This window comes from Mesorhizobium sp. B2-6-2 (assembly GCF_006440615.1).
In the GTDB taxonomy this organism is placed as follows: domain Bacteria; phylum Pseudomonadota; class Alphaproteobacteria; order Rhizobiales; family Rhizobiaceae; genus Mesorhizobium.
Genome location: NZ_VFUG01000009.1, coordinates 1 through 56,774, shown reverse-complemented (window position 1 = coordinate 56,774; position 56,774 = coordinate 1). Strand labels below are relative to the sequence as shown.

The 56,774-nt window shown below is 64.0% G+C and carries 52 protein-coding genes, 3 pseudogenes and 1 riboswitch (1 of these 56 running past the window's edge); of the genes and pseudogenes, 26 read left to right on the top strand and 29 right to left on the bottom strand.

Going from position 1 to position 56,774, the window contains the following annotated elements; genetic code table 11:
- Positions 1-1,517, top strand: partial view of a DEAD/DEAH box helicase gene (locus FJ419_RS18595; protein WP_246679243.1) — the 3' portion only. It extends 976 nt beyond the left edge of the window; only the last 1,517 of its 2,493 coding nucleotides appear in the window; its start codon lies off the left edge, out of view; its stop codon occupies positions 1,515-1,517.
- A gap of 88 nt (positions 1,518-1,605) precedes the next feature.
- Here the strand turns inward: FJ419_RS18595 and FJ419_RS18590 are convergent, their stop codons facing one another.
- From FJ419_RS18590 to FJ419_RS18580, 3 genes are read right to left on the bottom strand one after another with little or no spacing between them, the layout of a single operon-like run.
- A complete protein-coding gene (locus FJ419_RS18590) occupies positions 1,606-2,421 on the bottom strand; it encodes an alpha/beta hydrolase (RefSeq protein ID WP_140696486.1) in 816 nt (271 codons plus the stop codon).
- Between the two features lie 10 nt (positions 2,422-2,431).
- Positions 2,432-3,916, bottom strand: coding sequence for an NAD-dependent succinate-semialdehyde dehydrogenase (locus FJ419_RS18585; protein WP_140696779.1), 1,485 nt, complete (start codon positions 3,914-3,916; stop codon positions 2,432-2,434).
- A 17-nt stretch (positions 3,917-3,933) separates the two neighbouring features.
- Complete coding sequence (locus tag FJ419_RS18580) at positions 3,934-5,160, bottom strand: iron-containing alcohol dehydrogenase (RefSeq protein WP_140696483.1); 1,227 nt, start codon at positions 5,158-5,160, stop codon at positions 3,934-3,936.
- A 135-nt stretch (positions 5,161-5,295) separates the two neighbouring features.
- On the opposite strand from FJ419_RS18580, the gene FJ419_RS18575 reads away from it, so the two are divergent.
- Positions 5,296-5,994, top strand: a complete 699-nt coding sequence (locus tag FJ419_RS18575; protein ID WP_140696480.1) for a GntR family transcriptional regulator — start codon at positions 5,296-5,298, stop codon at positions 5,992-5,994.
- A 107-nt stretch (positions 5,995-6,101) separates the two neighbouring features.
- Positions 6,102-6,695 carry a DJ-1/PfpI family protein gene (locus tag FJ419_RS18570; protein ID WP_095768830.1) on the top strand — a complete coding sequence of 198 codons (594 nt, stop codon included), beginning with the start codon at positions 6,102-6,104 and terminating at the stop codon, positions 6,693-6,695.
- A gap of 155 nt (positions 6,696-6,850) precedes the next feature.
- Here the strand turns inward: FJ419_RS18570 and FJ419_RS18565 are convergent, their stop codons facing one another.
- The 5 genes from FJ419_RS18565 to FJ419_RS18545 form a co-directional block, all read right to left on the bottom strand.
- Positions 6,851-7,615, bottom strand: coding sequence for an SDR family oxidoreductase (locus FJ419_RS18565; protein WP_140696477.1), 765 nt, complete (start codon positions 7,613-7,615; stop codon positions 6,851-6,853).
- A 220-nt stretch (positions 7,616-7,835) separates the two neighbouring features.
- Positions 7,836-8,861, bottom strand: a complete 1,026-nt coding sequence (locus FJ419_RS18560) for a zinc-binding alcohol dehydrogenase family protein (RefSeq protein ID WP_140696776.1) — start codon at positions 8,859-8,861, stop codon at positions 7,836-7,838.
- 104 nt (positions 8,862-8,965) lie between these two features.
- On the bottom strand, positions 8,966-9,880 hold the full coding sequence (locus tag FJ419_RS18555; RefSeq protein ID WP_140696474.1) for a sugar ABC transporter substrate-binding protein: 915 nt from the start codon (positions 9,878-9,880) through the stop codon (positions 8,966-8,968).
- Positions 9,881-9,974: 94 nt separating this feature from the next.
- Positions 9,975-10,760, bottom strand: a complete 786-nt coding sequence (locus FJ419_RS18550; RefSeq protein ID WP_140696472.1) for an ATP-binding cassette domain-containing protein — start codon at positions 10,758-10,760, stop codon at positions 9,975-9,977.
- Positions 10,757-11,809, bottom strand: coding sequence for an ABC transporter permease (locus FJ419_RS18545; RefSeq protein ID WP_246679242.1), 1,053 nt, complete (start codon positions 11,807-11,809; stop codon positions 10,757-10,759). The genes FJ419_RS18550 and FJ419_RS18545 overlap by 4 nt, the downstream gene beginning before the upstream one ends.
- A gap of 164 nt (positions 11,810-11,973) precedes the next feature.
- Between FJ419_RS18545 and FJ419_RS18540 the strand changes: the two genes are divergently transcribed.
- From FJ419_RS18540 to FJ419_RS18535, 3 genes are all read left to right on the top strand, one after another.
- Positions 11,974-12,870 (top strand): GntR family transcriptional regulator, encoded by an 897-nt coding sequence (locus tag FJ419_RS18540; RefSeq protein WP_140696770.1) that lies wholly within the window; start codon positions 11,974-11,976, stop codon positions 12,868-12,870.
- A gap of 319 nt (positions 12,871-13,189) precedes the next feature.
- Positions 13,190-13,405, top strand: coding sequence for a hypothetical protein (locus FJ419_RS30815; RefSeq protein ID WP_181170747.1), 216 nt, complete (start codon positions 13,190-13,192; stop codon positions 13,403-13,405).
- Positions 13,402-13,671 carry a hypothetical protein gene (locus FJ419_RS18535; RefSeq protein WP_246679241.1) on the top strand — a complete coding sequence of 90 codons (270 nt, stop codon included), beginning with the start codon at positions 13,402-13,404 and terminating at the stop codon, positions 13,669-13,671. The genes FJ419_RS30815 and FJ419_RS18535 overlap by 4 nt, the downstream gene beginning before the upstream one ends.
- An 81-nt stretch (positions 13,672-13,752) precedes the next feature.
- On the opposite strand, the gene FJ419_RS18530 is transcribed toward FJ419_RS18535, so the two are convergent.
- On the bottom strand, positions 13,753-14,655 hold the full coding sequence (locus tag FJ419_RS18530; RefSeq protein WP_140696469.1) for an SDR family oxidoreductase: 903 nt from the start codon (positions 14,653-14,655) through the stop codon (positions 13,753-13,755).
- 99 nt (positions 14,656-14,754) lie between these two features.
- Here FJ419_RS18530 and FJ419_RS18525 point away from each other — a divergent pair, with 99 nt between their 5' ends.
- Both FJ419_RS18525 and FJ419_RS18520 read left to right on the top strand, forming a co-directional pair.
- Complete coding sequence (locus FJ419_RS18525; RefSeq protein ID WP_140696466.1) at positions 14,755-15,591, top strand: helix-turn-helix transcriptional regulator; 837 nt, start codon at positions 14,755-14,757, stop codon at positions 15,589-15,591.
- A gap of 55 nt (positions 15,592-15,646) precedes the next feature.
- Positions 15,647-15,982 carry a hypothetical protein gene (locus FJ419_RS18520; protein WP_140696463.1) on the top strand — a complete coding sequence of 112 codons (336 nt, stop codon included), beginning with the start codon at positions 15,647-15,649 and terminating at the stop codon, positions 15,980-15,982.
- Positions 15,983-16,107: 125 nt separating this feature from the next.
- On the opposite strand, the gene FJ419_RS18515 is transcribed toward FJ419_RS18520, so the two are convergent.
- The gene (locus FJ419_RS18515; RefSeq protein WP_140696460.1) at positions 16,108-17,022 is read right to left on the bottom strand and encodes a LysR family transcriptional regulator; all 915 of its coding nucleotides are present in this window, start codon (positions 17,020-17,022) and stop codon (positions 16,108-16,110) included.
- Between the two features lie 85 nt (positions 17,023-17,107).
- Between FJ419_RS18515 and FJ419_RS18510 the strand changes: the two genes are divergently transcribed.
- Together FJ419_RS18510 and FJ419_RS18505 are read left to right on the top strand one after the other, a co-directional pair.
- Positions 17,108-17,938, top strand: a complete 831-nt coding sequence (locus tag FJ419_RS18510; protein ID WP_140696457.1) for a class I SAM-dependent methyltransferase — start codon at positions 17,108-17,110, stop codon at positions 17,936-17,938.
- A gap of 12 nt (positions 17,939-17,950) precedes the next feature.
- Positions 17,951-18,454: a hypothetical protein gene (locus FJ419_RS18505; protein ID WP_140696454.1), complete on the top strand. Its 504-nt coding sequence runs from the start codon at positions 17,951-17,953 to the stop codon at positions 18,452-18,454.
- Here FJ419_RS18505 and FJ419_RS18500 read toward each other — a convergent pair.
- Entirely contained in the window at positions 18,451-18,990 is a 540-nt protein-coding gene (locus FJ419_RS18500; protein WP_140696451.1) for an Lrp/AsnC family transcriptional regulator, read from the bottom strand. The genes FJ419_RS18505 and FJ419_RS18500 overlap by 4 nt on opposite strands.
- Before the next feature lie 48 nt (positions 18,991-19,038).
- On the opposite strand from FJ419_RS18500, the gene FJ419_RS18495 reads away from it, so the two are divergent.
- Positions 19,039-20,223 (top strand): MFS transporter, encoded by a 1,185-nt coding sequence (locus FJ419_RS18495; protein ID WP_140696448.1) that lies wholly within the window; start codon positions 19,039-19,041, stop codon positions 20,221-20,223.
- Between the two features lie 91 nt (positions 20,224-20,314).
- Positions 20,315-20,740 carry a GNAT family N-acetyltransferase gene (locus tag FJ419_RS18490; protein WP_140696445.1) on the top strand — a complete coding sequence of 142 codons (426 nt, stop codon included), beginning with the start codon at positions 20,315-20,317 and terminating at the stop codon, positions 20,738-20,740.
- On the opposite strand, the gene FJ419_RS18485 is transcribed toward FJ419_RS18490, so the two are convergent.
- Positions 20,741-21,856 (bottom strand): anhydro-N-acetylmuramic acid kinase, encoded by a 1,116-nt coding sequence (locus FJ419_RS18485; protein ID WP_140696442.1) that lies wholly within the window; start codon positions 21,854-21,856, stop codon positions 20,741-20,743. It abuts the gene before it with no gap.
- A 225-nt stretch (positions 21,857-22,081) separates the two neighbouring features.
- Here FJ419_RS18485 and FJ419_RS18480 point away from each other — a divergent pair, with 225 nt between their 5' ends.
- From FJ419_RS18480 to FJ419_RS18445, 7 genes and pseudogenes are all read left to right on the top strand, one after another.
- On the top strand, positions 22,082-22,771 hold the full coding sequence (locus FJ419_RS18480; RefSeq protein WP_140696439.1) for an SDR family NAD(P)-dependent oxidoreductase: 690 nt from the start codon (positions 22,082-22,084) through the stop codon (positions 22,769-22,771).
- Positions 22,772-22,973: 202 nt separating this feature from the next.
- Positions 22,974-23,810 (top strand): transporter substrate-binding domain-containing protein, encoded by an 837-nt coding sequence (locus FJ419_RS18475; protein ID WP_181170746.1) that lies wholly within the window; start codon positions 22,974-22,976, stop codon positions 23,808-23,810.
- Between the two features lie 2 nt (positions 23,811-23,812).
- Positions 23,813-25,177, top strand: coding sequence for a cation:dicarboxylase symporter family transporter (locus tag FJ419_RS18470; RefSeq protein WP_140696436.1), 1,365 nt, complete (start codon positions 23,813-23,815; stop codon positions 25,175-25,177).
- Positions 25,174-25,971, top strand: coding sequence for an amino acid racemase (locus FJ419_RS18465; RefSeq protein ID WP_140696433.1), 798 nt, complete (start codon positions 25,174-25,176; stop codon positions 25,969-25,971). Before FJ419_RS18470 ends, FJ419_RS18465 begins: the two co-directional genes overlap by 4 nt.
- A gap of 20 nt (positions 25,972-25,991) precedes the next feature.
- Positions 25,992-26,156, top strand: a pseudogene (locus FJ419_RS18460) (ABC transporter permease); the annotation flags it as partial.
- Positions 26,157-26,387: 231 nt separating this feature from the next.
- Entirely contained in the window at positions 26,388-27,407 is a 1,020-nt protein-coding gene (locus FJ419_RS18455; protein WP_140696430.1) for an isopenicillin N synthase family oxygenase, read from the top strand.
- Between the two features lie 461 nt (positions 27,408-27,868).
- Positions 27,869-28,222 (top strand): hypothetical protein, encoded by a 354-nt coding sequence (locus FJ419_RS18445; RefSeq protein WP_246679240.1) that lies wholly within the window; start codon positions 27,869-27,871, stop codon positions 28,220-28,222.
- 187 nt (positions 28,223-28,409) lie between these two features.
- On the opposite strand, the gene FJ419_RS18440 is transcribed toward FJ419_RS18445, so the two are convergent.
- Positions 28,410-29,312 carry a LysR family transcriptional regulator gene (locus tag FJ419_RS18440; RefSeq protein WP_140696425.1) on the bottom strand — a complete coding sequence of 301 codons (903 nt, stop codon included), beginning with the start codon at positions 29,310-29,312 and terminating at the stop codon, positions 28,410-28,412.
- A gap of 101 nt (positions 29,313-29,413) precedes the next feature.
- On the opposite strand from FJ419_RS18440, the gene FJ419_RS18435 reads away from it, so the two are divergent.
- Positions 29,414-30,400 carry a zinc-dependent alcohol dehydrogenase family protein gene (locus FJ419_RS18435; RefSeq protein WP_140696422.1) on the top strand — a complete coding sequence of 329 codons (987 nt, stop codon included), beginning with the start codon at positions 29,414-29,416 and terminating at the stop codon, positions 30,398-30,400.
- 100 nt (positions 30,401-30,500) lie between these two features.
- Positions 30,501-31,460, top strand: a complete 960-nt coding sequence (locus FJ419_RS18430; RefSeq protein ID WP_140696419.1) for a dihydrodipicolinate synthase family protein — start codon at positions 30,501-30,503, stop codon at positions 31,458-31,460.
- Between the two features lie 150 nt (positions 31,461-31,610).
- Here FJ419_RS18430 and FJ419_RS18425 read toward each other — a convergent pair whose 3' ends face one another.
- From FJ419_RS18425 to mtnK, 9 genes are all read right to left on the bottom strand, one after another.
- A complete protein-coding gene (locus FJ419_RS18425) occupies positions 31,611-35,015 on the bottom strand; it encodes an acyl-[ACP]--phospholipid O-acyltransferase (protein WP_140696415.1) in 3,405 nt (1,134 codons plus the stop codon).
- 528 nt (positions 35,016-35,543) lie between these two features.
- Positions 35,544-35,744: a hypothetical protein gene (locus FJ419_RS18420; protein ID WP_140696412.1), complete on the bottom strand. Its 201-nt coding sequence runs from the start codon at positions 35,742-35,744 to the stop codon at positions 35,544-35,546.
- 102 nt (positions 35,745-35,846) lie between these two features.
- Positions 35,847-37,847, bottom strand: coding sequence for a protein-L-isoaspartate(D-aspartate) O-methyltransferase (locus FJ419_RS18415; RefSeq protein ID WP_140696409.1), 2,001 nt, complete (start codon positions 37,845-37,847; stop codon positions 35,847-35,849).
- Between the two features lie 103 nt (positions 37,848-37,950).
- On the bottom strand, positions 37,951-38,676 hold the full coding sequence (locus FJ419_RS18410) for an MgtC/SapB family protein (protein WP_140696406.1): 726 nt from the start codon (positions 38,674-38,676) through the stop codon (positions 37,951-37,953).
- Positions 38,677-38,782: 106 nt separating this feature from the next.
- A complete protein-coding gene (locus tag FJ419_RS18405) occupies positions 38,783-38,941 on the bottom strand; it encodes a peptide ABC transporter permease (RefSeq protein ID WP_140634712.1) in 159 nt (52 codons plus the stop codon).
- Positions 38,942-39,084: 143 nt separating this feature from the next.
- Complete coding sequence (gene fba, locus FJ419_RS18400; RefSeq protein WP_041005077.1) at positions 39,085-40,149, bottom strand: class II fructose-bisphosphate aldolase; 1,065 nt, start codon at positions 40,147-40,149, stop codon at positions 39,085-39,087.
- A gap of 262 nt (positions 40,150-40,411) precedes the next feature.
- Entirely contained in the window at positions 40,412-40,879 is a 468-nt protein-coding gene (locus FJ419_RS18395; RefSeq protein WP_140696402.1) for a 6,7-dimethyl-8-ribityllumazine synthase, read from the bottom strand.
- Positions 40,880-40,958: 79 nt separating this feature from the next.
- Positions 40,959-41,111, bottom strand: a riboswitch (FMN riboswitch).
- A gap of 338 nt (positions 41,112-41,449) precedes the next feature.
- Positions 41,450-42,544 carry an S-methyl-5-thioribose-1-phosphate isomerase gene (mtnA, locus tag FJ419_RS18390; protein ID WP_140696399.1) on the bottom strand — a complete coding sequence of 365 codons (1,095 nt, stop codon included), beginning with the start codon at positions 42,542-42,544 and terminating at the stop codon, positions 41,450-41,452.
- Positions 42,541-43,809 (bottom strand): S-methyl-5-thioribose kinase, encoded by a 1,269-nt coding sequence (gene mtnK, locus FJ419_RS18385; protein WP_140696394.1) that lies wholly within the window; start codon positions 43,807-43,809, stop codon positions 42,541-42,543. The genes mtnA and mtnK overlap by 4 nt, the downstream gene beginning before the upstream one ends.
- A gap of 136 nt (positions 43,810-43,945) precedes the next feature.
- Between mtnK and FJ419_RS18380 the strand changes: the two genes are divergently transcribed.
- From FJ419_RS18380 to FJ419_RS18370, 3 genes are all read left to right on the top strand, one after another.
- Positions 43,946-45,457, top strand: a complete 1,512-nt coding sequence (locus FJ419_RS18380; RefSeq protein ID WP_140696391.1) for a sugar ABC transporter ATP-binding protein — start codon at positions 43,946-43,948, stop codon at positions 45,455-45,457.
- 77 nt (positions 45,458-45,534) lie between these two features.
- A complete protein-coding gene (locus FJ419_RS18375) occupies positions 45,535-46,530 on the top strand; it encodes an ABC transporter permease (protein WP_140696761.1) in 996 nt (331 codons plus the stop codon).
- A gap of 35 nt (positions 46,531-46,565) precedes the next feature.
- Positions 46,566-47,618, top strand: a complete 1,053-nt coding sequence (locus FJ419_RS18370; RefSeq protein ID WP_140696388.1) for a substrate-binding domain-containing protein — start codon at positions 46,566-46,568, stop codon at positions 47,616-47,618.
- Between the two features lie 74 nt (positions 47,619-47,692).
- Here the strand turns inward: FJ419_RS18370 and FJ419_RS18365 are convergent, their stop codons facing one another.
- A complete protein-coding gene (locus FJ419_RS18365) occupies positions 47,693-47,884 on the bottom strand; it encodes a DUF1127 domain-containing protein (RefSeq protein WP_140696758.1) in 192 nt (63 codons plus the stop codon).
- Positions 47,885-48,065: 181 nt separating this feature from the next.
- Here FJ419_RS18365 and FJ419_RS18360 point away from each other — a divergent pair.
- Positions 48,066-49,567: pseudogene (locus FJ419_RS18360) on the top strand (winged helix-turn-helix domain-containing tetratricopeptide repeat protein).
- A gap of 54 nt (positions 49,568-49,621) precedes the next feature.
- On the opposite strand, the gene FJ419_RS18355 reads toward FJ419_RS18360, so the two are convergent.
- The 5 genes from FJ419_RS18355 to FJ419_RS18335 form a co-directional block, all read right to left on the bottom strand.
- Positions 49,622-50,686: a D-alanine--D-alanine ligase family protein gene (locus FJ419_RS18355; RefSeq protein WP_140696385.1), complete on the bottom strand. Its 1,065-nt coding sequence runs from the start codon at positions 50,684-50,686 to the stop codon at positions 49,622-49,624.
- A gap of 266 nt (positions 50,687-50,952) precedes the next feature.
- On the bottom strand, positions 50,953-51,225 hold the full coding sequence (locus FJ419_RS18350; RefSeq protein WP_140696381.1) for a type II toxin-antitoxin system YafQ family toxin: 273 nt from the start codon (positions 51,223-51,225) through the stop codon (positions 50,953-50,955).
- A 1-nt stretch (position 51,226) separates the two neighbouring features.
- Positions 51,227-51,484, bottom strand: a complete 258-nt coding sequence (locus FJ419_RS18345; protein WP_140696755.1) for a type II toxin-antitoxin system RelB/DinJ family antitoxin — start codon at positions 51,482-51,484, stop codon at positions 51,227-51,229.
- 74 nt (positions 51,485-51,558) lie between these two features.
- Positions 51,559-53,613 (bottom strand): bifunctional aldolase/short-chain dehydrogenase, encoded by a 2,055-nt coding sequence (locus FJ419_RS18340; RefSeq protein ID WP_140696378.1) that lies wholly within the window; start codon positions 53,611-53,613, stop codon positions 51,559-51,561.
- An 83-nt stretch (positions 53,614-53,696) separates the two neighbouring features.
- The gene (locus tag FJ419_RS18335; RefSeq protein WP_140696375.1) at positions 53,697-54,662 is read right to left on the bottom strand and encodes a sugar-binding transcriptional regulator; all 966 of its coding nucleotides are present in this window, start codon (positions 54,660-54,662) and stop codon (positions 53,697-53,699) included.
- Between the two features lie 204 nt (positions 54,663-54,866).
- Here FJ419_RS18335 and FJ419_RS18330 point away from each other — a divergent pair, with 204 nt between their 5' ends.
- Positions 54,867-56,507, top strand: a complete 1,641-nt coding sequence (locus FJ419_RS18330) for an acyl-CoA synthetase (protein WP_140696372.1) — start codon at positions 54,867-54,869, stop codon at positions 56,505-56,507.
- Positions 56,508-56,597: 90 nt separating this feature from the next.
- On the opposite strand, the pseudogene FJ419_RS18325 reads toward FJ419_RS18330, so the two are convergent.
- Positions 56,598-56,774: pseudogene (locus FJ419_RS18325) on the bottom strand (IS4 family transposase); the annotation flags it as partial.

Here is a 56,774-nt window from a genome sequence, read left to right as displayed (position 1 = left end):
GTTTGGACGATTTCTGCAAGATCACGAATTACGAGAAGCTCAAGCCCGACCTTGATCTGATCGCCGACTGGGCGCCCGATCTCGTGATCGTCGACGAGGCGCAACGGGTGAAGAACTGGAACACCATTGCTGCACGGGCCTTGAAGCGCATCGACAGTCCCTATGCGATCGTGCTGAGCGGGACGCCCTTGGAGAACAAGCTCGAAGAGCTGATCTCGATCGTTCAGTTCGTCGATCAGCACCGGCTGGGGCCGACCTGGAAGCTGCTGCACGAGCACCAGGTCAAGGACGAAGGCGGTCGCGTGACCGGCTACACCGGGCTTGAGAAGATTGGTCAGACACTGGCGCCGATCATGATCCGCCGCCGTAAATCCGAGGTGCTGAAGCAATTGCCGCATCGTCTCGACCAGAATCTTCTGGTGCCGATGACGGAGATGCAGATGCTCCATCACCAGGAAAACGCCGACGTGGTGGCGAAAATCGTGCAGCGCTGGCGGAGGACGCGATTCTTGTCGGACAAGGATCAGCGGCGGCTGACCTGCGCGCTGCAGAATATGCGCATGTCGTGCAACAGCACCTATCTCCTGGACCAGGAGACAGACCATGGCGTCAAGGCCGATGAGTTGGCGGCCCTGTTCGACGATCTGTTCGCCGAGCCGAAAGCCAAGGCGGTGGTGTTCTCGCAATGGACGCGGACCCACGACATCGTCATCCGGCGTCTCGAAGCGCGCGGCTTGGGCTATGTCAGCTTCCACGGCGGCGTGCCGTCGGACAAGCGGCCAGCGCTGGTCGAGCGATTTCGTCACGACCCCGCCTGTCGCGTGTTCCTGTCCACCGATGCCGGCAGCACGGGCCTCAATCTGCAGCATGCCTCGACTCTCGTGAACATGGACCTGCCGTGGAACCCGGCCGTACTCGAGCAGCGCATCGCACGCATCCATCGCATGGGTCAGACACGGCCGGTGCGGGTCATCAATTTCGTCGCTAAGGGCACCATCGAGGAGGGGATGCTGTCGGTGCTGGCGTTCAAGCGCTCGCTGTCGGCTGGAATTCTCGACGGTGGCAGCGGCGAGATTTCGCTGGGCGGCTCGCGTCTCAATCGCTTCATGAAGGAGGTGGAGAACGTCACCGGGAGCATGGGTGAAAGCGAGGCCGTGACGCCGGCGGAAGAGGTCGGAAACAGCATTGCCGCTGCCGACAACACAGGACCTGCGGTAGACTCGAAGGCGGATTCGGATATCGATGCCGGCGATGTTGCGCATGCGAACGGGCCTATGGTGCCGCGGGGCGATCCCGGTTCCGATCCGTGGCTAGCCTTGGCGCAGGTGGGTGCGCAATTCGTTGCCGCTCTGGCGGCCGCCAACGATCCCAAGGCTCCGGCGCATCCATGGATCGAACGCGATTCGGCAACCGGCGTGCGGAGCCTGAAAATGCCGCTGCCGCCGCCGGAGACCGCGCGGCAACTCGCCGATGCGCTGTCCTCCTTCGCCGACAGCCTGCGGGGCAGGACTGCGTAGCCGGCGGCCGAGATCGCCGCCAAGGCAATCATGCGCCGGTCTCCGGCGTCGGCCAATTAGCCATTGGCCGGGATATCTGGATGAGGCTCTATGTGGCGATGAGCTTGGCCAGATGATCCGATGCCTCGGTTCCACTCACTCCAAGATCGCGAACGCTGCTCATGTGATTGGCACCGGAGAGGGCGGTTTGAGAGACTGCCAGCCCTTGCTTTCGCAGATGCTTCGCAAATGCCTCGGCCTGGCTGTGGAACGGCGGCGTTTCCTCGGCTCCAACTGCAATCTCGACCTCTACGGAGGGATCGAAGCGATGTGTCAGCGGCGACAGGCTGGCAGCCTCCTCGTCCGTGATGGCGATCTCGGCGGCAAGGAAGGAGGTCTGCAGAGGCTTCAACTCGTACAAGCCGCCAAGCAGCAGCGCGCCTTTGACGCTTGATGATCGGCCGTCATCGTTGAACAGCATCGTCGCTAGATGGGCGCCGGCGGAGTGCCCGCTGATCGTCAGCCGGCCGCAATTGCCGCCATGCTCGGCGATGTGCTCGAGCACCCAACGCTTGGCCCGGCGCACCTGCTCGACGATAGCGGCCATCCTCACCGAGGGCATCAATGAATAGTCGACGATGATCGCGATCGCACCCGCCCGCGTCACCGTGTCCGCGACATAGGAATAATCGCGCTTGGAGAACATGCGCCAGTAGCCGCCATGGATGAACATGTGCACCGGCAGGCGGTCGCGTTTTCCTTGGGGAAAGAAAATATCGATGGTTTCGGCGGCGTCCGGTCCATAGGCGACCTCGGCGACGCTCTCGATTTTCGCCCGGGTCTCCGCGCTGCGGCGAACGATCTCGGCGACGATATCATCGAACTCCGTAACGTGGTCGCGGATGCGAAATGGATCCCTGGTCACGCCTGTGCCCTCATATCGTCACGGCGATATACTTGGCTTCCAGGAACTCGCTGATACCGTGCTTTTGCCCGCCTTCGCGTCCCAGGCCGCTCTGCTTGACTCCGCCGAAGGGAGCCGCAGGGTCGGACATCAGGCCCCGGTTCAGCGCGATCATACCCGACTCGATCCTTGATGCCACGCGCATGCCCTTGGCCAGATCGCGCGTATAGATGTAGGCCGCCAACCCGTATTCGGTGTCATTGGCGCGTTCAATGATTTCGGCCTCATCGTTGAAGCGCATGATTGGAGCGACGGGACCGAATATTTCCTCGTGCGCCATCTCCGCATCCGGGGCAACGTCGCAAAGAACCGTCGGCGGGTAGAAATAGCCCTTGTCATCCGAGGCTGCGCCTCCGCACAGCACCTTTGCACCGCGACGAACCGCGTCTTTGACGAGCCGGTCGATTTTCTCGATGGCCTTGCGAGTGATCATCGGGCCGCATTCGGTCTCGACGTCCGTGCCGGGGCCTACCTTGAGGGCGGCCATGCGCTTGCGCAGTCCCTCCGCGAACGCATCATGGATACCCCCTTGGACATAAAGCCGGTTGGCGGCGGTGCATGCTTCGCCGGCGTTCCGCATTTTGGCAATCATCGCTCCGTCGAGCGCGGCCTCCAGGTCGGCGTCGTCGAACACGACAAAGGGAGCGTTGCCGCCAAGCTCCATCGAACAGGAGATGACGTGCCTGGCGGCTTCGGCCAGAAGAACGCGCCCAACGCCGGTGGAGCCGGTGAACGAGAGTTTGCGCACTCGCGGGTCGGCCAGCATGGCAGCGGTCAATGGTCCCGGATTGGACGTGGTGAGAACGTTGACGACACCGGGCGGGACGCCGGCGTCCTCATACAGCGCGGCAAGCGCATAGGCAGTCAGCGGCGTTTCGCTGGCGGGCTTCAGGATCACGGTACAACCGGCCGCAAGCGCCGGCGCGATCTTGCGTGTAGCCATGGCAGCTGGAAAATTCCATGGCGTGATCAGCACGCATATGCCTATCGGCTGGTAGTCGACGACGATACGGTTTGCTCCAGAAGGCGCAAGGCCGAACTCGCCGCTGATGCGAACCGCTTCCTCGGCATTCCACCGAAAGAACTCGGCCGCATAAGCGACTTCGCCGCGTGCATCGCGTAGCGCCTTGCCGTTCTCCAGCGAAATCAGCACGGCCAGCGTCTCCGCCCGCTCGGTCATCAGCTCGAAGCAACGTCTCAGTATCTCCGACCGTTTGCGTGGGGCGGTTTCGCGCCAGGCCGCCGCCGCCTTGGCCGCGGCGTCGACGGCGGCCGCGGCGTCAGCGAGCGTAGCATCGGGAACAGCCGCGATGACGGATTCCGTCGATGGATCGACCACCTCGATAACGCGCCCGTCCGATGAGGGCCGCCATTGCCCGCCGATATAGAGCCCGTGTGAGAACGTGGCATATTCGGAGATGTCCTCCTCATCCAAAAGCCCTGGAGAAGCGTTCATGAGGTCTGTCTCCTGTTTCACATCAGAACGGCGGGCATGTCGCCGTCATAGGCCGCTTGCACCAGCCGTCGCATCGCGGCGGCGTCGAAAGGGCGGGGGTTGTTCTTGATCAGGCGGTCGATGCCGAGCGCCTGCTCGGCAGTCCACTCGATCTTGCCGGCAGGTAAGCCCAGCTCGGCCAGCGTGCGTGTGATGCCGATCGCGCCGAAAAGCCGTGAGACCTCTGCGATGGTCGCGGAAGCCCTGTCCTTGAGTTCAATGTCCGCCTGGGGCAGACCGAGCGCGGCGCCAACCTCGGCAAACTCGCTGGCGGCGGCGGGCAAGTTGTAGTTCATCACATAGGGAAGCATGGTCGCCACCCCCAACCCATGCGGCGTGTGGGTGAGCGCGCCAACCGGATATTGCACGGCATGGGCGGCAGCCGTTCCGGCCGTGCCGAAGGCGCAGCCGGCCGCCAAGGCGCCCATCATCACATCGGCGCGTGCATCCTCGTCCGCACCGTCCCGGTAGGCTCTTTCCAGGCTGCGGCCAAGAAGCTTGACGGCCAATAGCGCGAAATGGTCGGTGAGCGCGCTCTTGCCGACAAAGACGTGCTGCTGCGGCAGTTTTGGATCGGTTCCGCGTCTCGCCGCCGTAAAGGCTTCGATGGCGTGCGTCAGGGCATCGGCGCCGGCAATTGCGGTGAGCGCGGGCGGGCAGGTCGCGGTCAGCTCCGGGTCGCACAGCGCGACGGCGGCGATGAGATGGGGACTTGAAATGCCGACCTTCAGCAGGCGCTCCGGATCGGAAATGACGGCTACGGGCGTCACCTCCGAGCCGGTGCCGGCGGTCGTCGGCACGGCAATCAACGGCAGCGTTGGGCCTGGGACCTTGAACTCACCATAATAGTCCTGAAGCCTGCCGCCATGACTGATCAGCAGCGCCGCGCATTTGGCCATGTCGAGGCAACTTCCACCGCCGATCCCGACCACCATGTCGGGTTTGAAATCCTTCGCTTCGGCAACGCAGACCGCGACGCTGTCCCGGGGCACGTCCGGCAGCGTGCGGTCATGGACAAGGATTTCAACCGAGGCATTCCGCAGCGCGGCCATCATCTCGCCGAATATGGCCGTTGCCGCGAAGCGCTCGTCCGTGCAGACGAGCGCGCGCTTGCCATGCCTGGATGCGACGTGCGGCAGCACCTGGCGCTGGCCTTTGCCGAACAGAATCTCACGCGGCAATCGCGCTGCGGCGAACAAGGTCATCGAGTGGGCTCTTCCAATATGGCTCGGCGATCCATCGCTTCCATTTAGGCGTATCCGTTATAAAATCGTATAGGATATAGGATTGAATTGGCCGGAGCATCGTGTTAGTGCTCCTTCCTGTCAAGAGGCAAAAAGATGCAGAACCCCGATGTGAAGCTTGATGACGACGCGCGGCCGACAGGCAGAATCCAGCGCGCGAACAGCCTCGCGGGAGACGTCTACGAGGCGATCTTCCAGCAACTCATGTCGCTCAGGATCGCGCCGGGATCCCGCATAACCGTGGACAATCTCGTCCGGGAACTGGATGTCTCGCATACGCCGATCCGCGAGGCTCTCGGGCGTCTGGAAGGTGAAGGCCTGGTGATCAAGACCCATCTGATCGGCTATCGCGCCGCACCGCAGATCACACGCCGACGTTTTGACGAGCTTTACGAGTTGCGCCTTTTGCTTGAGCCTGCCGCCGCGGCCAAGGCAGTGGCCGGCCTGGACGCTGCCCGGCTGGCGGCCCTGCAAGAGGCGGCGGGGGTCATGACCCGCGGCGAGGGCAGGGACGAGCGCCTTCGCTATTCCAACTTCGCCCGCCAGGATGCGATCTTCCATGACAAGATCATGGAGTTCGCGCAGAACGAGATCATCCGCGAGACGCTGAACCACCAGCACACGCATTTTCACATTTTCCGGCTGATGTACCACTCGCGCGTAACCGAGGAGGCGCTGGACGAGCACGAAGCCATTCTCTCGGCTTTCGCAGCCGGCGATGCGAACGCGGCGCGAAGGGCGATGCGGGTGCACATCGAGAACTCGCGCGACAGGCTCCTGCCTGCGTTCGAATAGGCAGCCGGACGTTCCAGGCGGGTGAAACATGCCCTTTGCTGACATCCACAATCCGATGCCCAAAACCCAAGGCGCCTTGCACTGCCACGCAAACCGAGAGGAAGACCATGCCAGCCAAGAAGATACTGATGCTGACCGGAGAGTTCACCGAGGAGTACGAAATCTTCGTCTATCAGCAGGCGATGGAAGCCGTAGGCCACACCATCCATGTCGTGTGCCCCGACAAGAACGCCGGAGACCGGATCAAGACCTCGCTGCACGACTTTGAAGGCGACCAGACCTATACCGAGAAGCCCGGACACTACGCGCTGATCAACAAGACGTTTTCCGAGGCGGAAAGGCAGATCGACCAGTATGATGCGGTCTACTGCGCCGGCGGCCGCGGGCCGGAATACATCCGCACCGACAAGCGCGTTCAGGCCATGGTCCGCCACTTCCATGAGACCGGGAAGCCGATCTTCACGATCTGCCACGGCGTGCAGATTCTGATAGCGGTGGACGGTGTCGTGCGCGGCAAGAAGGTCGGTGCGCTGGCGGCCTGCGAGCCGGAGGTCACCCTTGCGGGCGGCACCTATATCGACCTCTCGCCCACCGACGCCTATGTAGACGGCACGATGGTTTCGGCCAAAGGATGGACCGCACTTGCCGCCTTCATTCGTGAGTGTCTGAAGGTGCTGGGCACGGAAATCCACCATAACTAGCCACTGCCGACCGCTGCGCTTGAGAAGGCGGGCGACCTGGCACAAATGCAGCGGCGGTCCCGGTTCGTGTCGGACCGCCGCGAGTTTCCCGCGGCCTTTGCCAAGGCCGCGACGTCCTTCGATTTAAGTGCGAAGCGCGCCGTGCTTCGCTTCTGCTACCAGCACACGAAGCCGCCATCCACGATGAGATCGATGCCGGTGACGAAAGACGCGGCTCGACTGGCCAAAAACACCGCCGGGCCTATCATCTCCTCGGGTGCCGCGAGGCGACCCATGGGCGTATCGCGCTCGAAGGTCTTCACCTGCTCGGCGACTTCCAGCCTCCGGTTCATCGGGGTCAGCGTGTATCCGGGGCTGAGCACGTTGAGCCGCAGTCCGCGGTCCGACCATTCCATCGCCAGGCTCTTGGTCATGTGAATGACGGCTGCCTTCGACGAGTTGTAGTGCGCCTGGAGGAGACCGCGGTTGACGATCGAGCCGGACATGGAGGCCACGTTGATGATCGATCCCTTGCGGCGTGGCAGCATCACGCGAGCCTCGGCCTGGCAGGACAAGAACACACCGCCGACATTGATGCGGTAAAGTTCTTCCCACGTGGCCAGCGGCAAGGTCTCGGCCGCGTGCGCGCCGCCTATACCTGCATTGTTGACGGCAACCGTAAGCGCGCCGAGCTCCTTTTCGATACGCTCCACGGCGGCGACAAGATCGGGTTCCGACGTCACCGAGCCGGTTATCGCAAGCGCCTTGCGGCCGAGCGCGGTGATCCTTTGGGCCGTTGCCTCGAGCCCTCCCTTCGAGGCGTGACCGAAGCACGCGACGTCGGCACCGGCCTCCGCAAGGCCGACCGCTACGGCCTGACCGATGCCACTGCCGGCGCCGGTGACCAGCGCGACGTCGCCGTCCAGTTTGAACAGGTCCATTGGGTAATTCCTTCCGAATTCCTTGATCGCAAGGGCGAACATACAGGAGTCTTGGTCTCGGCTGCGGTTTTGTCGCACCCCATCCTTGCTGGTCGCTCAAACGCTGCTGCTGAACATGGCGGCGATCGATCGACACATCGAGCGCGAGCTGCTTCCCTCCATGAGGCGCATCCCGTGCCGCACCAGGCGGCACGGGATATCTTGAACGTGTTTGCTCAAGTCAGACAGGTCGCCCCACCTCGATGACGGCCTTGATCAGACCGGCCTTCTCCTTCGCCCAGATCGCAATGTCGCGTGGGCTGTCCCGCAGCGTCGTGCGGTGGGTGACGAGTTGGTCGATCGGTATTTTGCCGGCATGGATCGAGGCGATGACGTGCTGGAAGTCCGCATGCGTGGCGTTACGACTGCCGATCAGCATCATTTCACGCTTGTGGAACTCCGGATCGGAGAAGGTAATATCGCCTTGTACAACGCTGACCATCACCATCACGCCTGCGTGGGCAACAAAGGCGAAGGCAGGCTCCATGGAACGGCTGTTTCCCGTAGCGTCATAGACGATATCGAAACCCGTTCCGGCCGTTCGCTCGGCTATCGCTTCGGCGGCCGAACCGTCCGATCCGTCGATCACGTCGAATCCCAATTGGCTGCCAGCAAAGGCCAGCCTTTCGGCATCGATGTCCATGACGGTCACATCCTGCTGCGCGATGCGCGCAAAAAGCGCGACACCAAGGCCGATCGGTCCGGCGCCGACGACCAACGTTCGATTGCCCGGACCGGCCATGGATCTGCGAACCGCGTGCGCACCGATGGCCAGAAACTCGACCGTGGCAGCCTCGACCGGCGACAGGCCCGTCGCCGCGATCAAATTCTGCGCCGGCACGAGTATCTGCTCGCTCATGGCACCGTCGCGGTGCACGCCAAGCACTTCTATCGCGACGCAGCAGTTCGGCTTGCCATGGCGACAGGCCGAACATTTTCCGCAGGCGAGATAGGGATTGATCAGGACTTGCTCTCCGACCGATAAGTTCGCGGGTGCGTTGATGGCCGCGATCGTTCCCGAAACCTCGTGGCCCATAATGCGTGGATAGGCGAGGTAGGGATGCCTGCCCTCGAAAATGTGGTAATCCGTCCCGCATATGCCGACATAGGCGACATCGACCAAGGCCCAGCCTTCCGGCGCGCTGCCTGGCGCCTCGTGCTCCTCAAACACCAGTTTGCCCGGCGCGGCGCATCTGACGACTTTGATGGTGGGGCCCATATTTGTGATCTCACCCCTTCGCTAGACGCGACTTCCAACAGTCCTGCAGTGGAAAGTGGTCCGGCGGGCGCCGCCGCCGGACCACTGTTGGTTCACTCGAAGTCCTTGACGTTCTGCAGTGTCACAAGGCCGGCGCCGGTATCCACATTGGCTTCGACCGCCTCCCCGTGGATTGCCTTGACGACAGTGTCGACGCCCAGCTCGCCCATCTTCGCCGGAAATTGTGCAACGCTGGCGTCTTCCGCACCGGACTTGATCGCTTCGATCTCACCGCAGCAGGCGTCGAATCCGACCAGGATGATCTTGTCGTTGGCAATGCCCGCATTGCTTATCGACTTGACGGCGCCGGAGATTGGCGGGCCACAGGCCGAGTAGATCGCCTTGAGATCGGGATTGGCGGTCAGGATGTCCTCGGTCACCGACGTGCCGAGCTCGAGCGTGCAATTGGTTGCGCCCTTGCCGACAACATCGACCTTGATGTCGCCGAGGCCCTCCATCATGCCGGTGACCCGATCGTCCAGAGCCGGCACTCCGGGAACACCTTGCAGGATGCCGATCTTGTCGCCACTCTTCAGCACGGTCTTCAGATACTCTCCGGCGATCTTGCCGCCGTTGAGATTGTTGGTCGAGACCAGAGCCGTCTGGCCTTTCCAGTTGGGAATGCTGTTGTCGACGAGAACCACCTTGATGCCGGCGGCAACCGCCTTGTCGAGCGCCGGCGCGACGGTCGGATCGACCGGAGTGATCGCCAGGCCCTTGACGCCTTGGGTGATCATGGACTCGATCAGCGCGATCTGGCCCTCGATGTCGGTGGCGGCCTGGCCCTGGCCGGTGACCAGCTCGATTTCGGGATGAGCGGCCGCGTATTTCTTGGCGGCATCCTCCATGGTCGAATAGAACGGCACGGGGAATTTGGTGATCAGGCCGACCTTGATCTTGTCGGCGGCCGAAGCCGGCATCGCGAATGTAACGGCGATGGCCAGCCCGGCGAGCAGTTTCAGGTTCATTGGCATTCCATTCCTCCCTTGCAATTGAGGCGTCTTCCGGCGGAAGTCGCTTCAGGCATTTGCGGACCGGAACGATCCCCAAATCTCGAACGGATCAGGCTCCAACGATCATGGAAACCAGCTCCTGTTTGTTTTCCCCGGTCGGGACAAGCTCGCCGACCTTGCGGCCCTGGCGCAGCACCACGGCGCGATCGGCAAGCTCGACGACATGCTCCATATTGTGGGTGATCAGGATGACGGCATTGCCTTGGTCGCGCAGGGCGGCGACCAGGTTGAGCACCTGCCGCGATTCACGCAGGCCAAGCGCGGCGGTCGGCTCGTCCAGGATCACGACCTTGCGGGCAAACACGGTCGACCGGGCCACGGCGATGGCCTGTCTTTGACCGCCCGACATCATGGCGACGACGGCGTCCAAGCGCGGCAATGTCACCTTGAGGTTTGCCAGCAGAACACGGGTCTCGGCGTCCATCCTGCGTTGCTGGAGAAATCGCAAGCCGCGAGGAAGCCATTGCGGGCGAGCCAGCTCGCGACCGGCAAAGAAATTCTGTCCCGGCGTCAGATTGTCGAACAACGCCAGATCCTGGTAGACGGTCTCGATGCCGGCGAAGCGCGCATCCGCAGGGGAGCGTATCTGGGTTGGCGCACCGTCCAGGGCAATTTCGCCGGCATCGAGTTGGTGCACGCCGCTGATGCATTTGGTCAGCGTCGATTTGCCCGCGCCATTGTCGCCGAGCAGGCCGACGATCTCACCTCGCCGCACCTCGATGCTGACATCGTCCAGGGCCAGAACCGAACCGAACCGCTTGGTGGCACCGCGTACGGCGAGCACGGGTTGGTCGGCGGTGGCGGCACGATCGGCGTTGGCCGCAACGGCGCTCATGGCTGCCTCCCGGCCTGCATGACGCGCACCCGCCCTTCGAGATAGTTGCGCAGCACGTCGGACTCGACGGCGATGACGATGACCACGCCGATGACGATGAGCTGGAAAAAGACATTGACGTTGAGCAGGTTGAGCGCGTTGCGGATGACGCCGATCATGATGGCGCCGATCAAGGCGTGCCCGAGATGGCCGCGGCCGCCAAGAAAACTGGCGCCGCCGATGATCACCGCGGCAATCGTATCCAGTTCAAGCAGATTGCCGAACAAGGGGGAACCGGCGTCGGTGCGGCCGGCGAGTATGACCGCGCCGATGCCGGCGCACAGCCCCGAGATCACATAGACCGAAACCAGGACCCAGGACACGGGAATGCCCATGCGCAGGGCGGCGTCGGGTCGACCGCCGACGGCATAGATCCACCGTCCCCAGACCATGGTCTTGGCCATGACCAGAAGGACCGCGGCAACGCCCGCGACGACAAAGACCGATCCGGGCAGACCCCAGACCGCATCGCGGCCGAGCGCATCTATCGAATCCGGCATCCCAGGTATGGCGCGCCCATCGGCCAGCTGGAGCGCCAAGCCCTTGGCGATGCTCAATGTTGCCAGCGTGATGATGAAAGGATGCGGCAGCCGACCGAAGACGTAGAAGAGCCCGTTGATGGCGCCTACCGCCGCGCCGCAGCCAACCATCACCGCGATCACCGCGAATGCGGGCGCGCCGGCATGAAAGGCGAGGGCGCCGACGACGGAGGCCAGTGCAAGGTTCGATCCGACGGAAAGATCGATGCCGCGTGTCAGGATGACCAGATGCTGGCCCATCGCCACAACCGAGATCACGGCGGTTTGGGCGAGGATGTTGCCGAGGTTGCGCCCTGTCAGGAAATAGGGCGACAGAAAACCGAGGACGACGATCAGCAGGGCCAGGATGAGGACCGGACCAGCGCTCAGCAAGGTCAGGCCAAGTGCAAGGCCGGGAACGGCGTCTTGCTTCTTGGGCGCCGGCAATGCGGTCTCGCCGACGGCGGTGCCGGTATTTCCCGTTTCAGACAATATTTCTCTCCCCGCCGAGGCTGATTGCGCCGCGTCGTCAAAAACTCAGATCGTGCTAGCTCCTCTTCTTATCGATAAAAAACAACGAGACTGATCGGGTCAAGTTGTTTTTTATGGATAAAGTTCATGCTAAAAAGAACAAGCTAATGTTTCGGGGAAGTCCGATGAAAACCGACACTGTCTACAAGAAGGCGTTCAACCGCGTCGCCAGTATGCTGCATGATGGGCAACTGGTCGGGGAGCTTCCGTCCGAGAACGAGTTGAAACGGCGAATGGGCGTCAGCCGCACGACCGTCCGAAAGGTTCTACAGGAACTTGTTCGTCGCAAACTTATCGCTGAGCGCAACGGCATCCGGATTGCGGAGCGCGTGGTCGACGAAAATGATTATTATCCCGACGCCGAAACCACGCCGCGCGCCAAGCATGTCGAGCAGCAATTCATGGAGTGGATGCTGCGGGGCGACACCAGACCCGGCACGAGCATAAACGAGCTTGAGCTTGCGCGGCAGTTCGGTGTTGCGACCAACGGAATCCGCGAGTTCCTGATCCGCTTCAGCCGGTTTGGGCTGATCGAGAAAAGGCCGAATACCGGTTGGCTTTTCAAAGGCTTCACGGAGGATTTCGCGCTTGAGCTGTTCGAGATCAGGGTGATGTTCGAATTGCGCTCGGCGCATCTGTTTTCACAGCAGCCTGAGAATTCCCCGCTGTGGACCAAGCTCGCCGCGCTCAAGATCGCACATGTCGACCTGCTGAAGCGGATCGAAAGCCGCTTTCACGATTTCTCCGGCCTCGACAACCGGTTTCACCGGCTCATAAACGAGGCATCGCCAAACCGCTTCATCGACGGTTTCTACGACATCATCAGCTTCATTTTCCACTATCACTACCAATGGAACAAGCAGGACGAAAAGCAGCGCAACAAGGCAGCGCTCCTTGAACACATCACCTATATCGACGCGCTCGAAAGCCGAAACCCCGCCCGGGTTGCAAAGGCCTGCCGAGCGCATCTCGCTTCAGCAAGGGCAACCCTGATGCGTTCGCTGATAGCGCTTGAAGAATGATCGAAACCGCGCAGGCTCTGGCTATCGGCTCCCTCATCTGCTGTTGGCTGTCGCGGAGACCAATCGCGGTCATTCGCGAGATGGGCTCGCCGTTGCGATTGCCGTTCGCTGGCGAGCAAGATCTTCACCAATCATTTCCGCCGGAATCAGCGCAAACGCCGGGGATTGGCTAAAGCCCTCAACCTCGTCATTCCACGGGCGGAGCAGCCGCGAAGCGGCGTCGCGGAGACCCTGGAATCCATTCCGCGACCTGAGCCGTGGAATGCAACGACGCAGAATTCTGCACCGCAGCAGCGCTCTGAGGTCACGGAATGGATCCTTGGGTCTGCGCGCGTCGCTTCGCTCCTTGCTCCGCCCGTGGATGACGATGACGATGCGCTTTTCGGCCAATCTCCAACGCATGCCAACCGCCCACGCAAACACAAATTTCTGTGTCGAGGAACTCACCGGCCGCAAGCAGGAAACGGGAACTTTTGTTCCGCTGGCGATTTTGGCTATGCTGCAGATCCGAATTGCCGGAAGGTCGCTGCCATGACGAAATATTTTGCAATCGCCGCGCTCGTGCTTGCCGCGGCAGCCACGATGGCCGGCCCGGCTTCGGCCGGCAAATGGCATCGTCGCGCAACCGAGCAGGAGCGTTATGTTCCAGCCAGTGACGACATCATCGAGACGCTGTTCGGCGGTCCGCGCTACTACGACCGGCAGATGCCCACCACGTCGGCGGGCGCCTGCGCGTATCACCGCGTCGGGCCGGATGCGGATGCGGTCAACGACATCAACGACCACTATTGCGGGAAGTAAATCGCTGACCTTGAGAGTGAGTCAGCCCTTCAAACAGGGGCTGATCCGCTCTCGGAGACCCTTGGATAAGGCAACGCAGGATCAGGCTGCGGCCGCCTGCGTGTAATCCATTCGCTCGAGATCGGCGATGAGGCCGGGTCCCGTCGGCTGCCAGCCGAGATGCGCGCGCGTCCATTCGCTCGACGCCGGCATGTCGAGGCCGGCGAACATGGCAAGCCATCCGAAATGGTCGGCAACCTCTTCCTGCGAGAGCGAGACCACCGGCACGTTGAGACCGGCGCCGATTACTTCCGCGATCTCGCGCACCGGGATGCCTTCCTCCGCGACGGCGTTGTAGCGCACGCCGGCTTCCTGCTTGTCCAGCGCCAGCTGGTAGAGCTTCGCGACATCCAGCACATGCGCCGCCGACCACCGGTTGCGGCCTTCGCCAAGATAGGCCGACACGCCCTTGGCGCGCGTCTGCGCGATCAGCGGTGTGATCAGGCCCTGCTTCACCGTGTCATGCACCTGCGGCAACCGCACCACCGAAACCTTGGCGCCCTTCTCGGCCATCGCCGCGCCGGTAAGCTCCGACAGGATGCGCGGATTGGGATGGTCGGTGTTGAACACGTCTTCTCTCGCCGGCTGTCCGTGCTCGGCGGAACCCATGCCCACACCGGACGTGATGATCAGCAACCGGTCCGAGCCGGCCAGCGCGCCGCCCAGCGCTTCGATGACGCGCTTGTCCTTCTCGCAATTGGCCACGAAATTCGAGAAATTGTGATCGAAGGCGGTGTGGATCACCGCATCCGATTTCGCCGCGCCGTCGCGCAGGCTGTCGAGGTCTTCGAGGTCGCCGCGATGGGGCTCGGCGCCCGCGGCGACAAGCGACCGCGCGCCTGCATCGGAGCGGGTCAGGCCGAGCACCTGATGGCCGGCGGCAAGAAGTTCGGGCACAATCCTGGAACCGATGAAGCCGGTCGCGCCGGTGAGGAATACACGCATGGGAGGGTCTCCTGTGGTTGTTCGGAGGCCTTATTTGCGCTATAACTCATTCTGTTAAAGTAGTGACTTTATTATGGTATAACAGCCAACAGGATCGCAATGCCCGTCGAGACGACCAACAAGCTTGGCACCTTTCTTCGCGATCGCCGCATGCGCCTCGATCCCACCGCCTTCGGCTTCGCCACGGGGCGGCGGCGCACGCAAGGGCTGCGCCGCGAAGAGGTGGCGCAGCGCGCCAATATCAGCCCGACCTGGTACACCTGGCTGGAGCAAGGGCGGGGCGGCGCGCCGTCCGCGGACGTGCTCAACCGCATCGCCACCGGCCTGATGCTGACCGAGCCCGAACGCGAGCATTTGTTCATGCTGGGTCTCGGGCGGCCTCCGGAAGTTCGCTACAAAAGCGTGGACAGCGTGACGCCGCGCCTCCAGCGCGTCCTCGACGCCTTGGACCCCAGCCCGGCGATCATCAAGACCGCGACCTGGGACGTGGTTGCCTGGAATCGTGCCGCGGCGGCAATGCTGACCGACTATTCCAAGCTGCCGCGCGAGCAGCGCAACATCCTGCGCCTGATGTTCGGCAATCCGCGCGTGCGCCATGCGCAGGACGACTGGCAGAGCGTCGCCCGTTTCGTGGTCGGATCCTTCAGGGCCGACGCCGTCCGCGCCGGAGCCGACGCGGAGGTCACGGAACTCGTCGAGGAGCTTTCCAGGACCAGCCCCGAGTTCGCGGCACTGTGGCGCGACAATGACGTCGTGCCGGCGCACGGCGAAGGCGTGAAGCGTCTGCGGCATCCCGAAATCGGGCTTATCGAGCTGGAGTTCTCGGTCTTTGCTGTTGACGGTCGACCCGAGCTCGGCATGATCGTCTACAATCCGGTCGCGCAGTCGGATGCGGAACGTATCCGATCCGTGATCGAATCCCGCGCTGGCCAATGAAGCGACCATCCGTGTCGCAACGTGCCAAGCATCTGAGGCCGCAAGGAGGTGTTTCATGAGCTTCGGTCTAAAATGGTCTCCGTCCGAGAAGAAAGTCGCTCGCGCCGCCTTCGATGCAGCGCTGGAGGCCGCGCTCGGCAAGATAATGGCCGAATTCAAAAAGAAGGCCAGCGATGCGACGACGCCGGCCGACATGTGGGAGGTCGAAGACTATCTGCGGCAGCAGCGGCGAGAGATCGACCAGATGTTCGACTATCGCTATTCACAGCTTATCCTCGGTTTCGCCGTTCTCATACGGGAAGGGTACTTGGACGAGAACCTGCTTGCCGGTTTGTCCGAAGACAAGCGGGAGGAGATACGCAGATTCCTTGCCTGGCACGCGAGGGCGTAGGTCGTGTCCCCGCGCAGCATCGCTGCTCGGCTGCGGTCGAGCGACTTATCGCTTGGCTCAACTGCCTTCACGGGCTTTCGAAGCGTCAGCTTGACCGTCGCCGGCCTGATCGCTTCGGGGCGGCGTCAACGCCGCTCGGTTTGCCTGATGTGGTCGATGAAGGCGCGCAGTTTGGGCAGAACCTGATGCCTTTCCGGATAATAGAGGAAAACGCCCGGCGTGGTCATCGCGAAACGGCCGAGCAGCGCCTGGAGTCGCCCGTCGGCGATCGGCGCTTCGGCGATCGGGCCTGGCACCTGCGCCAGCCCGACACCCTGGATCGCCGCGCCGAGCAGCGACGGATAATCGTGCGCGATGAGCGGTCCCGACACGATTGCCTCGACGGCCTTGTTGCCGTCGACGAAGGACCAGGGCGCGACCGAACCATTCGAGCGGCGCAGGCGCAAGCAGGCATGGTCGCGCAGGTCCTCGATGCGCTCGGGCGCCCCGCGCCGGCGCAGATAATCCGAGCTGCCGACGACCGCCATCGGAAAGGAGGGCGTCAGGCGGACCGCGACCATGTCGGGCGCGATCAAGTCGCCCATCCGGATGCCGGCGTCGAATCCTTCAGCGGCGAGATCGGCAAGCTCGCCGCTGGCGACGATCTCCAGCTCGATCTCAGGATAGGCCTGGCAGAAGGAGGCGACCATCGGCTCCAGCAGCATCGGCACCACGGCCGGCGGTACCGAGAGGCGCAAGAGCCCCGCCGGCCGCTGGCCCATCCCGCGCGCGATCTCGCTCGCGGCGATCAGTTCCTCGAAGGCGGGCCGGGCGCGCGCGAAAAAGCGCTCGCCGGCTTCGGTAAGGCCGACGCTGCGCGTCGTGCGGATGAAGAGCGCGGCGCCGATGCGCGCCTCAAGCGCTCGTATCGCCTGGCTGATCGCTGACGGCGTGACGGCGAGCTCGGCCGCCGCCTTGCGGAAATTGCGGTGCCTTGCGACGCTCAGGAATGCTTCGACGCCGTCGAGCGCGCCATGCCTGACTGTGAAGTTCTGCTTCATGACCCATCGACATTATCGTGGATAGTAGTTCGCGGAAAGCGGCCTTATTTCATCCATGACGTTGGAAGCCTGAAGGGAAATGGCAATGACCGATGAACTCGATCGCGTGCGCGACCACTATCGCGCGACCGGCTTGACCGATCGATTGAAGAACGCGCTGGCGGTGTTTGGACCTGAGCAACAGCGGCTGAAGCCCGAACAACTGGCGACGCTCGACCAGTTCCATACCCGCGGGCTGGCCGCGACGGCGGAGCTCGCCAATCTGGCCGCCATCTCCGCCGACATGTCCGTGCTCGACATCGGATCGGGCGTCGGCGGGCCGGCCAGGTTTCTTGCCGAGACCTATAGCTGCGCGGTGACCGGAGTCGACCTAAGCGAACCCTTCGTCGAGGCCGCGCGTTACCTGACCACGCGCACCGGCCAAGACGACAAAGTGTCGTTCGAAGCCGGCAGCGCGCTGGCGCTGCCTTTCGAAGACAGCCGTTTCGATGCCGCGCTCCTGCAGCATGTGGCGATGAACATCGCCGACCGGCCGCTGCTCTACCGCGAGATAAGGCGCGTTTTGAAGCCGGGCGGAAAATTCGCGACATTCGACGTCGTGCTGAATGGTGGCGATCCGCTCTATCCGGTGCCGTGGGCGAAGACGCCGGGCGAAAGCTTCCTGCTGACGGCCGAGGCGACGTGCGAGGCGATCGAAGCCGCTGGCTTCGGCACGCTCGTCCGCCGCGACGACACGGCTGCCGCCAAGGCCTGGTTCGCCGAGCTCCGTGCCTCCGGCCCGCCGCCTTCGCTCAATCTCGGCGTCGTCTTGGGACAGGGTTTCGCCGACTTCGCCACCAATCTCGGGCGCAATCTCATGGAGGGACGGCTGGGCATTCTGACGGCAGTGTTCGAGGCTGTTCCAGTCAAGGCTTGATAGGAGGCGAAGATGTCACCTGCGATGATCTTCAACATCCATCTCGTGCTCGGTTACGTGCCGTGGCTGCTTTGCTTCGCCGCCTATATCTGGCCAAGGCTGAGATCGATGGAGCCGATAGAGGCGCAGCGCGCCATCGCAACGCTGCACAGCTTCCGCTTCTTCGGGCTCGTCTTCCTCATCCCGGGCGTTGTCGGCCCCGACCTTGCTCCTGCCTTCGCAAGCTTCGCCGCCTATGGCGACTTCGCGACCGGCCTGCTCGCCATGCTGGCGCTGATCGCGGTGGGGAGGCCTGTGATCTTCTGGCCGCTGGTCGTGTCCTTTAACCTCGTAGGCGTGGTGGACATCGTCGTCGACTACTATCACGGCGTCGTGCTCGACCTTCCGGGGCAGGCCGGACAGTTGGGCGCGGCTTACGCGATCCCGATCCTCTACGTGCCGCTGCTGATGATCACGCATGTCGCGGCGTTCTATCTGCTGGCGCGTTCCAGGCGCCATCAGCCGGCAACGGCCTAATACATAGGGTTTGCCATGTGCTTCGGCGCCGGCCATTCGTTCGTGATCTCGGGCTGCACCGGCCGCTCGAGATAGGTCGAGAGCACGACATAGCTGCGCGTCGAGGTGACGCCGGGCGTGTCGTAGAGACGGGCCAGCAGGCCTTCCAGCGCGCGCGTGTCCTCGGTGCGCACCTTGAGCAGCATGCAGGTGTCGCCGGCGACCGTGTGGATCTCCTCGACCTCCGGATATTTGGAGACCGCCATCAGCTCCGGCGTCTTGCCCCAGCCCCTTGTGTCGATATGCACGAAGGCAAGCAGCGGCTTCTTCACCGCCCTCGGATCGATGATCGCCGATGTGGCGCGGATGGCGCCGCTGCGCTTCAGCCGCTTGACCCGCTCATGCGCCGCCGGCGCCGACAGGCCGACGCGCTCACCGAGCTCGGCATAGCTGATGGTCGCGTCCTCGACCAGGACGCCTAATATCTTTCGGTCGATCGGGTCGACCTCGCGGGCCGGATGCTTGTTCCGCTGAATGTCATCTGTTTCTGCGTCCATATGGAAATTCTCCATTGATGCGGAACTTAATTCGGCCATTATGATGATATGTCGAACAGCAATCAATCAGCAATTATGACTGAGGCGCCCCGCGCGCCAATCCCTGCAGCCGCCTATCTGCTGACCGGCTGCATCGCCGTCATCGGCTCCAATTCGCTGGTTCTGGGACCGATCGCGCCCGCCGTCGCGGCGTCGTTCGGCGCAAGCGTGCCGGCGGTAATGACGGCCGCCGCCGCCTTCGGCCTCGGCACATCGGCCAGCGCGCTCTTCCTTGCTCGCTACATCGACCGGATCGGCGCGCGCCGCATGCTTCAGGGCGCATTGCTGCTGCTGGCCATCGCGCTGGTCGCCAGCGCCCTGGCGCCGACAGTGGCGATGCTGGTGGCCGCCCAGCTCGTTGCCGGTATCGCCGCCGGTATAGCCATGCCGGCGATCTATGCCAGCTCGGCCGCGATCGCGCCGCCCGGCCGCGAGAGCGGCACCATCGGCGTCGTGCTGACCGGCTGGACGCTCTCCATGGTCGCTGGCGTCTCGCTGTCGGCGGTGCTGGCCGATCTCATCCATTGGCGTGCCGTCTTCGCGGCCGTTGCAATGCTCGCAGGAGCGGCCGTTGCCGGTCTGGCGATGAGCTCGCTGCACGACATCAGGAAAAGCGGCCCCGCGCCGTCGCCGCTCGGCGCGCTCGCCGTTCCCGGCATCCTGCCGCTACTCATTGCCTGCGGCGCCTTCATGACCGCCTTCTACGGCGTCTACGGCTATCTCGGCGATCATCTCCACGAAGCCCTCGGCGAGCCGGTCAGCGCCAATGGCCTGGCGGCGGTCGCCTACGGTCTCGGCTTCGGCGCGGCCGCCTTGCTCGACGGTGTCATCGATCGCCTCGGCGCCCGCCGCGTCATGCCTTTCGCTTATCTGCTGGTCGCCGCCGTCTATGTCGCGATTGCCCTGGCCAGCGGCGGCTTCGGCCTGCTGGTCGCGACGATCGCGGCCTGGGGCCTTGCCAACCATTTCGGGCTGAACGTGCTGGTCATGCGCCTCACCGCGCTCGACCCGTCGCGGCGCGGCACCATCATGGGCCTGAACAGCGCGGTCACTTATCTCGCCGTCACCGTCGGCACGGCAGGCTTCGGCCCGCTCTACACAGGCCTGGGCTTCGCCAATTGCGCCTTGATCGCCGCGGGATTGATGCTGGTGGCGGCGGGCGCAGCGGCATGGCGGCCAGTCGGTCCTCGGTAACATACCTTACTCCTCGCTCGCGGCCTGAATACCGTTTCGCACTTTTCCTGGAATTGCTCTAAGGCTGGCTTGCGAACCGGAGTCGCAGCCGATGAAGACGAGCCTCGAGATCACCGCCGAGCCCTCGCCGCAGGACCTCGCTTTCCTGGGCGGAAGCCTTACCGCTTTCAACGATGCCGATGTCGGCGCCTCGGGCCGACAGTCGCTGGCGGTTTTCGTGCGCGCCGAGCGCGGAGTCGTTGTCGCCGGTGTTTCCGGCTACACTGCCTGGGGCTGGCTCTACGTGCAGTGGCTGTGGGTCGACGAAAAGCTGCGCGGAAAAGGCGTTGCCGCCGGCATGCTCGACGCGGCCGAACAGGAGGCTGTCGCGCGCGGCTGCCACGGCGCCTGGATCGACACTTTCAATCCGATCGCCGAGAAGGTTTACCGGCGCCAGGGCTATCAACCGTTCGGCACGCTGACTGACTTCCCCACCGGCCGCAGCCGCATCTTCCTGCAGAAGAAACTGTCGTCCTGATCAGTCCGCCAACTTTCCGCCGCGCATCGGCTTTGGCGCGCCGGTGGTGCTCGGAAAGCTGATCGGCAGGCCGCGCAGCACGCGCACGGCGAGGAAAGCGAAACATTCCGCCTCGACGGCGTCACCCTTCCATCCGAGCGTCTCGGCCTGCACCACTTCAACGCCGGCGCGGCTTTCGAGCATTGCCATCATCGTCGGATTGTGGCGGCCGCCGCCGCTGACCGCGAGCCGCTTCGGTCGACGCGGCAACAGGTCGAGCGCCTTGCCGACGGCTGAGACGGTGAAGGCGGTCAGCGTCGCAGCGCCGTCCTCGGCGTTCAGCCCTTCGGCCATCGCCGCGGTGAAGTCGAAGCGGTCGAGCGATTTCGGATAGGGCTTCGTCAGGTACGGATGCTGCAAGAGCCTGGCGAGCCGTTCCTCATCGACCTTGCCGGCGGCGGCCAGCCTGCCGTCGCGGTCCATCTCGCCGAGGCCTTTCAACTTGATGAAATCGTTGACCGGCGCGTTGGCCGGACCGGTGTCGAAGGCGACGATTGCGTCTTTGCCGTCCCACCATGTGATGTTGCCGACGCCGCCGAGATTGAGCACGGCGGTGTCGCCGCTGGCGTCCGCCTCTTTAAGCAACGCGGCATGATAGACGGCGGCCAAAGGCGCGCCTTGCCCGCCGGCCGCGACATCGGCCGAGCGGAAATCATAGGCGACCTTGGTGCCGAGCAGCGAGGCCATCAGCTCGCCATCGCCGAGCTGGCGGGTGCGGCCGATGCGTCCCGGCTGCGGGGCGCGATGCAGCACGGTCTGGCCATGGAAGCCGACGATGCCGATATCGGCCATGCTCATCCCCTGGCTCTCGACCAGATCCTTGACCGCCGCCGACTGCGCGCGCGTCAGCGCCTCCTCGGCTTCGCGAAAAATCGCCGGCTCCGGCCCTTCGAAATTCCAGGCGCGCGCCTGGCGCAGCGTTTCTTCCAGCAGGGCGCGGATCGATTGCGGATAGGGGGCCAGCGTGTAGGTGCCGGTGTCGGCGATGCGCTCGCCGTCCGTCTTGATCAGCGCCACGTCGATATTGCCGTCGAGCACCGTGCCGGTCATCAGGCCGACAGCCCAGATTGGTTCCATTGTCGTTCCTCGAATCGCCCTTCATTCACGTGTCGGACGGATCGGCCCGGCAGGCAAGTGTCTCGCTACACCCGAGCAGGCCGGCGCGTAGACCGACGGCTTTTGCATCGAACGGTGAAAACGAAACAACGCCGTTCTTGCCTCTCGGCGAAGAAGGCGCGAGGCTGCGAACAAGACCATCGGCCGGGCGACTGCCCGGATGGATTATCGTAAGGAGGAAACGCCATGGCAGCCAACGTCGCAGTGATCGCGGGCGCCGGTTCCGGGTTAAGCGCCTCGCTGGCGCGGCTTCTCGCCAAGGAGGATTTCCGTGTCGTCCTTGCCGCCCGCAACGTCGACAAACTGGCCGCGCTGGTCAAGGAAACCGGCGCGCAGGCCGTCGAAACAGACGTATCGGACGCAGCCTCCGTCGAGCGCCTCTTCGAGACGGCCGACAAGGCAGGTCCCCTCGAAATTGCCGTCTTCAACGCCAGCGGCCGTACGCGCGGCCCGATCGCCGAGCTCGACGCGCAAGCGGTCAAGCAAGCCCTGCTCGTCGGTGCCTATGGCGGCTTCCTTGTCGGCCAGCAGGCGGCGCGCCGGCTTCTTGCACGTGGTTCCGGCTCAATCCTTTTCACCGGCGCCAGCGCAAGCCTGAAAGGGTTCTCCGGTTCCGCCGGTTTCGCCATGCCGAAATTCGGCCTGCGCGGGCTGGCGCAATCAATGGCGCGCGAGCTCGGCCCGAAGAACATCCATGTCGCGCATTTCATCATCGACGGCCAGATCGAGCCGGCCGGGCAGACGCCCGAGCCCGACCGTCCGGATCGTCGCCTCTCGCCCGATGCGATCGCCGAGACCTATCTCGCCGTCCATCTCCAGCATCGCAGCGCCTGGAGCTTCGAGGTCGAGCTGAGGCCCTGGGTCGAGACGTTCTGACAACCCTCGCACGAACCGCGCAACAACATGCCTGGCCGCAGTCTCGTTAACTTTAGAAAGTCTGCATGTATCCTGATGCCATTTCAGCCGTCTGCAATGTAAAAAGGCGCAAAACAAAAGATACCTTTACTTAACTTCGGCGTGCATACTGCGCATCGGTCAGAATTGTTGTCCGGCTCTCCTGTACGATAGAGAAATGCGCATGCCGCTTACACGTCGCACGCTGTTTGCAGCCGGAGGCGGAGGGCTGCTGCTCGCGCAGGCGCAAGCCCTGGCCACGCCGGCCCAGGCGCAAGACGCTCCCAAACCCATCGTCAGCGACAACAAGCTGCGCATCGCCATGCCAGCCTTCGCTTCCGATCCCTTCTTCCCGGCCGACGGCTCTGGGGACAGCGGCATCGATATGGACCTGGCGCGTGGCATAGCCGCGGAACTCGGCGTCGAACCGGTGTTCGACCGATCAGCCGGGACCTTCGACGCTATGGTGCAGCAGCTGACGTCCGGCCAGGCGGACCTTGCGATCGGCAAGCTGAGCCGCACCCTCCGGCGCGGCCGCTCGATCCTCTATTCGCGGCCTTACGCCATGCTGCACCAGGGGCTGCTGGCGAACCGCGTCAACCTGGCGCGCATCACGCAGGGCAAGCCGCCTGAGCAGATCATCCGTGATTTCTCCGGCGATCTCGGCGTGATCGAAGGCTCGTCCTTCGCCACCTACGCGGCCGCCACGTTTCCGCACGCGACGATCCAGCGCTTCGCCGGCTGGAATACGGTGATCGATGCGATCCGCAACGGCACGATCGACCTCGCCTATCGCGACGATTTCGAGATCAAGAAGCTGATGGTAGACGATCCGTCGATGACGGTGGTCGCGCGCTCGATCACGTTGACCGACAAGGTCGATACGATCGCCGTCGGCATCAGTCCGGACAATCCGCATCTGGCGGCCTTCGTCGATCTCTATCTCGATCTCGCGCGAGGCCAGCAGGTCCTCAACACCGACGAGATCATCGCGCGTTATCGCCAGGGGAGCAAAGCCTGACAATGGCCGTCTCGGATGCAGCCGCAGCCATGGCTTTCGATTGGCGCCTGGCGGCAAAGCGCATCCTGCGCTCGCCGGCGACGACGATCATCATGATCCTGGCCGGGATCCTGTGCGGCCTCTATTACCCGGCCTTCGCCCATGCGATCAGCCCTGTCGCGCAGGTCTATCTGAATTTCCTCAAGATGGTCGTCCTGCCCTATCTGGTCTCGTCGGTGATCTTCTCCATCACCGCGATGGTCCAGGATCCGAAATCGGTCCGCTACCTCGGCAAAGTCGGCATAGCGGTACTGGTCGTATCGTTCCTCGCCGTGCTGGTCAGCGGCACCTATTCGCTGATCCTCAAGCCCGGCCAGATCGAGAACCCGCAGTCGCGCATCGAGCTCGGCGAGTTCATCAATTCCCAAGGCAGCGTCTCCACCGATCTCGCATTCCCGTTCCAGCCGCCGCCGTCCACCGGCGATCCGAACAGCGCTCATTCGATCTTCCTGGATCTGGTGCCGAACAACGTCTTCAACGCGCTGGCCTCGGGCCAGACCATCCAGGTCCTGTTGTTCTGCCTGCTTTTCGGGCTAGCAATGGGCAAGATTCCCCAGCCCTCGTCGCTCAGCCTCTCACAGGCGCTCAACGCGGTGTACAAGGCCTGCACGGTGCTGACCAACTGGTTCGTCTGGGGATTGCCCTTCGCGACCTTCATCCTGATCGCCGACCAGACCGCGTCGACCGGCATCAAGCCGCTGACGCTGATGGGTGGCTACCTGCTGGTGATGGGCCTTTCCTGCGTGACATTCCTCGCCGGCGCGTTTGCCGTCATCGCCATACGCTCGCGGCGAAGCTACTGGGCCACGATCAAGACCCTTCAGCCGCTTCTGATGGTGGCCATCACAACGCGCTCCACGGTCGCCTCGCTGCCCTGGGTCATCAACCTTTTGACCGAGCGCCTGAGGTTCAACCTGGTGGTGGTCGAGCTGCTCGTGCCCCTGCAGGCGGCGCTGCTGCGGACCGGCCCGGCGCTGGTCTACACCTCGGGCGTCCTGTTCATCGCCCAGCTCTACGGCCATCCGCTGGCGATCCCGGACCTCTTGCTTGTCGGTGTCGTATCCGCGCTTCTGGCGCTGACGACAGGCGGCATGGGCAGCCTGCTCATCCTGTCGCAGATGTCCATTGTCTGTGGCTATCTGAAGCTTCCCTTCGAGGCGGCGTTCGTCCTGTTCGTCGCGGTGGACGCGGCCGTGGACACGCTGATGACGCTGTCCAGCGTCTCTACCGTGGCCGCAAGCACGGCAATGATCGCGCCCAGCCATCGGGAAGCGGCGCAGGCTGCTGAAACCGTCGCGCAAGAGCTCGAAGCCGAGCCCGCCCGATGATCGACGACGGCATTCGTCCGCGGCTCGGCATCATCGGCGGTCTCGGGCCGCTCGCATCGGCCGACTTCTACTTCAAGCTGACCCGGATGACCGGGGCGCTGCGCGACAACGAGCATGTGCCTTCCGTCATCCTCAGCGTGCCGCAACTGCCCGACAGGACCGAAGCGATCCTGGCTGGCCATGACGGCCCCCTGGCGCCGCTGCAAGCTGCGGTCTCGACGCTCAACGCGCTCGGCGTTGCCTGTATCGCCATGCCCTGCAACACCGCACATCATTGGTACGACAGGCTGGCGGCGAACTCGCCAGCCGAGATCATCCACATCGCCGACGCGGTGGTGGCGGAGATCCGCCGGAGCCTGGATCGGGGCAGGGTTGCGAACCTTGCAACCCGGGGTACGCTGGTCTCCGGCTTTTATCAGGACAGGATATCGGCGGCGGGATTCGACCTCTGCCTTGCGCAGGACGCCGAGTTTCAGGAGCGCGTCGACAGCGCGATCATGCTCGTCAAGGCCGGTTCGATTGCGCAAGCCGCGGCTGAGACTGAGCGCGCGCTCGACCTCGCGCAAATGGCCGGCGCCGATGCGGCACTGCTCGGCTGCACCGAACTGTCCGTGGTGGCCGCCAGCCTCAACGATCCGGCCGGACTGGTGGTCGTCGACAGCAATGCGGCCCTGGCACGAGCCTGCCTGACCCGATTGGGCTTTGCCACGCTGGAGGGGCGCGGCTTGCCGACCGTCTCGTCGCTGCCGGGAGGCGACCGATTACCCTTGCGTCTTGCCCGGCGCGCTTCATAGGCGCTGCCCGCCTTTGCCATATGGCCGGCGCCATCGGCGCCGACGGTCTCGGCGACCTCGCCATCCGCCACGGCTATCAGCGCTTCGAGACCAGCGTCATGGTCGCCGTGGTCGTTCCCATCGTGCTGGTCTGCGGCATCCAGTGGATCGGCGACCGGCTCATCGCGCGGCTGGATCATCGCTGACCGGGCGAGCAGGGGCGCCGGCGCGAACGCAATTTGCCGCAAAAGGCGGGAATTGAGCGCCGGCTTGCTCCGTTTGCAACGAGATTGGGCGGTGCGTTTCTTCACCCGCGATGATGCTGATGTCATCGTGCGAAGCGGTCGCAGTCGCATGAGCAATTCCGGGAAAAGTGCGCAGCGGTTTTCCGTCCGGGATTGCGAAAAAAAGAGTTTACCGCCAAGAGGAGCCTGTCCATGCCCAGAATAATCCCGGTGCTCGATCTCGACCGCCTGGAGCAGGGCGCATCGGAACTGCGGACATTTCTGTTCGATCTGCGTACCGCCGCTCGCGATGTCGGATTCTTCTATCTGAGCGGCCACGGCATCACCCAGCCGGAGATCGATGCAGTGCTCGACGCCGCGCGTCGCTTCTTCGCCTTGCCGGAGGCCGACAAGCTCGACATCGAGATGGTCAAGTCGCCGCAGTTTCGCGGCTATACGCGCGCCGGCGGCGAGCTGACCAAAGGCAAGGCCGACTGGCGCGAGCAGCTCGACATCGGCGTCGAGCGCGCGACGATTGCGCAAGGGCCGGGCGTGCCGGCCTGGACGCGGCTGCAGGGTCCGAACCAGTGGCCTGCCGCGCTTCCCGACCTGAAGCCCGGGCTGCTTGCCTGGCAGGCCAAGGCGACCGACGTGGCGATCCGGCTGCTGAAAGCCTTCGCGCTGTCGCTCGACCAGCCGGAGGACGCCTTCGATCCGATCTATCGCGGTGAGCCGAACCACCGCATGAAGATCGTGCGCTATCCTGGCCGCCACGCCACCGATGACGACCAGGGCGTCGGCGCGCATAAGGACGGCGGGTTTCTCACGCTTCTGCTGCAGGATGAGAACAAGGGCCTGCAGGTCGAATATGACGGCAGCTGGGTCGATGTCGACCCGATCCCGCGAACGCTGGTCGTCAACATCGGCGAGTTGCTGGAGCTCGCCTCGAACGGCTATCTCAGGGCAACCGTGCATCGCGTCGTCACGCCGCCAGCCGGCGTCGAACGCATTTCCGTGCCGTTCTTCTTCAGCGCCCGGCTCGATGCCACAATCCCGCTGCTCGACCTGCCGGAGGAACTCGCTGCCGAAGCGCGCGGCCCGGCCAGCGATCCCGACAATCCGCTCTTCCGCAACGTCGGAACCAATGTACTGAAAAGCCGCCTGCGGTCGCATCCCGACGTGGCGCGGCGTCACTATGCCGACCTTCTGGAAAAAGCATCGGCCATCAGCTGACGATTTCGTCCGACTTGAGCGAGATTTTTTCGCGTTTCCAGCTTTTTTTGGAATTCCGTTCGTGGAAAATATGCCGGTTCAGGCCCACATAGGAGGTATCGCTCGGTGTTTTCCTCCCATTGCGCCGGGCGATGTTCCCCTCTGAAGGTTATGACCTTCATACTTTGGCCGGGCCGCTTTCGCGCCCGGCCTTTTTCTTATCTGCGTCGGGAATCCGCCGATCAGACCGGCGAGGCGCTCGGCCTGCATTTGGATGTCGACCCTTCACCGGCTCCGGTCCGGTCTGCCGGCTGCTCGAATGTTCCGCGCGCTCGAACCTCAAGCGCGTTTTCCTCGCTATCCATCCTGACATGAATGCGCGAACCGTTGTGTTACGGTGTTGGTGATGTTCACGGCATCCGCTCGGGCCTGCCGTAAAGTGAAGAGGAGAGTTCGCCACGTCCAGGATCAGCCGCCGCGTCTTGCTCTTTCATTCCGGCTGCGCTGTCGTTGCCTCGACCGTCGCCGCAAACGGTCACAGCACAAAGGCGCTGAGGCGTGACCGGCAACCATCCAATGACCTGTTCGCCCTGATTGAGACGCACAAGGTAGCGTACGCAGCGTTCGGCAAAGCCGTCCACAAAAGGGGCAGCCATAGCCGTGACCACATCGAGGCCGGCCGAGAGGAGGAGAAGGCGCTGCTGGCCATCTGCGCCTATCGGGCGGTCAAGGAAGGCGACCGCCTGGCCAAGGCCCGATACCTTTTGGAGATCGAGGCGCGCGGCGAGCTCGACTTGCCAGAACACATGCAGGCCCTTCTGCGCTCTACAGTGTGAAAGGCATCAGCCGCATAGACGTCGAACCCGGAATGTCCGCAATGCTGAAGGGCCGATCTTCGCGACGGAGCTTCGCTCCTGCTCCGCCCTGGAATGACGATCGCGATGGGCGTTTCGGCCAATCTCCAAGGCATGCCGCCCGCCAACGCAAACAGAGCAGACCGGTCAAAGTCCCTGTGCAGGGCCACTAGCTCATCATCTTCGGCAACCCCGCCGCCAGCGCGTCGATGGCCAGCCGCACTTTCAGCGGCAAATGCGGCGCCTGCAGCCGGAGCGCATGGCAGTCATAGAGATAGTCCCGTTGCTCAGGCAGCAGGCGGACCAGTGTGCCGCCCTCAATGCGTTGTCGCACCAACCAGTATGGCAGCCAGGCCAGTCCCATGCCGTCGGTTGCCGCATCGGCGATGGCGTCGAGGTCGTCGAGCCGCAGCCGGCCGGCGGGGGCGATCTGCGTCACCGAGTCATCGTCGCGCGTAAACAGCCATGGCTGCAGCGCCTGCCCGAGCCGCCGGTAGATGATCGCCTGATAGCTGGCGATGTCTTCGAGCTGAAATGGGCGGCCGAAGCTTTCGATGTAGGACGGCGAGGCGCAGACGATCATGCGCTGGCGCGCGACGCGGCGCGCGATGATGCCGGCCCTGTCGTCCAGCGTGCCGGTGCGGATCGCCAGGTCGAAACCGTCCTCGACGAGATCGGCGAAGCGATCGCTGAGCGACAGGTCCAATTCCAGCGTCGGATAACGCCGGGCAAGCGCAAGCAGGATCGGCGTGACGCAGTGGCGACCGAAATGCGCCGGCATCGTCACGCGCAGTTTTCCGCGCGGCTCGGACAACTGGTCGGCTGCCAATGCATCGGTCGCTTGCGCTTCGGCCAGCACGATCCTGCAGCGCTCGTAATAGGCGCGCCCGAAATCGGTCAGGCTCTGCCGGCGCGTGGTGCGGTTGATGAGCCGCATGCCGAGCCGCTCTTCGAGGAAGCGGACATGCTTGCCGACCATCGGCCCCGACAGGTCGAGCGCCGCCGCGGCGGCCGCGAACGAGCCGAGATCGACAGCTTTGACGAACGCTTCCATGCTTTCGAGGCGATCCATATTAAAAACCAATCGTTTCGACTGTTCTGCCTGCATGCCGATTTATCGGTTCTCGATACCGCTGCATAGTCCATTCCATCGGTTGGGTTTGGAGTTGCAGGATGGCAAAGGTTTTTCGCTTTCACAGTCACGGCGGTCCAGAGGTGCTTCGCATCGAGGATATGGATGTTCCGTCGCCGGGACCCGGCGAGGTGCGGATCCGCGTCAGGGCGCTGGGTTTGAACCGGGCCGAAGCCTTGATGCGCAACGGCTCTTACATCGAGACGCCGACGCTGCCGTCCGGCCTCGGCCTCGAAGCGGCGGGGATCGTCGAGACGGTGGGAGCCGGCGTGGAAATCTTCGCACTGGGCGATGCGGTCAGCATCATCCCGCCGCGCTCGATGGCGCGCTGGCCGGCCTATGGCGAGCTCGTGAATTTTCCGGCCGAGCTTGTGGTAAAACATCCGCCATCGCTTTCGTTCGAGGCCGCCGCCGCGACATGGATGCAATATCTCACCGCCTATGGCGCGCTTGTCGATATCGCGAGTCTCGGCCCTGACGAGCCCGTCGTCATCACCGCGGCGTCGAGCAGCGTCGGGCTTGCCGCCATCCAGATCGCCAACAGAATTGGCGCCGTGCCGATCGCCGTGACCCGGACATCGGCCAAGAAGAGTGCCCTGCTCGACGCCGGCGCCGCTTATGTCGTGACCTCGCAGGAGGAAGACCTCGAGGCGCGGCTGAGAGAGATCGCGCCGCACGGCATGCGCGTGGTCCTCGACGCGGTCGGCGGCCCGATCTTCACGCCGCTGACGGCCGCGATGGCGCGCGGCGGCATTCTCATCGAATATGGCGGCCTCAGCCCCGAGGCGACGCCGTTTCCGCTGTTCGATGTCCTGGCGAAGACGCTGACGTTGCGCGGCTACCTCGTCCACGAGATCACCGGTGATCCCGCCCGGCTTGAAGCCGCCAAGGCCTTCATCCTCGACGGCCTCGCATCAGGCGCGTTGAACCCGGTCATCGCTAGGACGTTTCCGTTCGAGAAGATCGCCGAGGCGCACCGTTTTCTGGAAGCAGGGGAACAGGTCGGCAAGATCGTGGTGACCGTTTGAGGCTCGGCTTCAGCGGGAAAAGCGACTATCCGCTTGGCAAGCGGTGCTGCGCCGGGCCAAACTGGTCATTCCGCATGCCTGCCTCAAGGAGACTTCGAAGATGACCGCCAATGTTTTTTCCGGCTGCATGCCGGCGCTGATGACGCCCTGCACCGATGACCGACTTCCCGACTTCGACGCGCTGGTGCGCAAGGGGCGCGAGCTGATCGCCGCCGGCATGTCGGCCGTCGTCTATTGCGGTTCCATGGGCGACTGGCCGCTGCTGAACGACGCGCAGCGCATGGAAGGCGTCGAGCGCCTGGTGAAGGCCGGCGTTCCGGTGATCGTCGGCACCGGCGCGGTCAACACCGCCAGCGCCGTGGCGCACGCCGCGCATGCGCAAAAGGTCGGCGCCCGGGGCCTGATGGTCATCCCGCGCGTCTTGTCGCGCGGCCCCTCGGTCAGCGCGCAGCGCCACCACTTCAAGGCAATCCTTGCCGCCGCGCCCGACCTGCCGGCCGTCATCTACAACAGTCCCTATTACGGCTTTGCCACGCGCGCCGACCTCTTCTTCGCGCTGCGCGCCGAGCATCCGAACCTGGTCGGCTTCAAGGAGTTCGGCGGCCCGGCGGATTTGCGCTACGCGGCGGAAAACATCACCAGCCGCGACGATGACGTTGCGCTGATGATCGGTGTCGATACCGCCGTCTTCCACGGTTTCGTCAATTGCGGCGCTTCGGGCGCCATCACCGGCATCGGCAATGTCCTCCCCAAGGAAGTGCTGCATCTGGTGGGCCTCAGCCAGACGGCGGCGAAGGGCGATGCCGAAGCGCGCCGGCTGGCGCAGGAACTGGACGCGGCACTGGCCGTGCTGTCCTCTTTCGACGAGGGACCGGACCTCGTGCTCTATTTCAAGCACATGATGGTGCTGAAGGGTAATCCCGAATACAGGTTGCACTTCAACGAGACGGATGCGCTGAGCGACAGCCAGCGCGGTTATGCCGAGCAGCAGCTCAAGCTGTTCGACACCTGGTATGCGCAATGGTCGAGGCAGCCCGTCATGGCAAGATACGCGGCCTGAGCCGGTGATCGGGGAGCGTCAGTGCGCCACGGTTCCTAGCCGCTCCCTACCCTGCCTGGGCGCGCCGCCTGCCCTCGGCGGAGAGATTGGACCCGGCAGGGATTGGCAATGAACAGGCCGGCGTTTCGCACCGGCCTGTTCGCACGCGAGTCAGGCGGCCTTGACCTTCAGGTCTTCCTCGCCGCGCACCTTCCTGGTTACGCCAGCGAAGTCGAGCTTGCCGGAACCGAGCACCGGCACTTTCGCCACGACGCGCACTTCGGCCGGCACCATCAGGTCCATGGCGCCGTTCGCCTTGGCGAAGGCCAGGAAGTCCGCGCGGGTGGCGTTAGGCGCTTCCGTGATCAGGATCAGCTTCTCGCCCTTGCGCGCGTCCGGCATCGTGGCGACGGCCGACAGCGAGCCTTTCCAGAGTTCGCCGGCCAGTGCCTCCACCGCGGCCAACGAGACCATCTCGCCGCCGATCTTGGCGAAGCGCTTGGCGCGGCCACGGATCGAGATGAAGCCCGCGTCGTCGACTGTCACGACGTCGCCGGTGTCGTGCCAGCCATCGGCGAGCGGCTCGATCACGCCCGGATTCTCGGTGCGCAAATAGCCGGCCATGACGTTCGGGCCGCGCACGAAGAGCCGGCCGCCTTCATCGACGCCGGGCACCGGCTGCAGCCGATACTCCATGCCGGGCATGATTTTGCCGACGCTGCCCGACTTGTTGTACATCGGCGTGTTGATGGCGATCACCGGCGCGGTTTCGGTCACGCCATAGCCTTCCAGGATGCGCAGGCCGAACTTCTCCATATAGGTCGTGCGCGTGGCGGCCTTGACCGGTTCCGCGCCGGCGAAGCAGTAGCGCACCGAACGGAAGTCGTAAGGGTGCGCCGTGCGGGCGTAGCCCGACAGGAACGTGTCGGTGCCGAAGATGATCGTGGCGTTCGAGGCATAGATCAGTTCCGGCACGATGCGGTAGTGCAGCGGCGAGGGGTAGAAATAGACCGGCACGCCGGAGATCAGCGGCAGCACCGTGCCCGCCGTCATGCCGAAGGAGTGGAAGATCGGCAGCACGTTGAACACCTTGTCGCCCGAGTGGAAGTCGATGCGCGAGGCGGCCTGGGCGGCATTGGCCAGGATGTTGCGGTGGGTGAGCACCACGCCCTTGGGCGTGCCTTCCGAGCCCGAGGTGAACAGGATCGCGGCCGGATCGTCCGCCTTGCGCGCCACCCGCGGGGTCGTCTTGCGGAGCACGCCGAGCAGCTTGTCCTTGAGGCCGATCGTGGCCCGCAGGTCGTCGAGCCAGGCGATGTCTACCGAACGGCCGATCTCCTCGACCACCGGCCCGAGCTTTGCCTGTTCGACGAAGGCGCGGGAGGTGAGCACGGTGCGCACCTCGGCCGCCTTGCAGGCCGACAGGATGTTCGCGGCGCCGGCGGTGAAGTTGATCATCGCGGGAACCTTGCCGGCCGACATCACGCCGAGCAGTGCCGCGCAGGCGCCATTGGCGTTGGGCAGCATGATGCCCAATGTCTGCTGGCCGGCATAGAGATGCTCGAACTTCTCGCCGAGCACGGCGGCGGCCGTCAGCAGCTTGCCGTAGCTCAGCGACCCGGCGACCGGATCCTGCACGGCGAGCTCCTTCATGCCGCGCTCGTTGGCGGTCTCGATGATCTTCTCCAGCACCGTCTTGCCGATGTCCTGAGTGCGGAAGACCAGGTCCGACATCACCTGGTAGAGCGCGGAGCCGGCCGCGGCACGACGCTGGCGGCCCTTCAGTTCCTGCGCGACCTCGAGCTTCACCGGCTCCAGTATGGTCACCTTGACCTTCGGGAACAGGCGGCGGCGCACGTGCTGCGAGGTCAGCCGCGAGAAGTAGCTCTTCTCGAGCCCCTCGATGCGCACCGGCACCACCATCGAGCTGGTCTTGTCGGCCACCATGGCCGCGCCGTCATAGACCTTCATCAGGCCGCCGGTGACGGTGATGCGGCCTTCCGGGAAAATGACCAGCGGGTCGCCGCCCTGCACGATCTTGATCAGCGTGCGGGTCGACATCGGCTTCGCCGGATTGAGCGGCAGCGCGCGAGCAAGCTTCATGAACGGCTTCATCCACCAGGCCTGGGCGATCGTATAGTCGATGGCGAAGACTGGTTCCTCGTCGGTCAGCGTCAGCGCCAGCGGACCGTCGAGGAAGCTGACATGGTTGAGGGCCAGGATCGGCGCCTTGCCGGCCGCCTTGAGGTTTTCGATGCCCTCGATCTCCAGGCGCAGGAATGCGCGGAAGAGGATAGAGACGAAGTCGCGGAAGGGGTTGGTCGGCAGGTATCTCAGCATCAGCCAGGCGGCGATGGCATTGGCCGCGACGAGGCCGAACAGGATGCCCGCGATCGAGACGCCGGCGGCCTGGATCGCGGCGACGAGGATGCCGCCGACGGTCATGAAGCCGGCATTGACGATGCTGACGGCGGCCACGACGCGGGCGCGGCGCGCTTCCGGCGACCAGGCCTGCACGGCGGCGAAGGTCGGCACCACCAGGAAGGCGGCGGCGATGGCCATGCCGGCGAGGTCGATGGCGACACGAATGGTGTTGGGCCCGGCGAAGAAGGCGGCAAGCGTCTCGGCCTTGGGCGAGGGCTGCATGCTGCCGATGGTCCAGGCCAGATGCAGGCCGAACAGTGCCAGCAGCGCGGTGCCGACCGGCGCCGGCAGCAGCACCATGCGTCCTTGCGACATCCAGGCGGCGATGGCCGAGCCGATGGCAATCGAGACGGCGAACACGGCAAGATAGGCGGTGACGGCGATCTCGTTGCCGCCGAGCGAATCCTTGATCAGCGTCGGCAGGATCGACAGCACGATCGCGCCGACCAGCCAGAACCAGGAGGTCATCAGGCCGGCACGCCAGATGCGCGTGTCGGTGCGCAAGTCGGCGACCTGCCGCCAGGTCGAGCGGAAGATGTTCTTGTCGATGGCAAGGTTGGGCGCGGCCGAACCGGTGGACGGGATATAGCGGCTGACGAACCAGCAGCCGACGGCCAGCGCCATCATGATCGGTCCGAACACCCAAACGCCGATGCCGTCGGCGGAGACGACGCCGCCGGCGATGGTGCCGCCGAGGATCGCTGCGAAGGTGGCCGACTCGATCCAGGCATTGGCCTTGGGCAATTCCTTGCGTTCGAGGTGATCGGGCAGGATGCCGTATTTGATCGGCCCGAACAGCGCCGAGATGACGCCGAACATCAACAGCGCCGTCATCAGCACCGGGATCGACGACAGCGCGATGCCGGCGACGGCGACGGCGGCTGCCGCGATCTCGGTGAACTTCAGCCGCCGCGCGATCAGCGCCTTGTCGAAGCGGTCGGCGATCTCGCCGCCAAGCGCCGACAGCAGCAGGAAGGGCGCCATGAAGACAGCGCCCGCCAGCGTCACCAGCGACGCGGCCTGGTCCTTGGCAAGCGTGAACAGAATGAGGAACACCAGCGTGTTCTTCAGGAAATTGTCATTGAAGGCTGAGAGGAATTGCGTCCAGAAGAGAGGCGCGAAGCGCCACGACATCATCAGATGGGTGTTCATGGCAATTTCCATTGGGCAAGTCCGGCTGGCAATCCGATTGGATTGAGCGGACACTTGCGCGGTTTGAGCCTTGTTTATCGGGAAGCCGTTAAGCTTCGTTACTGCGATTCAATCCGAACCATTTGTTTCTTGTTCTCGGCGCCTGGAATCTGTCGTCCACGATCGGTCTCCAGGCCTTCCAGGCACGTGACTGTTTGCGGGCTTGGCCGTCGGCGAGCATCGATATGATCCTTTCGTTTCAGCGTTAAGCCGGACCGGCGCCGGTCTGTTTCAGGCCGGATACAATCCTTGAACATTGTTCACATGCGCAACATAGCACATTGTGAACAGCGTTCAAGAGAAAAATGAACGACGTTCAAGAGCTGGACTGGTAGATTAAAAAAATAGGGGAGGGCAGGAACCGGCGGACATGATGGCGGCGGCGCTGCGCCGCGAGGACATCGGCGCCTGGCGGCCGACATCAAGCTCGTTCGCGCCGACGCAGAAGAGCCAAAAACGGATATGTGAGGCGTTCGCCCGGCTTAGGCGCTATTTGTTCGTGCGTATTTTTTGCCGCGGATTGATGCCGCCGCTGGCCGTTGTGTCGTTCTCGACGTCGCCTTCGGTCGTGTTCTCGCCGAGCTCGAGATCATCGCCTTCCTTGATGCTGCCCTTTGATGTTCCGATGCCCGGATTGTTTTCCAGATCGGCGTCGCTCGGTTTGCGCGATTTGAGATGCTTGGTGCTCATGGCAGGCTCCTTCCAAGATTTGCTGGATGAGGAACTGATTGGCCGAAGCGAATGTTCCCGTGCGCATTTTGGCCGCCGTCCTGTTCCGAGACTCCGACTTTGTCAAAGTCCGAAGGGATAGGTTTCGGGTACACCTGTCCTGGCATGCTCCGGCCCAAGCGACGTCACCGCTTTCGTCTTGTCGAACCAGACAAAGGCGTCGAACTGCCGCGGCAGCGAGACATCGGCATAGTGGCTGCGCAGTTCGGTTTCCGGCCTGTAGATCACGCCGATGAAGCGCTCCAGCCGCCGCTCCAGCAGGCGATGCCTCAGCGCGGCGTCGCGGTCCATATCGAGCAGGAACCGCGACACCCCACTGTCGTGGCAGAGCCGTTCGTAGCTGTCCGCATGCGAAGGGCGCACCCGCATGACCTGCATCGGATCGTCCCAATCCGAAGCTGCGGCTACCGTTCCGGAATGGGTGCCGAAGCCGATCAGCGCCACTTGGTCGCCGAAGCGCTCGCGGCAGAGCTGGCCGATGTTCAACTCCTGCCTGATTGTTCCCATCTCGGTGAAGCGGGCATCGCCGATATGCGAGTTGTGGGCCCAGACGACGGCCTTTGACTCCGAGCCGCGCGCCTCGAGTAGATGCTCTAGCGTCTCGAACATGTGCGTGTCGCGGAGATTCCAGGATTCCGCCCCGCCGTAATACATGATGCGATAGTAGCGTTCAGCGGCTGCGATCAGCCTTGCATTCTGCGTGGCATCGAGAAAGTCGGCGCCGTCCTCTCGAGCGTAGTCGAGCTGCCTTGCAAGCAGCTCCTGACATTGCTCCAGCACGGCTTGTTCGCATTTGCGATAACCGGCGGTGAGCACGGCGCGCCCGTATGTGGAAGGCTCTTTCTGCCACGGAGTCAGGCAGCCATAGCGTTGCCGCGCAGCGGCGGCGGCTTCCGGATCGACCTGGTCGAGATAGCGCAGGACGGCCGCAATCGACGCGCTCATATTGTAGATGTCGAGACCGTAAAAGCCGGCCCGGCGGTTTACATCGTCGAGGCCTCCATTGTGATCCCGCATCCAGCCGACGAATGCGTCGACATCGGTGTTGCGCCACATCCATGTGGGAAAGCGCTGGAACGGCGGCTCTGTGGCCGCGCGCGGCGGTCGATGGCGGACATGGCGGTCAATGGCCGCGGCATCCGGCCAGTCCGCTTCAACCGCGACGATGCTGAAGCCATGCTTTTCGATGAGCCGACGCGTGATCGCGCCGCGCGCCTTGTAGAATTCGGAGGTGCCGTGACTGGCCTCGCCGAGAAGGACAACACGCCGGTCCGCGAAGCGGTCGAACAGATCGCCGAAGGCCGGGTCCTCGAAATCCGGCAGCGGCTCGGCGGCGACCGCGATCATCTCCGGCAGGCTTCTTTCGCGCGGTTGCGGTGTGACCACCGCCGGTCGATCATCTCCGTATCGAGGCCGTTCCGCCCAGCCTTCTTCTCCGATGAGCGGAACGAACTGCACGCCACCGAGGTCTTCCTCCTCGTAGGTCGTCGCGCCGGTCCGGGTGACCTTCAGCAGCCGCTGGTCGTCGACCTCCTTGCCGACGGGGATCACCAGACGGCCACCGACATCGAGCTGTTCCTGAAGCGCCAGCGGCGCGCCGGGACCGGCTGCGGCCACCAATATGGCATCGAACGGAGCGGCGTCGCTCCATCCCTTGGTGCCGTCGCCGGCGCGAACCTCGATATTGTCGTAACCGAGGCGTTCGAACCGCTGCCGGGCGATCTCGGCGAGCATCGCATGGCGCTCTATCGTGTAGACGCGGGCCGCAACACGACTCATCACCGCCGCCGCGTAGCCCGAACCCGTACCAACCTCGAGAACGCGGTCGCCGGGATCGATCTCGGCGGCTTCGATCATGTAGGCGACCATGAAGGGCTGCGAGATCGTCTGACCCTGGCCGATCGGCAGAGGGGTGTCCTCGTAGGCGAATTCCTCGAAATCGGGATCGACAAAGGCCTCGCGTGGGACCTCCCGCATGGCCTCCAGGACCCGGCGGTCGTGAATTCCACGCTGGGCGATCTGGACATCGACCATCCGGCCGCGGGTCAGGGAAAGTTCGGCCATCAATGCCTACCGATCATGGACAAGTACCATCTCTGTCCAGAACCATCCGCGGGCGGGAAAGTTTCATGTCCGGGACGATTTCAAGCATCCTTCGTTACGACGCTCAGAACGGCTTCTCGCCGATCACCTCGAAGCGCTCGACCGCGCAATGGTCGCCGACAAGCGTCAGCACGTCGGTCGAAGGTGGGATAGCGTCGGGCTGCTTCCACTGAATATTGAAAGAATAAACAAAGCGCTCACGGTCGGCGTCGTGCTCCATGCCGACGAAGCGGGCACTGTAGCCAAGCGGCCGTACCATTTCCTCGAGGTCGGGCGGCGCGTTTTTCGGCCAGGAGACCGAAAGGATTGCCCTGTGATTGCGCCGGATCTTGAGGTCGACCCATTTCAGCGCCTGCAGCGTCACCAGCGTCAGCACGGTTGCAATCGCGCCGAGGCCATACTGGCCGCCGCCGAAGGCAAGGCCGATCATGGTCATGATCCACATCGTGGCGGCGGTGGTGACGCCGGTGACCAGATCGCCGCGCCGCAGAATTGCGCCGCCGCCGATGAAGCCGACACCGGTGAGCACGCCGAGCGCAAGACGCATCACATCCATGCGCACGAAGGAGTCCGGTCCTTTGCCCGAGACATCGAGCAGCATGTTGGCCTGGACCATTGCGACACAGGCCGCAAGGCCGACCAGGATGGTCGTCCGCAACCCGGCGGAATGACCGCGGGCCTCGCGGTTCAGGCCAATGAGGAAGCCTGCAAGCAGCGTGACCAGCAGCCGCGCGACGAGGTCCGGCCAGGTCGGATGAAGCGGCATGTCGCAGCAAAGCGGCGTGAGCATGGTCCGTCGGGGCAGCCTAAGCGCGCCCTCCGTTGCGTCTGGAATGCTCAACTAGGCTTGGCCGCTGATGGTTCCCTGGCCGCTACTCCATCATGCGCGAATCGCCTCACCGGACGGCGATGCTCAGCACCAGCGCCAGCACGACGATGCCGACCAGCCCGGCGATGAAGATGATGCGACGGGTGCGCGTGCGCAGGATGATTTCGCCCTGTCGCGCGTCCTGCCCGGAAAATACCGGACCTTCGCTATCGCGGTCCTTGCTCATGGTTGTCTCCTTCCCTGTGAGCGGGCACGGGAGGCGTCAGAGCAGGAACCGTTTTGGCCGGCATGAAGTTCCGCCACGCGGATGCTGAGGCGGGGCAGGGCCGGCTACCGCGACCGGCTGAAAACCGGCCGCGGGAAGTTGGCTCAGCCGAATTTCGGGTCGAGGCTGCCCGACTTGTAGCGCTTGGCCATGTCGGCCAGCGGGATCGGCTTGATCTTCGGCGCGTTTCCGGCGGTGCCGAACTGCTCGAAGCGCTCCTTGCAGAGCTTCTTCATCGCCGCCATCGCCGGCGTCAGATATTTGCGCGGATCGAACTCCGACGGGTTCTCGGTCAGCACCTTGCGGATCGCGCCGGTCAGCGCCATGCGGTTGTCGGTATCGATGTTGATCTTGCGCACGCCATGCTTGATGCCGCGCTGGATCTCTTCCACCGGCACGCCCCAGGTCGGCTTCATCTGGCCGCCATATTTGTTGATGATCTCCTGCAGCTCTTCCGGCACCGAGGACGAGCCGTGCATGACCAGATGCATGTTGGGCAGGCGGCGGTGGATCTCCTCGATCACGTTCATCGCCAGCACCGCGCCGTCCGGCTTGCGCGAGAATTTATAGGCGCCGTGGCTGGTGCCCATGGCGACCGCCAGCGCGTCGACATGCGTGTCGCGCACGAACTGCTCGGCCTGCACCGGGTCGGTCAGCAACTGGTCGTGGCTGATCGCGCCTTCGACGCCGTGGCCGTCTTCCTGCTCGCCGCCGCCGCTCTCCAGAGAGCCCAGCACGCCGATCTCGCCTTCCACCGAGACGCCGCCCCAATGCGCCATGTCGACGACGCGGCGCGTGATGCCGGAATTATAGGCGTAGTCGGCCGGTGACTTGCCGTCTTCCTTCAACGAGCCGTCCATCATCACCGAGGTGAAGCCATACTGGATGGCGGTGACGCAGGTCGCTTCGTTGTTGCCGTGGTCGAGATGCATGCAGACCGGGATGTCGGGATGGATCTCGACCAGCGCGTCGATCAGCTTGGCCAGCACCACGTCATTGGCATAGGCGCGCGCGCCGCGGCTGGCCTGCAGGATGACCGGCGACTTGGTCTCCTCGGCCGCCTCCATGATGGCGAGCCCCTGTTCCATATTGTTCATGTTGAAGGCAGGCACGCCATAGCCATGTTCGGCGGCATGGTCGAGCAATTGTCTCAGTGTGATGCGAGCCAACGAATAGTCTCCCGTATCTGGTTCAAGCCCGTGTTTGAAAAGGCCGCCCGGGCGGGCGGTCCCGTTGCTTCTGGCTGGATTTCGGAGCTACCGCAACCTTTCGGAGCCTTTTCGGCCGCAATTCTTGTTGCAGGGCTGAAATCCGGCCTTGTCGGGGCTAAAGCGCGTCGCGCTGAAACAGATTCAGGCGCCGCGCTTTAGGTTTTTTGCTCTCATGCATGTCGGTCTCCCAAAACCGCTGCGCACTTCTGGGCGACATGCATTAGGCAGCGATCTTTGCGCGCGCGGCGAGGATCTCGACGCAGGCTTTCGCCGCTTCCTTGCCCTTCACGGTGAAATGCTCGTGGAAGAATCGGCGATGCTCGGCGCTATCGTGAAAATTGTGCGGCGTCAGCACCGCCGACAGCACCGGCACGCCGGTCGCGAGCTGCACATTCATCATGCCGTCGATGACGGCGCTCGCCACGAAATCGTGCCGGTAGATGCCGCCATTGACGACGAAGGCGGCGCCGAGGATCGCGGCGTAACGGCCGGTCTCGGCAAGCGTCTTGGCGTGCAGCGGAATCTCGTAAGCGCCCGGCACGTCGAAGACCTCGACGGCAAAGCCGCCGAGCGCGGCAAGCTCCGTCTCGAAGGCCGTCACGCATTGGTCGACTATATCGGCATGCCAACGCGCCCGGATGACGGCGACACGACGGGCAGTATGGTCTTTGAGGAAATGCTGATTCATGGGTCCTTCCTTCCGTTTCGAACCAGAATCAGGACGCACGACGCAAAAATGCGGTCCGCGCGAGCGGACCGTCTTCTGCGTACGTTCTCTTCCATCCGGACTGTAACCGTCGGCTCCGGAATCGCACCGGATCTGCTGACCCTTCCGTTTACGCGGAAGGCGCTCGCGGGCTTGAGCGATCGAAATCGCCCTTACCGCCGGTGGGGACTTTCACCCCGCCCTGAGAACATTAACGCACGTTTTATGGGAGAGCAGGGTGGCGCTGTCAATTGATGATTAGCCGATCTCCCCCCTCGTGGGGGAGATGCCCGGCAGGGAAGAGGGGGGCGAGAAGGATCGCGGCGGGGCAGGATCAAGGTTCCTCGCCCACGAATGTGGGGAGCGGTGGCTCGGCGAGCCGAGACGGAGAGGGGAGCGCCCCACGAAGACCCCCTCTCCGTCCGCGTCGCGGACATCTCTCCCCCCACCAAAGTTGGCGGGGGCGAGGAACACAAGGATAGACGCGTCGGCGGGACAGCGCCCCCCTCTGGCCTGCCGGCCATCTCCCCCACGAGGGGGGAGATCAGCTAGTCACCCACGCTCGGGAAACATCGCCTTCAGCCCCTCGCGCGAGGCCTTGGCCACGCCGCGCTCGGTGATCAGCCCGGTCACCAACTTTGCCGGCGTCACGTCGAAGGCTGGGTTCGCCGCCGGTGTCGCATCCGGTGAGACCCGCACCTGCGCGATCTTGCCGTCAGCCGTCTTCCCCCACACCAGCGAGACCTCGTCGCCGGAGCGCTGCTCGATCGGGATTTCCTTCAGCCCGTCGGCCACTGTCCAGTCGATTGTGGGCGAGGGGAGCGCGACATAGAAGGGCACGTTATTGTCGGCAGCCGCAAGTGCCTTGAGATAGGTGCCGATCTTGTTGCAGACGTCGCCATTGGCCGTGGTGCGGTCGGTGCCGACGATCACCATGTCGATGTCGCCGCGCTGCATCAGGTGGCCGCCGGCATTGTCGACGATCAGCGTGTGCGGCACGCCGTGCCCGGCCATCTCCCAGGCGGTCAGCTGGGCGCCCTGGTTGCGCGGCCTCGTCTCGTCGACATAGACATGCACCGGAATGCCGGCCTCGGTCGCCAGGTAGATAGGCGCGGTGGCGGTGCCGTAGTCGACCGTCGCCAGCCAGCCGGCGTTGCAATGGGTGAGGATGTTGACGCTCTCGCCCGGCTGCTTGCGCGCCGCAATCTCCCTGATGATGGCAAGCCCGTTCTCGCCGATGGCGCGGTTCAGCCCGACATCCTCGTCGGCGATCTCCGCGGCGCGCTTGTAGGCCGCTTCAGCGCGTTCCACCGGCGCGAGCGGCTTGAGGTGCCGGCGCATCTCGTCCAGCGCCCAGCGCAGATTGATGGCCGTCGGCCGTGTCCGGTGCAGCGTCTCCCACACCGCATCGAGCGCTTCGTCCGACGGATCGTCTTTCATCTGGATGGCGACGCCATAGGCGGCGGTGACGCCGATCAGCGGCGCGCCGCGCACCCACATGTCGCGGATCGCGGTGGCGATGCCGGCGACGCTTCCGATCTTCTCGATGCGGAATTCATGCGGCAGCCAGCGCTGGTCGATGATCTCGACCGAGCGCTTGTCGTCGCTGAGCCAGATGGTGCGATAGTGGCGTTCGCCGACGTTCAAAGGCTCTTCTCCTGTTCGATCAGCGCGGCCAGCTTGTTGACCTCGTCGATGCTGTGGATCTGACGCCGGTTGACGGCGATATGGCGTCCGAAGCGCAAGGCCTTGGCTTCACATCTGGCGCGCAGGTTTTGATCGGCAATGGTCTCGAAATCGGCATTGTGGGCGAGGCCCAGGATGCGCCGGTGCACCTCGATGCCGGCAAAGCCGAGCAGGTCGGTCCAGATGGAATGCAGCATGTGGTCGAGCGCCTGCTCGGAGCCGAGCAGGTCGCCCTGATCCTCGAACAGGCTCTTCTGGTAGAGGATACCCGTCCGCACGGTCCGCCACAGATGCGAGAACTCGGCGCGGAAGGTCGCCCAGGTCTCAGCCGTGACGCCGAGCAGATAGGCGCGCATGGAGTCGCGGCTGCCCTTCTCCTCGTGGCCGCGTTGCGAGAAGAAGGCCATCCAGAAATTGGCAAGCAGCATCCCGACATCGAAGGCGATCGGGCCGTAGAAGGCGAATTCCGGATCGATCATCCGGGTCTCGCTGTCGGTCACCATGATAGAGCCGGAATGCAGGTCGCCATGCAGCAGCGTCTCGGCATTGGCGGCGAACAGATGCTTCAGCCGCTGCGCCTCGACCTTGAGGTCGCGGTCGGCGCGCAGCTCGGCGACCAGGCCGTCGAGCTGCGGCGAGGTATGCCGGTTCATCTTGGCGTCGAAATAGGGGTCGGAGAACACCAGGTTCTCGGTGATGTCGCAGAGCTCGACATTGTCGGCGAACAGCGCGAGATCGGCCTTGCGCTCCTTGGCTGCCATCGACAGGTCGGAGCCGCGGAACAGTGTGCGCGCCATGAACAGGCCGATGTCGCGTGCGATATTCGGCAATTCGCGGCCGTCGATGAGCGCGCGCCTGAGGATGATGTGCGGCGGCGCCAGATACTCCATCACGATCAGCGCCTGGCTCTCGTCGAAATGGTAGATCGCTGGCACCGAGCCGGGCGCACGGCGCTCCTGCCGGGTCAGCGCATGATATTCGAAGAAGGAGCGTTTTAAGGGCAGCGGCCAGCTGTCGCCGACCAGCCGCACATAGGGCAGCGCCTGCTTGACCACCGCCGCGCCTTGATCGCCTTCGACGATGAAGACGAGGTTCAGATTGCCGTCGCCGACCTCGCGTACCTTCCAGCGGCTGATGTCGCTGCCGATGCGCTCGGTTAGCGCCGCGGTCTCGCCAAGGCGCTTCGGCAGCGTCTCCACCGACAATGCTTCGAACTTCCCGGTCATGCTCTCCCTCCTGCGCGTGGTTTCCGACGATAGCGGAGCCACGGCGGCGGGGCCAAGCTAGGAAGCGCTCTGGCAAATGTCAATCGTGTTGACAATTGCCGAATGAGCCCATAGCGTCACGATCCGGGAGGAATGGATGGGCGCAGATGCCGTGTTCCATGTGGAGGGCCTGAGGAAATCCTTCGGCCAGAACGAGGTGCTTGGCGGCATCTCGCTCGACCTCTTTGCGGGCGAGGTGACCGTGCTCATGGGCGCCAACGGCGCCGGCAAATCCACCCTGGTCAAGATCGTCAGCGGCGTCTACGAACACGGCGCCGGCTCGATGCGGCTCGCCGGCAAGGCCTTCGACCCGCAAACCCCCGCCGAAGCCATTCGCGCCGGCGTCGTCACCGTGCACCAGAACATCAATGACGGCGTCGTCGCCGACCTCGACGTCGCCACCAATCTGACGCTCGACCGGCTGAGCGGCAAAGGCGCGTCGTTGCTTTTCAAGCCTGCCAATGTCCGCGCCGAGGCGAGAGCCGTCGCCGACCGCATGGGACTTGCCATCGACCTCAAGGCGCGCGTCAGCGACTTGTCGTTGGCGGATCGGCAGATGGTGGCCATCGCCCGCGCCATGGCACATCAGCCCAAGGTGTTGATCCTCGACGAGCCGACCTCCTCGCTGTCGAGCGCCGAGGCCGATCGGTTGTTCTCGCTGATCGACCGGCTGCGCGGGCAGGGCGTGGCCATCCTCTATATCTCGCACCGCATGTCCGACATCAGGCGGCTGGCCGATCGCATCGTGTCGATGCGCGACGGCGTCGTCTCCGGCGTTTTCGACAACAAGCCGCTCGACTATGAGGGCGCCGTCAACGCCATGCTCGGCCGCAAGATCCATCTCGACAAGGTGGTTGCCAGAAGCTCGGCTCGAGCTGTCTTCTTCGCCGAGGGGTTGCGGCTCGCGCAAGGATCGAGACCGATCTCGATGACGCTCGGCGCCGGCGAGGTGGTGGCGATCACCGGCTTGGTCGGCGTCGGCAAGACGGCTTTGGCGGAGACGCTGTTCGGCGTGCGCCGGCCGCTCGCCGGCAGCATGCATATGGACGGCAAGCCCTACGCGCCGGGCTCGGCGCGCGAGGCGATCGCCGCCGGCGTCTTCCTTGTCGCCAAGGACCGCGCCGCGAGCGGCATCGTTGGCGGCTTCAACATCGAACGCAACATCAGCCTGCCGTTCCTCAAACGCATGTCGGACCTCGGCGTCATGAAGAAGCGCGCCGAGCGCGCCGCTGCTCGCCGCCAGATCGACGAGCTCGGCATCGTCTGCCGCTCGGAGAAGGACGAGCTGTCGGCGCTTTCCGGCGGCAACCAGCAGAAGGTGATGGTGGCGCGCTGGATGTCGCAGGCCTCGCGCCTCTTCATCCTCGACGAGCCTTTCCAGGGTGTCGACATTTCGGCGCGTCGCGACATCGCCGCCAAGCTGAGGGCAAGCGCCGACGGCCGCGCGACGCTCGTCTTCGTCACCGAGCTCGACGAGGCGCTGGAGACCGCCGACCGCATCCTGGTGATGTCGGAACACACGATCGTCGGCGAGCACCGCAACGATGACATCGATCTCGACCGGCTGCTGGCGGAAGTGGCCGGCGGACCGCTTCATAGCGCGGCGTGAGATCGCAGGATGACGAGACTCGGAGTGCAGGCATGAGTTCCAGTTTGGCGGGCAAGGCGACGGCGCGGGAGCGTTCGATGACGTTGCGCGATTACGCCATCCGCTACGGCTTCATCGTCCTGCTGGTCGGGTTGATCGCCTATTTCGCGGTCGCCGCCGACGGCTTCGCCTCGCCGCAAAGCGCTGTGTTCATCTTCCAGTCGGTGGCCATCACCGGCGTGCTGGCGCTCGGCGTCACCGCGACGCTCGTCGTCGGCGGCTTTGATCTCTCGATCGGCTCGGTCGCCACCAGCGCCATGATGGCGGCATCCTACGCCATGGTCGTGCTGGAACAGAACGCGATCGTCGCCGTCATCGCCTGCCTGGTCATCGGCGTCATCGTCGGCCTGATCAATGGCTGGCTGATCGTCTATATGCGCGTGCCCGATCTGCTGGCGACGCTCGGCATGATGTTCCTGCTGCTCGGCCTGCAGCGCATTCCGACGGAAGGCCGCTCGATCGCCACCGGCATGACCATGCCCGACGGCTCGGTCGCCAACGGCAAGTTTTCGGAAGCCTTCCTGGCGCTCGGCCGCCACCGCATCGACTTCTTCATCCCGAGCCTGATCCCGGTTTCGGTCGTCGTGCTCGTCGTGCTCGCGGTGCTGATCTGGTTCTTCCTCGAATACACCCGCTTCGGCCGCATGATGTATGCCGTCGGCAGCAATGAGAGGGCGGCCGAGCTCGCCGGCGCGCCTGTCAAGGCATACAAGATCTGGGCTTATGTGATTTCGGGAGTTTTTGCCTCGATCGGCGGGATTTTGCTCGCCGCCCGACTTGGACGCGGCGACATCGCCTCGGGTAATAATCTGTTGCTCGACGCAGTCGCGGCGGCGCTCATCGGCTACGCGGTGCTCGGCGCCGCCAAGCCAAACGCCTTCGGCACGGCTGTCGGCGCGGTGTTCGTCGGCGTCCTGCTGCAAGGCCTGACGATGATGAACGCGCCTTACTACACGCAAGATTTCGTCAAGGGCGCGGTGCTTGTCGTCGCCCTTGTCTTCACCTTCGCCCTTTCCGGCAGGGGCAAGAGATAGTTTCGACCGGGGCATAACAAATGGAGGAAAACGAAGTGAGCATCACAAGAAGACTTTTGGGGAAGGCGGCACTCGGCCTCGCCGGTGCGGCGCTGCTGATGCAGGGAACGGCGCTTGCCGCGGACCGTCCGGCGCCGTTCGATAAGCCCGGCGTCAAGATCGCGCTGGTGCGCTATCTGTCGACCGGCGACTTCTTCCAGGCCTATCTCTCCGGTGTCGAGGCGCAGGCCAAGGCCCTCGGCGTTGACCTGCGCGTGCTGGACAGCCGACAGGATGCGGCGCTCCAGGCCGACATGGTCGACCAGGCCATCGCCCTCGGCGTGCAGGGCATCATCATCCAGCACGGCCTGACGGAATCGATGAAGGACGCCGCCCAGCGCGCTGTTGACGCCGGCATCAAGGTCGTCGCCTTCGACGTCAATGTCGAGAACCCGAAGATCCCGCAGATCGAGCAGTCGGACAAAGACCTTGCCAAGCTGGCGCTCGAGCAGGCGGTCAAGGACAATGGCGAGAGCTGGAAGGCCGGCTATGTCTATGTCGCCGGCATCGCCCCGCTCGACCGACGCAACGAGACCTGGGTCGACGTGAAGAAGAAATATTCGGGCATCAGCGAGGTCGCGATGTTCGGCACGCTCGACAACCCGATCGCCAACTCCGTCGCCAACCAGGCGCGCTCGGTGCTGCAGGCGCATCCCGACATCAAGGTGATGTTCGCGCCTTATGACGAGTTCGCCAAGGGCGTGAAGATCGCCGTCGACGAGGCGGGCCTGAACAAGGGCATCAAGATCTATTCGGCCGACATCTCGACCTCCGACATCGCCGCCATGCGCGAGCCGGACAGCGCCTGGGCGGCGACCGCCGCCACCAACCCGGCCGTCGTCGGCCAGGTCTCGGTGCGTGCGCTGGCGCAGTTGCTCGCCGGCGAGGATCCCGGCCACAACGTCATCGTGCCGCCGACGCTGATCACCCAGAAGGAGCTGATCGACAAGGACATCAAGAACATGGAGGACCTGTCGGCCAAGCTGCCGCAGTTCGCCCATGCCGATGTCGCGATGCCTGCCTGGATGCCGAACCCGAACGCCAAGTAAGGTTCGGACGGTCGCAAATGAAGAGAGCGGTCCAATGGGCCGCTCTCTGCCTTTTCAGCCGGTCCGAGTCAGTCTTATCGCTGCCAGAAGGGCAGCTTCGCGATCTCCGCCTCGACCTCTTTTCTGGTCAGCCCGATGTCGTCGATCAGATGCGGATTGTCCGTCGCCATGCGCTTGAGCTCGAAGCGGAAATAGGCCTGCTTGCGCCGCTCGGCGATAAGGCTGCGCAAGGCCGCCAGGCTAAAGCGCCCGCGCCTTGAGCGCATTGCCGGCGCCGCCGCCAGACACGTAGAGGGCGTGAAGCTATCGTTCATGGCAACCTCCATCGAATGAGGGTTTTGAAACCCTCGACTTGATTGAGATCGCAGTGTGCCGCAGTCGGCCGGCGGCGTAATTAAGCCGTCCCAAATAGTTCTCAAAACTTCCAAATCGGCTATAGATCGCCGCATGCAGGGATCGCGCTTCGCTTTCGGACCGTTCGTGCTTGATCCGGGTGCGGGAACGCTGCTCCGGGGCGATGTTCCCGTCGCCGCCGGCCATCGCGGGCTGAAGCTGCTGGAGGCCCTCGTCGCGCGTCCAGGCGAAATCCTGGCCAAGGCCGAACTGATGGACGCAGCCTGGCCGGGCACCGCGGTCGAGGAAGGCAATCTCACCGTCCAGATCGCGCAGCTCAGGAAGCTGCTTGGTCCGGCGACCGGTGGCGGTGAATGGATCGCCACGGTGCCGCGCGTCGGCTACCGCTTCACAGGTACCGTCGAACGGCCCGACGCCACACGCAAACCCTTGCCGCTGCCCGACAAACCATCGATCGCCGTGCTGCCCTTCGTCAATCTGAGCAGCGATCCCGAGCAGGACTCTTTCGCCGACGGCCTGACCGAAGACCTGATCACCGATCTCTCCCGGATCCCGGGCCTCTTTGTCATCGCGCGCAACTCGGTCTTTGCCTACAAGGGCAAGGCCATGGACGTGCGCGCCATCGCCGGGGAGCTTGGCGTGCGCTACCTGCTGGAAGGCAGCGCCAGGCGCGCCGCTGGGCGCGTGCGCATCAACGCGCAGCTGATCGATGCGCTGAGCGGCGAGCATCTCTGGGCGGAGCGTTTCGATCGCAGCCTTGAGGATATTTTCGCCGTTCAGGACGAGGCGACGGCCAAGATCGTCGAGGCGCTGCTTGGGCGGCTGCGCGCGTTGCCGGAGCGCAACCGGCCGAAGAATCTCGAAGCCTATGATCTCGTGCGGGCGCGAAAATTGTTCGACGAGTCACCGCAAATGGCGCGCGAAGCGCATCTGATGCTGACGCGTGCGGTTTCGCTCGACCCGGACTACGCCGAGGCCTATCGCTGGCTTGCGATGAACCACTGGATGGGCTGGTGCATTGGGGCGAGCCGTTCGAGCCTGCCCGCAGCACGGCCCTGGAACTGGCGCGCAAGGCTGTGGCGATCGATCCCAACGATGCCGGTTGCCGCTGGGTTCTGGCGAATCTTCTTGCCTATGAACGCGATTTCGAACGGTCCGAGGCGGAATTCGCCAAGGCGATCGAGCTCGACCCGAACGAGGCGGATATCTGGGCGACATTGTCCGATATCGACGTGCTGGGCGGGCGGGTGGACAAAGGCCTGGAGCACATCCGCAAGGCCTTCCGGCTCAACCCCTTTCCGCCGAGCTGGTATTATCTGACGCTCGGCCAGGCACAGTATGCGGCCCGTGACTATGAGGCCGCCGTCGAGACGCTGCGTCGCGACGAGACCTACCGCACGAGTTCGCGCCGCTTTCTGGCGGCAAGCCTGGCGCAGCTCGGCCGTCTCGACGAGGCGCGCACAGAGGTCGCGCTGTTCCTCGTCGGCAATCCGCATTTCTCCACGCAGCGCTGGGTTGAGACGGAGCCGTTCCGCGACGACGCGATGCTTGAGCATTTCGTCGACGGCTTCCGCAAGGCTGGCCTGCCGGAGTGATGCTACGACGCAGCCAACCGGCCGCTGCCGAGATTTTGAATCCTCAGATTTTTCTCACCGGCCGGCGCGCGCCAGCCCATGCGCCACCAGACGGTCGATGACCTCCGGATAGCTGACGCCGCTCGCCGCCATCTCCTTGGCGTACATGCTGATGTTGGTGAAGCCGGGAATGGTGTTGAGCTCGTTGATCAGGAAATTCATGTCCGGCATCAGGAAGAAGTCGACGCGGGCCATGCCCTCGCAACCGAGCGCCCTGAACGCCCTTGCAGCCGCATCGCGCATGGCATCCTCGACCTCCTGCGGCAGCTCGGCTGGCACGATCAGTGCCGCGCCATTCTCGTCGATATATTTGGCGTTGTAGTTGTAGAAACCGTGGCTCTGCGCAGGCACGATCTCGCCCGGCCGCGAGACGAAGAGTTCCCCCGCGGGGTTCTCCAGCACGCTGAATTCGATCTCGCGGCCACGAACGAATTCCTCTGCCAGCAGCTTGCGATCATGTTGGAAGGCTTCGGCCAGGGCCCGATCGAACTCCTGGCTGGCATTGACCTTCGCGACGCCGACCGACGAGCCCTGCCGCGCCGGCTTGATGAACAGCGGCAGGCCGAGTTGGTCTTCCAGTTCGGCGAGCGAAGGCGCGGCACCTTCACCGATCGTCACCGAGCGCGCGACAGGCAATCCGGCCGCTTTCAGCAGCCGCTTGGCGATATCCTTGTCGAGTGCCGTCGCGGAGCCGAGGATGCCGCAGCCGGCGAGCGGCACGCGCGCCACCTCGGCCAGGCCCTGCACCGCGCCGTCCTCGCCATGCGGGCCGTGCAGGACCGGAAACAGGATATCGATGGCGGGCAGGTCGTGGGGCACGCCGCCGGCAGGGATCGCCAGCATCCGTCCATGGCCGCCCGGCACCAGGCAGAGCTGCGTGCCGGCCGACGGCGTCGCCAGCGCGCCATCCTCGAAGCGGCTCAGCAGCCATTGCCCTTCGCGGGTGACGAAGATCGGCACGGCGTCGTATTTCGCCAGCTCCAAAGCAGCCATGACGTTGGTTGCCGAAAGCAGCGATACTTCATGCTCGGCGGAGCGCCCGCCGAAGAGCACGCCGATACGAAGTCTTGTAGCCGCCATCTGGAGCTCCACCAATGATCAACGTTGGAGCCCCATGCGAAACACGAGGCGCCCCTTGGCTGAGCAATACGCGAAGGATTGGAGTGGATTTTGACGGGTACGAGCAGTTCTTCAGCAGAAACGCGAAAGGCCTTCAGTCCGGAACGGCGTCAACAGGGAGACGGAGCGGTCGTCGTTTTCGTAGAACGGTGAACCGCTCCAGAAGTGGGTGCCTCTGCCTGGTCAGCGCAGCGCGGCCGCGATGTTGCCACCGTCAGTCGCGGCCCTCACTCGTTGAAAAGGTCCGAATGAGAACCGGTTCGTGCAAGCTGCAGTTCGTCATTAGCAACGCGGTAGATCAAAAGCCAATCCGGTTCGATGTGAGCATCGCGATAGCCATTCCATTCGCCTTTCAGCGGGTGGTCCTTGTAAATCGGCGGCAGTTGATGCTCGCCGATCAGGAGACCCAATATCTCACGCAATTTGCCAAGGTCTTTGCCACGCTTCTCCATACGCTTCACATCCCGGCGAAATTGCCCGGAGCGAACGGGGATCAACATGTCAGATTTCCAGATCCTTGAACAACTCTTCGGCCGAGGCGAAACGCTTGCCTTTGCCCTTCTCCAATTCGGCCATGGCCTTTCGTGTGGTTGCGTTCGGGACTTTCACCGGAAAGGGAAATTCCTTGTCGGCGGCGACACGGACCAGCAGCAGGCGAATGGCGTCGGAAACCGACAGGCCCATAGCCGCCAAGGCTTCCGTGGCCTGATCCTTGGTTGCGCTATCGATCCGGGCGCGGACTACCGTATCTGTTGCCATATCCGACTCCTTTTCAGCTACAATGTAGCTACAAAAGGGCATTCCCGCAAGCCTGCAGTTTTACAGGACTGGCATTAGCGCAGCGCTGCCGCGATGTTGCCGCCGTCGACCGTCGTCACATCCGCCGTGGTGCGTTCGGCCAGCGCCTGGTGCAGGAAGGCCTGCGCGACGTCGTCGGCCGTCACTTCCTGCCCGAGCAGATTGCCGGACATGTATTCCTTTTCAGACAAGCCGCGGGCGCCGGACCGGCTGGCGATCATCGCGTCGGTCAAGAGACCCGAGCGGATGCGGTCGGCATTGACCGCATTGGAACGGATGCCATGCGCGCCGTAGTCAAGCGCATATTGCCGCGACAGGAACAATGTCGCGGCTTTCGGGATGCCGTATGCGCCGAATTTCGGGCCGGGATTGATCGCCTGCTTGGAGGTGTTGAACAGCAGCACGCCGCCCGTGCCCTGTTCCAGCATGATGCGCACTGCGTTCTGCGCCGCCGACTGGTGGGCGAAGAAATTGAGCTCGAAGCTCTTGCGCAGCGCGGCGTCGTCCAATTCGCCGATGCGGCCTTCCCAGGCTGCACCCGCATTCGAGACCAGGATGTCGACGCCGCCATAGATGGCGACCGCCTTGTCGAAGGCGGCGCGCATCTCGGCAGGCTTGGTGATGTCGGCGCCGACGCCGATCGAGTTGTTGCCGGCCGCCTTCGCCGCTTCCGCGGCCTTGGCGGGATCGAGGTCAACGATCACCGCATGGGCGCCGTTGGCGGCGAACAGCTTTGCCGTCGCGGCGCCGATGGCGCCGGCGCCGCCGGTGATCAGCACCACCTGGCCGGTCAGCGGCTTCGGCTTGTTCGAAGCGAGCTTGGCCTGCTCGAGCGACCAGTATTCGAGCGGGAAGAGATCGGCCTTGGAGAGCGGATGGAAATTGCCGATGGCTTCCGCGCCGCGCACCGCCTCGATCCACATCTCGCCGACATCCGACGCGATCTTGGCATCCTTGAGCGTGCGGCCATGGCCGAACATGCCGAGGCCCGGCACCAGCGTCAGGCGCGGCATCGGGTCGAGCATGGTGCGCTTGACGTCGTCCAGCGCGTCATTGGTCTCGAAATAGGCGGTGTAGTCCTTGACGAAGGCATCGACATGGCTGCGGATGACAGCCTTGTAATCGCCGAGCTTGTCCACGTCGGGCGCCGGTACCGCCATCGGCCCGGTCTTGATGCGGATCGACAGGTCCGGCGTCGAAACGCCGCGCCCGGCCAGCTCGGCGATCTTGGCGGAATTGATGAAGTCGACGATCGCGTCCGAGGTGCGGAAGTCGCTGATCATGCGGTCGAAGCGGCCTTCGCCGCGCGCCACGGCAACGGCACCGCGCAGCGTCGGCGCGATGTCGCTGGGCTTGGCAAGCTTTGCCGGCAATGCTGCCTTGGCCGGCTGCGGCTTGCCGTTCCTGGCGACATAGTCCTCGGCCATGGTCACATAGTGGATCATGCGGTCATAGGCCCGCTTGGCATCGTCGCCGAAGGTGAAGATGCCGTGCTTGTCGAGGATGAGGCCGTCGACTTTTTGGTCGGCGTCGAAGACTTCCGCCGCGGCCTTGGCGAGGTCGAAGCCCGGCTTGATGTAGGGCACGTAACCCATCTTGTCGCCGAACACGGTCTTGATCAGCGGCTTGCTGTCTTCCTGGTCGACGATGGCCAGGATCGCCGTCGAATGCGTGTGATCGACAAAACGGTGAGGCAGAAAGGCATGCAGCAGCGTTTCGACCGACGGGTTGGGCGAGGACGGATCGATGAGGTTGGAGCGCTGCAGCGCCACCATGTCCTCGTCGGAGAGCTTGTCCAAAGAGCGCGCCTTGAGCAGCGCGCCCATCTTCACCGCCGGCAGGCCTTGCGGTTCGATGACGGCCATGTCCCAACCACTGCCCTTGACGCAGAGCACGTCCCATTCGTCGCCGACCAGATCGGTGGCTTTGGTCTTGCAGGAGGTGTTGCCGCCGCCATGCAGCACCAGGCGCGGCTCGCCGCCGAGCAGCCGGGTCGTGTAGACGCGCAGCGCAAGGTCCCGGCCGACGCCCTTCCTGGCGTAGTCGGCAACCATCTTTTCCGCGTCGGCGTCATTCCAAAGGTTCTGCATGTCGATCCGTCCGATTCCGTCTTTTCTTGCTCAGGAACAGAAGGCCGCGACGTCGTGATGACAGAAGCGGCGAGGGTGGTTTTCTACGAGGCCTTTTTCGTTGCCGCGCCGGCGTGCTGGAGCAGGCGCTCGGCCATATGCGCGCCGACCACCAGATGCGTGCACAGCCCGCCGGCGATGGCCGCAAGCAGCGGCTCGAACTTGGTGTCTTCCTGCACCACCATCAGTTGCTTCTCGATGGCGCGTAGCGAGGCGAGCTCGGCGGAAATGACGCGCCTGTTGTAGCTGCAGTCGAGCACTTCGCCCCTGGTGTCGATGATCTGCCCGGCGATGACGCCGGCGGCACCTTGGCTGCGCAACGCTTCCATCTCGGCCGGCGACAGCGCGCCGCATTTCACCAGATGGCTGTCGGCGTCGACCGCGCCCACCGAATAAAGCGCCAGATCGCAATCGGCGATGCCGGCCAGCTGGTCGCGGATCACCGGCTCGGCGCGCAAACCTTGCGCCAGGCCTTCCGTCGACAGAACCAGCGGGGCGTAGAAGTTGAGGCCCTTGGCATTCAGCCGTCGCGCGATCTCCATCGTGCACTGGTCGGGCCGGTAGGAATAGGGCGCGCCGAGATTGCCGCAGAGCTGCACCACGGTGACGTCCTGCAGGTCGGCATAGGACATGATGTCGGCAATGGTGTAGACGGTGCGGCCCCAGGCGACGCCGATGCGGTCGCCTTTTTTTACCAGCTCGAGAAAGACGCTCGCCGCAAGCACGGCGATATCGGTCGAGGGATCGGCGAGGTAAGCATTTTCCGGCGCGATCCAGACGGCGTCGAGCCCGAAGGCGTCTTCAACCTTGCGCGCCATGATGTCGTCGGTGAAGAGCTGGGTCGAGGTCGAGATGTTGACGATGCCGGTCTCGCGCGCCTTGCGCAGATACATGGCGACCGAGGCGCGAGAAATGTTGAGCTGGCTCGCCACTTCGTCCTGACGCAGGCCATGCGCATAGTAAAGCCAGGCGGCCTTGTGGATGAGCTGTTCTGCCGGTCTGATCGCCATGCCGCCTCCTTGGCTGACATTAGTCACGGCTCTCGACAAAAGTCAAATTTGCCTGCGCGAGCTGCGATCGTCCCGCGGCGCGGCCCAATCCGGATCGCCATTCCACCAAGCCGGCGCAGCATAGCATTTTCAGCCGCGGCAGGGGGATAGCGTGACGGCGGGCCTAAGGTTAGAAAGCTCGAAAAGAACATCGGGGAGAACGGGATGGCCAATCCCTACGAACAGGATCTCGACAGGAACGCTGCCAACCACCAGCCGCTGACGCCGCTCACCTATCTTGAGCGCGCGGCCAAGACCTATCCCGACCATGTCGCCATCATTCATGGCAACCAGCGCATCACCTATCGCGACTTTTGGCGCCGCTCGCTGAAGCTCGCTTCGGCGCTTGCGAAACGTGGCGTCGGCAAGGGCGATACGGTGACGGTGATGTTGTCCAACACGCCGCCGATGCTGGAAGCCCATTTCGGCGTGCCGATGACCAAGGCGGTTCTTCATTCGCTGAACACCCGCCTCGACGCCGCCGTCATCGCGTTCCAGCTCGACCATGCCGACAGCAAGGTGCTGATCGTCGACCGCGAGTTCTCGGGTGTCGTCAAGGACGCGCTGGCCTTGGCCAAGGTGAAGCCATTGGTCATCGACTATGACGATCCGGACTATGCCGCCGACGCGCCCTATCCGAAGGGCGAACGGATCGGCTCAGCTGATTACGAGGAGTTCGTCGCCGCTGGCGACGAGACCTTCGCCTGGTCGATGCCCGATGACGAGTGGGACGCCATCTCGCTCAACTACACCTCCGGCACCACGGGCAATCCGAAGGGCGTCGTCTATCACCATCGCGGCGCAGCACTTATGGCCTATACCAACACCATCCATGCCGGCATGGCCAAGCATGCGGTCTATCTCTGGACGCTGCCGATGTTCCATTGCAACGGCTGGTGCTTCCCCTGGACCTTGGCCGTGCAGGCCGGCACCCATGTCTGCCTGCGCTGGGTGCGGGCGAAGCCGATATACGACGCCATCGCCGACCACGGCGTCACGCATCTGTGCGGCGCGCCGATCGTCATGTCGGTGCTGATCAATGCCAAGGACGAGGACAAGCGGCAGTTCGCGCAGACCGTCACCTTCAACACCGCCGCAGCGCCCCCGCCGGAGGCCGTGCTGTCCGGCATGGCCGATGCCGGCTTTGCCGTCACCCATCTCTACGGCCTGACCGAAACCTACGGCCCGGCCGTCGTCAACGAATGGCACAATGAGTGGGACGCGCTGGAGAAGGGACCGAGGACGCAGAAGAAAGCGCGCCAGGGCGTGCGCTATGCCGCGCTCGAAGGTCTTGCGGTGATGGATCCCGGGACGATGTCGGAGACGCCGGCCGACGGCGAGACCATCGGCGAGGTCATGTTCCGCGGCAACATCGTCATGAAGGGCTATCTGAAGAACCGCAAGGCGACCGACGAGGCCTTCGCCGGCGGCTGGTTCCATTCCGGCGATCTCGGCGTCATGCATCCGGACGGCTATATCCAGTTGAAGGACCGCTCGAAGGACATCATCATCTCGGGCGGCGAGAACATCTCGTCCATCGAGGTCGAGGACGCGCTCTACAAGCATCCGTCGGTTGCCTCCTGCGGCGTGGTTGCCCGCGCGGATGACAAATGGGGCGAGGTCCCGGTCGCCTATGTCGAGCTGAAGCCCGGCAAGAGCGCGACCGAGGCCGAGATCATCGAGCACTGCCGAGGGCTGCTGGCGCGCTTCAAGGTGCCGAAGGCGGTGATGTTTGCCGAAATCCCGAAGACCTCGACGGGGAAGATCCAGAAGTTCAGGCTACGGGAGATGGCGAAGGGGGTGTAGTTCGGCGAGGCGAAGCCGACGTCGGCGGGACAGCGCCCCCCTCTGTCCTGCCGGACATCTCCCCCACGAGGCAGGGATGTCCGGGGAAAGTTATTCATATGCGAAGCCCAACTGGTTTGGGGAGGTCCGGGCCATTCGGCGGCTCGGATTGACCGGCGGCGGCTTGTTGATGGCCTCGATTCTTCGGCGCTCGAAGAGGCATTGGGTGACCAGATCGGTGAAGCGCAGGATGGGCATGGCGATGCGGCAGGCGCGGGCGGCGATGCG

Coding starts and splice junctions, on each gene's coding strand:
- FJ419_RS18570 (WP_095768830.1), top strand. CDS start 6,102: ATGCCAGCCAAGAAGATACTGATGCTGACCGGAGAGTTCACCGAGGAG.
- FJ419_RS18435 (WP_140696422.1), top strand. CDS start 29,414: ATGGCAAAGGTTTTTCGCTTTCACAGTCACGGCGGTCCAGAGGTGCTT.
- FJ419_RS18550 (WP_140696472.1), bottom strand. CDS start 10,760: ATGAGCGCCGTTGCGGCCAACGCCGATCGTGCCGCCACCGCCGACCAA.
- FJ419_RS18415 (WP_140696409.1), bottom strand. CDS start 37,847: ATGGCCGAACTTTCCCTGACCCGCGGCCGGATGGTCGATGTCCAGATC.
- FJ419_RS18410 (WP_140696406.1), bottom strand. CDS start 38,676: ATGCTCACGCCGCTTTGCTGCGACATGCCGCTTCATCCGACCTGGCCG.
- FJ419_RS18405 (WP_140634712.1), bottom strand. CDS start 38,941: ATGAGCAAGGACCGCGATAGCGAAGGTCCGGTATTTTCCGGGCAGGAC.
- FJ419_RS18530 (WP_140696469.1), bottom strand. CDS start 14,655: ATGCGTGTATTCCTCACCGGCGCGACCGGCTTCATCGGTTCCAGGATT.
- FJ419_RS18340 (WP_140696378.1), bottom strand. CDS start 53,613: ATGCAGAACCTTTGGAATGACGCCGACGCGGAAAAGATGGTTGCCGAC.
- FJ419_RS18330 (WP_140696372.1), top strand. CDS start 54,867: ATGGCCAATCCCTACGAACAGGATCTCGACAGGAACGCTGCCAACCAC.
- FJ419_RS18345 (WP_140696755.1), bottom strand. CDS start 51,484: ATGGCAACAGATACGGTAGTCCGCGCCCGGATCGATAGCGCAACCAAG.
- FJ419_RS18365 (WP_140696758.1), bottom strand. CDS start 47,884: ATGCGCTCAAGGCGCGGGCGCTTTAGCCTGGCGGCCTTGCGCAGCCTT.
- FJ419_RS18580 (WP_140696483.1), bottom strand. CDS start 5,160: ATGACCTTGTTCGCCGCAGCGCGATTGCCGCGTGAGATTCTGTTCGGC.
- FJ419_RS18420 (WP_140696412.1), bottom strand. CDS start 35,744: ATGAGCACCAAGCATCTCAAATCGCGCAAACCGAGCGACGCCGATCTG.
- FJ419_RS18510 (WP_140696457.1), top strand. CDS start 17,108: ATGACCGATGAACTCGATCGCGTGCGCGACCACTATCGCGCGACCGGC.
- FJ419_RS18425 (WP_140696415.1), bottom strand. CDS start 35,015: ATGAACACCCATCTGATGATGTCGTGGCGCTTCGCGCCTCTCTTCTGG.
- FJ419_RS18575 (WP_140696480.1), top strand. CDS start 5,296: ATGCAGAACCCCGATGTGAAGCTTGATGACGACGCGCGGCCGACAGGC.
- FJ419_RS18350 (WP_140696381.1), bottom strand. CDS start 51,225: ATGTTGATCCCCGTTCGCTCCGGGCAATTTCGCCGGGATGTGAAGCGT.
- FJ419_RS18455 (WP_140696430.1), top strand. CDS start 26,388: ATGCCCAGAATAATCCCGGTGCTCGATCTCGACCGCCTGGAGCAGGGC.
- FJ419_RS18355 (WP_140696385.1), bottom strand. CDS start 50,686: ATGGCGGCTACAAGACTTCGTATCGGCGTGCTCTTCGGCGGGCGCTCC.
- FJ419_RS18505 (WP_140696454.1), top strand. CDS start 17,951: ATGTCACCTGCGATGATCTTCAACATCCATCTCGTGCTCGGTTACGTG.
- FJ419_RS18335 (WP_140696375.1), bottom strand. CDS start 54,662: ATGGCGATCAGACCGGCAGAACAGCTCATCCACAAGGCCGCCTGGCTT.
- FJ419_RS18515 (WP_140696460.1), bottom strand. CDS start 17,022: ATGAAGCAGAACTTCACAGTCAGGCATGGCGCGCTCGACGGCGTCGAA.
- FJ419_RS18485 (WP_140696442.1), bottom strand. CDS start 21,856: ATGGAACCAATCTGGGCTGTCGGCCTGATGACCGGCACGGTGCTCGAC.
- FJ419_RS18375 (WP_140696761.1), top strand. CDS start 45,535: ATGACGTTGCGCGATTACGCCATCCGCTACGGCTTCATCGTCCTGCTG.
- FJ419_RS18555 (WP_140696474.1), bottom strand. CDS start 9,880: ATGAACCTGAAACTGCTCGCCGGGCTGGCCATCGCCGTTACATTCGCG.
- FJ419_RS18565 (WP_140696477.1), bottom strand. CDS start 7,615: ATGGACCTGTTCAAACTGGACGGCGACGTCGCGCTGGTCACCGGCGCC.
- FJ419_RS18490 (WP_140696445.1), top strand. CDS start 20,315: ATGAAGACGAGCCTCGAGATCACCGCCGAGCCCTCGCCGCAGGACCTC.
- FJ419_RS18395 (WP_140696402.1), bottom strand. CDS start 40,879: ATGAATCAGCATTTCCTCAAAGACCATACTGCCCGTCGTGTCGCCGTC.
- FJ419_RS18525 (WP_140696466.1), top strand. CDS start 14,755: ATGCCCGTCGAGACGACCAACAAGCTTGGCACCTTTCTTCGCGATCGC.
- FJ419_RS18535 (WP_246679241.1), top strand. CDS start 13,402: ATGACGAAATATTTTGCAATCGCCGCGCTCGTGCTTGCCGCGGCAGCC.
- FJ419_RS18495 (WP_140696448.1), top strand. CDS start 19,039: ATGTCGAACAGCAATCAATCAGCAATTATGACTGAGGCGCCCCGCGCG.
- FJ419_RS18465 (WP_140696433.1), top strand. CDS start 25,174: ATGATCGACGACGGCATTCGTCCGCGGCTCGGCATCATCGGCGGTCTC.
- FJ419_RS18430 (WP_140696419.1), top strand. CDS start 30,501: ATGACCGCCAATGTTTTTTCCGGCTGCATGCCGGCGCTGATGACGCCC.
- FJ419_RS18470 (WP_140696436.1), top strand. CDS start 23,813: ATGGCCGTCTCGGATGCAGCCGCAGCCATGGCTTTCGATTGGCGCCTG.
- FJ419_RS18475 (WP_181170746.1), top strand. CDS start 22,974: ATGCCGCTTACACGTCGCACGCTGTTTGCAGCCGGAGGCGGAGGGCTG.
- FJ419_RS18440 (WP_140696425.1), bottom strand. CDS start 29,312: ATGGATCGCCTCGAAAGCATGGAAGCGTTCGTCAAAGCTGTCGATCTC.
- FJ419_RS18380 (WP_140696391.1), top strand. CDS start 43,946: ATGGGCGCAGATGCCGTGTTCCATGTGGAGGGCCTGAGGAAATCCTTC.
- FJ419_RS18500 (WP_140696451.1), bottom strand. CDS start 18,990: ATGGACGCAGAAACAGATGACATTCAGCGGAACAAGCATCCGGCCCGC.
- FJ419_RS18540 (WP_140696770.1), top strand. CDS start 11,974: ATGAAAACCGACACTGTCTACAAGAAGGCGTTCAACCGCGTCGCCAGT.
- FJ419_RS18520 (WP_140696463.1), top strand. CDS start 15,647: ATGAGCTTCGGTCTAAAATGGTCTCCGTCCGAGAAGAAAGTCGCTCGC.
- FJ419_RS18480 (WP_140696439.1), top strand. CDS start 22,082: ATGGCAGCCAACGTCGCAGTGATCGCGGGCGCCGGTTCCGGGTTAAGC.
- mtnK (WP_140696394.1), bottom strand. CDS start 43,809: ATGACCGGGAAGTTCGAAGCATTGTCGGTGGAGACGCTGCCGAAGCGC.
- FJ419_RS18585 (WP_140696779.1), bottom strand. CDS start 3,916: ATGAACGCTTCTCCAGGGCTTTTGGATGAGGAGGACATCTCCGAATAT.